This window comes from Rickettsiella endosymbiont of Xylota segnis, from assembly GCF_964019545.1.
Taxonomy (GTDB): Bacteria; Pseudomonadota; Gammaproteobacteria; order Diplorickettsiales; family Diplorickettsiaceae; genus Aquirickettsiella.
The window spans coordinates 1,617,058-1,674,728 of sequence record NZ_OZ026451.1 but is presented as its reverse complement, the minus strand read 5'-3'; the positions used below and the strand labels follow the sequence as shown (position 1 = coordinate 1,674,728).

The window sequence follows — 57,671 nt, the reverse complement described above, 5'->3', positions numbered from 1 at the left end:
TCATCAAAAATTTATCGTTAGATTTATAATACTAAAATTATTGAATATAAATTAGGGTTTTTTTACTTAAGATTCTTAGCAATCTCTTCTGCACGATTTTTCGCTTCTTTAAGCGCTTTTTTTATAATATCGGCAAAATGATTATTGTTTAAACTTTTTAAAGCCCGTTCAGTTGTCCCACCTGGTGAAGTTACCTGTTGTCTTAACTCAGCTAATGATTTTTTACCATCGAAGGCCATCCGAGCGGATCCTAAAGCAGTTTGTAAGGTGAGCGAATTAGCATTTTCTTTAGATAAACCTAATTCAACAGCTGCTTTTTCTAAAGCTTCCATAAAAAAGAAGAAGTATGCTGGACCGCTTCCTGATAAAGCGGCTACCACATCGATTTGTTCTTCTTTAGGTAACCACACAATGGTTCCGACACTACGAAAGATGCTTTCAGCTGCGTTTTTTTGAGAGCTTGAGCAATTCTGATTTGCAAATAAACCAGTCGCTCCATAACCTATTAATGCAGGCGTATTAGGCATGCAACGTATAATGGCTAAGGACTGGTTTGAAAGATAAAGCGCTATGTTTTCTAGGTTTATCCCCACTGCAAGTGAAATGGTCAGAGATTTTTTTTCTTGAATTAGATCTGCGATTTCAATAACGACAGTTTTTAATATTTGTGGTTTTACAGCTAAAACAACAATATTTGCCATTTGTACAGCATAACGATTGTCGGTGGTCAAATTAATATTTAGATTTTTTAACTTATTCAATTGCTCTATATTATTATTTGCCGCCCAAATATTTTTTGAAAGATATTTTTCTTTTAATAACCCTTTGATAAGGCTACTTGCCATATTGCCGGCACCGATAAAACTGATAATTGAATTTTGCATATACTCTCTGCACTTTAAATTTTCTCTGTGTTGCCGCTCGACTCGCATCCCCGCTTAATACACCCGATTACTCCATTATCGCGGCGGCTTGGCAAAAATTCAATTGCAATGAGTTTATTGCTGTTTACTTTTTCTGTTTCAGATATTCGTCGAGTCGTTCCAACTCAGTGGGCGTTCCAATGTTAAACCATATGCCATTATAATACTCGCCAGTTATTTTCTTTTCAGCAATATATTCGTAAAGTAGTGATGATAGCGGGAATGCACCCGATTTACCTTGAAATAAATCAGGATGGTAAATTCCAAGACTCGCAAAAGTAAATTTATTCGAGGTGTCGTCTAAGTTTAATAAACCAGTTTTGGTGAGATTAAAATCACCTTGAGGATGAAAGCTCGGATTGTCTACTAAGATAAGATGAGCTAATGCCATCGAATTTAATGAGTAAGATAATAAACCTTCCAACGAAAAATCTGTCCAGATGTCAGCGCTTATGACAATAAATGGATCAGATCCTAAAATGGGTAGTGCTTGGAGAATTCCTCCTCCTGTTTCAAGAGCAGAAGGTTCAAAAGAATAATCAATTTTAACCCCGTAAGCTCGACCATCCCCTAGCGCATCTATAATTTGTTTAGCTTGATAAGAGACATTAATAATTATTTCTTTAATGCCGATTTTTGCTAATTTTAACACTTGATGTACAATTAATGGTTGATTAGCAACTAATATTAAAGGTTTAGGTGTTTTATCTGTTAAAGGACGTAAACGTAGACCACGGCCAGCAGCAAGTATCATCGCTTTCATTTTTTTTCTTTCTCATAAAGTTTCGGTTGAATTTTTGTTTGTAACATTTCTTTAAAATGAGAAAGTTCACCGTAATCCTCACAAGTTTTGCTGATATAATTTAATACCCGCGCAATCATCGGGAGATAATGTGGTTTATCATCACGATAATTAAGTCGTGCAAAAATACCAAGTATCTTTAGATGACGTTGTAGGCTTATTAGATCAAACCAGCGAACAAATTTTTCTTCAGTGTATTGATGACTTATGTGGATCATATCATAAAATTTCAGTACCCATTTATGGACTTGCTCTTTAGGCCAATCAATATAGGCATCGCGCAATAATGAAGCGGCATCGTAAGTAATAGGTCCATAAACAGCATCTTGAAAATCCAAAACTCCTACATTTTTATTTTCTAATAAAAGTAGATTCCGTGAATGGTAATCGCGATGAACGCAGACCTGTGGTTGTTCAAGAGCAGAGTTAATAAGTACTTTAAAAGTATTTTCAAGTACCTTGTCAATCTCATCGGTTATTGTCAGTTCTAGATGTTTATTCAGAAACCAATCAATAAATATTCCTAATTCAAGGCGTATAAATTCTTCATTAAACAAATCTAAGGGCTTATTGTCAGGAAATTTAGGATTGCAAACCTGAATTTGATAAATAACTGAAAGCGCTCGATCATATAAATCATCGACAGTATTTTGGTTTAAAATATTAAGATATAAGTCATTCCCTAGGTCACTTAACAACATAAATCCTTGTTCAAGGCTATAAGCAAGTATTTCAGGTGTGTAAATGCCTTGACGTGCAAAATCTTTCGCAATTGCAATAAAAGCAATTATATTTTCTTTATCCGGGGGAGCAACCATGACAATATGGCTTAAGTTACCTAATCGCAATCGAAAGTATTTCCTAAAGCTACCATCATTAATTAACGGTTCGAGCTCAAAACTTGAGTTTGGTAGTAAACAAGACTCTTTTAGCCAATTTCTTAGTGGCATTAATTGTGATGTATGCTCAAAAATAGACATAATTTAAATCCTATCTTTTACATTCTAAATTTTTAACTAATCCTAAATTTTTTATTGCAATCTTTTCATAGATTTTTACTCAACTTAATTTCAAAATCCTTATTAAAAGAAGTTCTTCTATATTTAGATGATAAGCTAGCTAAATTTCAAGGCTATCTTACACTGGAACTAACTTGGTTATCTACCATTTCTACCAGTAGTATAGACGGCTTATATCCTCTATACTTCTGCTCTTTGAGGAAGGGTTTTAAATTTCGTTTTGTTTTATATATACTGCTCACCGACAATCCAAAAAGCCATCTTTTTCAAGTACGAGCAGGCTATATTCACAGCAATGAGAATTTTTGCAAGTGCTGTGCCCATGCAACAATCGGGATTCTATGATGTGGATTGTGAATTGAGTGGCAGCACAGGCAAAAATTCAAGTGCGAAGAATATGTAATCTTGATAATAAGAGGAATGAAAATATGTTTCATGGCAGTATAGTCGCACTGATAACACCTATGCGAGAAAATGGAGATGTTGATTATGTTTGTTTACGCAAGCTAGTTGATTGGCATATTGCGCAACGTACGGACGCTATCGTCGTTATAGGAACCACCGGAGAAGCGTCTACGCTTAATATCGAAGAGAAAAATAATGTCATAAAAACTGTCGTCGAACAAACTCATCGCCGTATACCTGTTATAGCCAGCACAGGAACACAGTCTACTCATAAGACCATTGAGCAAACAAAAGTAGCTATGGAAATAGGCGTAGATGCATGTCTATTAGTCACTCCCTATTACAATCTTCCTACACAAGAAGGGCTTTACCAACATTATCGATTGATAGCAGATAAAGTCCCTATTCCTCAAATTTTATACAATATACCTAAACGTACAGGATGTGATTTACTACCTGAGACTGTGGCTAAATTGGCGGGTATTGCGAATATTGTGGGTATAAAAGAAGGTCAACCTGAGCGAGTAAAAAATATTTTAGAATTATGTGGTAAAAACATAGATGTTTATAGTGGTGATGATAATACTGCTTTAGAAATTATGCGTTTAGGCGGTAAAGGGGTCATTTCTGTAGCAGCAAATCTTGTGCCGCAATATATGCATAATCTTTATGAATTGTCCAAGAAGGAAGATTGGGAAGCAGCCGATAAAATGGATCAGCAGCTTCGTCCATTGTATCAAGGCTTATTTATTGAAACTAACCCTATCCCTGTTAAATGGTTAGCGGCTGAAAGGGGCTTAATTTCATCATCGGCTTTGCGTCTACCTTTGACAACATTGTCAGCAGGATGCCAAGCTAATTTAAAGCATGTTATCGATTTATTAGAGGCACTATCTTAAAATGAAAACGATGCCATTTTGTTTAATATTAATTATTTTTACTGTAAACTTAGCAGCTTGTTCTTCAGTTAATAAGTATATAAAAACACAACGTTCACAATATTTAAATAGTCAAGAGTTAACTTTGTTGAAAGTACCAGCAGGTTTACAGATTTCTAGGGAAGAGAGATATATTATTCCCCCGGATGTTGGTTGTAGACCTAAGCAATTACCTGACTTACTCCCGCCAACTAATTAATTCAAACTCTATGATTTTTATATAATTCAGTAAGTTTTCCTGAGCTTAATTACGTTAAATGGATCTGAAAAAATTATTTATATTCAATTGGCTTTTTGGCAAAGCGTAGTGAAAATGAAGCAATTGGAGTGTATATATTATTCATGAGTATTGTGAATTGAGCGGCAACATAACAAAAATTCAAGTGCGAAGAGTATAATGAAAACTTATTGGAGAGGTACCAAAGCGGCCATAATGGCGCCGACTCGAAATCGGATGGGGATTTAAAGTCCCACGTGGGTTCGAATCCCACCCTCTCCGCCATTATTTTTTCAGAAGGAAGGTAATTAATCTTTGCGATAAAAAGCAAAATTCTTTCTCATTTTATTCCTAGTTTTAAATCACTTAATACCCCCTTTAAATTTTAAGCTTCTGTTTTACTATATATTTCAGATTTTTGTAATGAAATATACTCAAGCGGTGTATAACTTTGGCTGTATTCAGTTTTTTTACTATTAAATAGGACAATTTCTTTGACTATCATAGGACTAGTATTTAAATTTAACTCTTCGCGTAGATTGGGGGCATGATGATGAATAATCCGACCTAAAGTTAAATGAGGTAAATAAGGTTTGGTTTCGGGAGTGAAACCCAAGTTTGAAGCAACCTCTTCTAGTGCATTAGCAAGCTCAAATAGTTCCGAAGTAGGAATAATATCCGCAGCTATGGCGCGTGGCGCCGTTGGAGATGGAAAAAAACGAATATTATGTAATTGAAGGGGAAAAGGTCGAATCTTATTGATAGCATTGTGGGCATGTTTAGCTAATTCTGAAATTTTTTCAGGATTAGTAGTGCCTAAAAAACGTAAGGTTACGTGTAAATTTTCTGGGTGTACCCATCTAACGCGGTGCCCCCAAGGTTCTTGCTTCAGTTCATCAATAAGTTGAGATAAGGCTTGACGTAGTTCTGAATTAAGTTCAACAGCAAAAAATAGACGTAAAGGATCGTGAGTACTCAATTGCAACTTCCTTATTAAAGACTATGAGATTCAGGACAGCGCTTATTTTAATGGAAAAATAGGCAAGCTTCTATGCTAGAGCATTTATTAAATTTTTCCAAGAAGTTTTCGAGCTGTGACCGCAAATATTTTCACAACCATTCATTATAATCTTGTTTATAGTTTGTCTTTTATCAGTGATTGACGATTTAATATGTAAACATAAACTTAAACTGATTTTTATTTTCCTTTTTATTACTCGTTGGTTGAATATTATTCCCCTTAGAATATTTCAACGTATAAATATTTAATACATTAATTAATCAACAGGATTCGTTTTTCAGAAAGTGGAGTATACTACCTAGCAATTTTTCCGTTAATTAAGTGCGCTATGATTATCGATACTACACTTCTTTCCCGCATTCAATTCGGATTTTACGATTGGTTTTCATATTTTGTTTCCTACTTTCAATATTGGCCTAGCTGTTTTTTTATCGGTAATGGAAGGAATTTGGTTAAAAACTGGGAATTCTATTTATTTAAGGATTTGCCAATTTTGGACCAAGATTTTTGCACTTACCTTTGGTATGGGTGTCGTGTCAGGTATTGTTTTGGCCTATGAATTAGGGACTAATTTCGGGCCTTTTATTAGTACTGCTGGAGGAGTCATAGGAGCACTTTTTGTCTATGAAGTAATTTCTGCATTTTTCCTGGAAGCTGGATTTCTAGGGGTAATGTTATTTGGTTGGGATAAAGTGGGTCCAAGATTGCATTATTTAGCGACTTTGCTAGTAACCTTAGGAACGCTATTTTCTGCTTTAGGCATTCTATCTGCAAACTCTTGGATGCAAACGCCTGCTGGTTTTCACATTCAAGCTGGAAAATATGTTGTAGATAGTTGGTGGGCGGTAGTATTTAATCCTTCAGCTATTCCTCGTTTTCTGCACATGGTTATGGCGTCATTATTAACCACTTGTTTTGCTATTGCAGGAGTTTCAGCTTGGTATTTATTAAGGAAAAGAGATCTTGATATTGCTAAACCTTGTTTTTCATTTGTGTTTGCCGCAGGTATGATGATAGCTCCAGTTCAAATATTGTTAGGTGATATGGTTGGCTTAAAAGTTTTCGAGTATCAACCACTAAAAACCGCAGCAATAGAAGCTAATTGGAAAACTCAAAAGGGCGCTCCCTTAATATTATTTGCGATACCAAATAGTAAACAAGAAAAAAATTATTACGAAATATGCATCCCAAAACTTGCAAGCTTAATTAATACGCACCATTGGGATGGTAAATTGATAGGTCTAAAAAGTGTCCCACGTGTAGATAGACCAGTGGTAGGTGCTACGTTTTGGATGTTCCGAGTAATGGTAGGAATAGGTTTTTTATTCTTTTTTGTTGCACTGTTTGCGCTATGGCAGAGATGGCGTGGAAAATTGTATAACTCCAATAGACTTTATCGTTTATGTATATGGATAGCCCCCTTAGGGTTTTTGAGCACCATTGCCGGTTGGATTACAGCAGAATCTGGAAGACAACCATGGATAGTATATAGCTTAATCAGCACCTCCAAGGGTGCATCTATCGTCCCTCTCCATCAGGTTATCATTTCCTTGGCATTATTAATTACTGTTTATGGGATGATATTTAGTTTTTATTTATTTTATCTTTTTAAATTATTTCGTAAAGGACCTACTCCTCCAGTATTAGATGAAACAGTTGCAGAAGTGATAACGGAAACACCCTTTAAATATTTAGCGTCAGAGGGTAAATAAATGCTTTTAATTCTTACGTGGGCAACGATAATCTCTCTAATTATCATGATGTATGTTTTGCTGGATGGCTTTGACCTGGGTGTAGGCATTTTATTTCCGTGGATTAAACAGAGTGAATATCGCGATATTATGATGAGCAGTGTTGTGCCTGTCTGGGATGGAAATGAAACTTGGTTGGTATTTGGTGCGGCGGCATTATATGCTGCATTTCCAATGGCATATGCTATTTTATTGCCTACTTTATATATGCCGATAATGATTTTATTAGTCGCACTAATTTTTCGTGGAGTGGCTTTTGAATTTCGTTTTAAAGCGCATAAAAGTCAGTTTATTTGGGATATAGCTTTTGCAGTTGGTTCAATATTAGCTGCTTTTATTCAAGGTATCATTTTAGGCACGTTTGTAAAAGGATATGGTAATCATCTACCTTTATCACATTCGGCATATCATTGGTTCACACCCTTTTTTACAGGGGTTGCCGTGATTTGCGGGTATGCATTATTAGGAGCAACCTGGCTCATTATAAAAACAGATGGCATTTTACAAGGAAGAATGTTTAAAGCAGCTAAAGTTTTATTGCTACTAGTTGCTTTTTTTCTAGTTAGTGTGAGTATTTGGACGCCGATTGTTGAGCCACAAGTGATGCACCGTTGGTTTTCATTCCCAAATTTTTATTATTTGTCTTCTTTGCCTATTTTAACAATATTGATAGTATTTTATAATTTTTATTGCCTACAGAAGAAAAAAGAAAGACTGCCGTTTGTTTTAACGATAGGCTTGTTTGTTTTATCGTATGCCGGATTTTGTATTAGTGCATGGCCTTATATTATCCCGCATGTGCTTCCGGTCTGGGAAGCAGCTGCTCCGCCCTCTACGTTAAAATTTATATTAGTCGGTACGGCAATTATATTGCCGATATTATTAATTTATACACTTTATTCGTACCATGTTTTTAGAGGGAAAGTAAAAACAGTCATTCATTATTGATGAGTATATGAAAAACCGCTTACGACAATGGTTATGGTTTATCGGCTTATATATAGCTGGAGTTACTACGATTATCGTTGTTTCTAAGCTATTACGTTGGTTTATTCCGCATTAATGTTTTAGTTTTAGACAAGATTTAATGTCTTTTCAATTACTTGATTAGATAGATTTTTAATTTTGCTTCCAATTTTTGTATACTTCCCGAATAAAGTCATTCTTTTATCTTTTGGAAAAATTGATTCTGGAAATATTTTTGTAATAAACCATAATATACGATCTAAGATACTTCGTTGTTTTTTACATTCACCGGGATGATCTTCAATGTAGTTTTTTATTAGTTCTTGAGTTTTAGATTTAAAGTCTTTAATAAGAGCAGTTTCATTTTGAAAAGATTTTTGAATTAAGATAGAAAAAGAATTATTAGTATGATGTTTTAATTGAACAATTAAAGTTTCGGCTGCTTCTTTATCTTGGTCACATATACAGAATTGTTCAATTAAATTTATTAAACCAATATAGTTTTTTTGATAAGGAGTGAAATTTAATTTTAATTTTTTAGTAATACTAAAAATAATTTTAAGGTCTTCGGTTTCACCACCAAAAAGAGATGCGAAACCCGTAGAATTCTTATAGCCCTGATATGCTCTCTTAAAATAGTTATAGGTTAAGCTGGACTTATCAGTTAATGAGTTCTCTATGGTTACATCTATTAAATGATAAATTCTATATCTATCAGTGTTTGGATAGGCAAGCTTAAATTTTTCGTAAAGTTCTGTGTAAATTAAAATAGTAGAGGGGATATAAATTTCGCATAATTTTTTATTATGGAGAATAATAATTTCTTCGACAGCGGCTGAAAATATTTTTTTTGGATCTTTGCTCTTGATATCTTCGATACCTTTTCTAAAATCTTCTACACTAAGACCATATTTTCCTAAGTCATTTTTGGTTAAGTGGCATTTTTTGTTTTTGGTCTCGATAAATAATATTTTCTCATTATTATGCTTGATTTCAATTTTAGAAAGTTTATTTTGGGAAATCGAGGATACTTTATCGACTAATATTTCTGGTGAAAGGAATTGTAAAAAATTAATATAACGTAAAAAATCTTGTTTAAGTTGTTCAATATCGTTAGGCATTATAACCTCTCTTTTATCAATGATCCTCCTTGATTGCGAAATTGTCTGATAATTATACAGAAAAAAAGTACAGCGTCACTCTTTAAAATTCTTAGACCTTAAAGATGTTTTATTTCTTAAAGCTGATGATTGACTTAAGCATTTTAAGTAAGGAAAATTGACCTTTGGACTGTCAGATGTCACATTTAGTATAATACAACCAACAAGTATCATAATGACTTTTGATTTTGATGAGTAAAAAAAGATAAAATTCTATGGCTATTTATCCTATTATCCAACTTCCAGATGTACGTTTGCGTGCGTCCACAACGTCAATTACGGTTTTTGACGAGGCTTTACAACGATTAATTGACGATATGTTTGAGACGATGTATGCCGCTAAGGGCATAGGTTTAGCGGCTCCACAAATTGCTATTAGCAAAAAACTAGCGGTTATTGACGTTTCTAATAATAAATCGAAAACTTGGTGTTTAATTAACCCTGTAATTGTTGAGAAAAAAGGCGAGGCATTAATGGAAGAAGGTTGTTTATCTGTGCCGGGAGTTTATGATAAAGCTCCACGGGCGTTATGGGTTAAACTAGAGGCTCAGGATAGATTTGGGGAAAAATATACATTAGAAGCTGAGGATTTATTGGCGCATTGTATACAACATGAAGTGGATCATCTGAATGGTAAGCTATTTTTAGATCATTTATCTCATCTTAAACGTCAATGGGCACTTAAAAAACTAGATAAAAAGAAAAGGGGGAAATCTTGAAACTTATTTTTGCAGGGACGCCCGAATTTGCTCTACCCAGTTTACAAGCTTTGTTGAACTCAAGTCATAAGATATGTGCTGTTTATACACAGCCTGATCGTCCTGCTGGAAGAGGGCGAAAATTATTAATGAGTCCGGTTAAAAAACTGGCTTTAGAGAATAAACTTCCTGTCCAGCAGCCAATTAGTTTACGTGATGCTAATGAGCAAAAGAAATTAGCTTCTTTTAATGTTGATTTAATGGTAGTGGTGGCTTATGGACTTATTTTGCCACCCGCAATATTAACTATCCCTCGTTTTGGATGTATCAACGTGCATGCATCCTTATTGCCACGGTGGCGGGGAGCAGCACCCATTCAACGTGCTATTTTAGAAGGTGACAAAGAAACCGGCGTTACTATTATGCAGATGGATGAGGGGCTTGATACAGGTGAAATGATAAAGAAATTTTCTTGTACTATCGAGCCCAATGATACAAATCAAACTTTACAAGATCGGCTAGCTGATTTAGGTGCTAGAGCACTGATAGAGAGCTTAAGTATCATTGAAAATGGTTCGTATCCTTCAGAGCCACAAAATGAAAAAGAAAGTAGCTATGCAAAAAAAATTAATAAATCGGAAGCTGAGATAGATTGGGAAAAGCCTGCAATTTATTTAGATAGAATGGTGCGTGCTTTCCACCCTAAGCCAATTGCTCGCGTAGTATTAGGAAAGTCTATATTGCGTATTTGTAAAGCCGAAGTACTTAATGAAACCACTTCCGCAAAGCCCGGTTTAATCTTAAAAGCTGACCGAGAAGGTATAGATGTGGCTACAGGAAAGGGTGTATTACGTTTATTAGAAGTGCAATGGCCCGGAGGCAGATGCTTACCGATTTCAAGCTTCATCCATGATAAATCGGAATTATTTCATGTAGGTGCGATTTTAGATCGAATGTATGTCTAATTCTCGGGCAACAGCCGCACAAATTATTTCTCGTGTTATAAAAGAAAAAATATCGCTTAAGGATGCTTTGTCAGCAGGTTTAAATGCCAACATTAATTCGCGCGATAGAGCATTTATTCAAGAATTATGTTATGGAGTGATACGTTGGTATGCGCCTTTAAGGCAACTATGTGCCTATTTATTAAAAAAACCTCTTAATGCCGCCGATCAAAATGTTTATGCATTATTGTTAATAGGTCTTTATCAACTTAACTATTTAAGGACATCTCCGCATGCTGCTGTTCATGAGACAGTACAAGGAGCGAGAGAACTAAACAAAGTTTGGGCGGTACCCTTAATTAATGGGGTATTACGATCATTTCAACGACAAAAAGCCAGTTTACTAAAAAAATTACCTAAAGATAGTCATTTTGCTCATCCTGATTGGTTAATTAAAAAATTACAACAAGCATGGCCCAATGAATGGCAAACAATTTTAGCTGCCAATAATCATTTGCCTCCTATGAGTCTGCGAGTTAATTTTTTGAAAATTACAAGAAAAGATTACATGCAAAAATTAAAAGATAAGGATATAACAGGACACTTAAGTGAATTGAGTGCAACTGGAATTATACTCGACGAATCTAGTCCAGTAATTAAATTACCTGGTTTTATGCAAGGAGAAGTTTCTATTCAAGATACGGCCGCGCAATTGGCTACTTCTTTATTGTTGCTAAAGCCTGGGCAAACAGTTTTAGATGCTTGTGCGGCACCCGGAGGGAAAACAACGCATATTTTGGAATCACAATCTGATCTACTAAGTTGTGTAGCTGTCGATTCTGATGCAATCCGTTTAAGTAAAGTTAAAGAGAATTTGAATCGTTTAAGCTTATCAGATACCAAAGTACAATTGCTCTGTGCGAAAGCACAGAATCTCAAAAGCATTTGGAAGGAAGGCTTATTCGATAGAATATTATTAGATGCTCCTTGTTCAGGAACCGGAGTTATTCGTAAACATCCGGACATTAAATTATTACGCAGAGAGGAGGATATTGTTAAATTAGCTGAACAACAATATCAACTGATATCAAGTCTTTGGGAGATATTAAAGCCGAATGGTATTTTATTATATGTGACTTGTTCGGTGTTGCCAGAAGAAAATAGCGATGTATTAATTCGTTTTTTATCGCTCCATGCTGATGCCAAGGAAGAGGTCTTAGACGAAACATGGGGAGTAGCTTGTAGTGTAGGAAGACAAATTTTTCCCCAAATTCATGGACCGGATGGCTTTTATTATGCTAGGTTACGTAAGGGGCTGAATAAATAGTCCTATTATTAAAATAAGATGAGAAAATCATGAAAACAATCTCGCTTTATTGTTTATTAATTTCAGCTATGTTTGTTATGGCTGGTTGTGCTTCCAATCATTCATTGGATGAACCATCCCTAGAGAAAAAAACAGTAAAAAACACAAAGAAAAAAAAGGATTTACCATCTCCTGTTATTCAAGTAGTACAAGCTGCTGATCGACTTAGAGTTATTGCCTATAGTGATGGCTGTTTTCGGCCAAATGGGAAATTAACTGTCAATTGTGCACAGCAGCTTAGTCAGACCATTAAGCTCATAAAATCTTACGGAGATGGTCTCATTCAAGTGGTGGGATATAGCGATGATCTTTATGATCCACAAACAGCATCTGCGATTACACAGGATCAAGCAGAGGTAATAACAAGTTTTTTATGGTCGCACGGAATAGGTTCGCAACGTCTGCGTACGATCGGGTACGGGCGACATGATTTCATTGCGAGTAATCGAAACGTTAAAGCAAGTAGTTTTAATCGTCGTGTTGAGATTATCTTAGTAAAAAATTAATTAAAGGATGTTTTTAATTGTGCTTTGATATAAAAAGCGTCGTTTTTTTGGGGTCGTAACGGAGCATGCACGCAGTAATGTGAGTAACGAAACGCAGAAAAACGGATGCTTGATGACCAGTATGATGCAATTGGAAACCCCTATTAATTTTTATTAAGTACTAGGCCTTCTCCTTCTGAATATTTACTTATAAAATTTAAAGGCGATAAGTAATAAATCACGCTTTTGTCTTTTGCAAATGCCCGCAATGTATTTCTAACATTTACGGTTGCTTGAGCTTGTTTTTCAGTTTTTACAAATCCTTGATGTGCACGCAATTGTTGTGCGAATAGTTGCGTATCTTGTGACAATTTGATATCTAAGGTTTTGACGACTCCTGCTAAACTAATTTTTCCTTTACCGTTAGCATCTATTCTTAAGTAAGGGCTATTAACCCAATATACCTTCAAATTTCCATTTCCGGTATAATCGACCTCATTTAATGAAACGATACCTTGAATAACAATATTATGAGAATTATGTGTTTCTATTTTTAAGTTTGAACTAAGTAAATTATGAAATATAATACTTTCATTACCGTTACTATAAAGAGATTTTAGATCTAACTTATTGGTGTAAAGATTGATTTGACCTTTTCCTTGCGCACGAAGCGATAAAGACCCAGTCAGTCCTTTGCCAAAAAGAGTCGCATTACTATTGAATTGTATTTGTTTTATTTTTGACGGGGATGTATTGACGCGGATTGTTAATCTTTCTCCAGGTTCTGGACGAAAAATGGGTTTGGTTCCAAGGTATAAAATATGGTTTTTTTCACTGTAAGTGACAGCAAAGACTCTTTTCGAGTCCCCGAGAATTTGTAAGGAAGCATGGGTTTGGGTTGCATCAATGTAAACATTGACAGGACCTTGAATATCTAAACTATCGAAGTCATTAATAGGGATATTCTTGCTTAATATAGGTTTACTATCCGACGTTACTTGCGCATGGCTAAAAAGACTAAAAAGGGACAAACTGACAAATAAACAATAGGCTAAGACTTTCATGGTTTAATGCTCTTATTATTATTTTGATGGAATATTAACCTTGTCGGAGGTTATTTGCCAGATAAAGATTGAGCATTTAGGCCGGAAAGGTTAAAACGTTTGAATTAATAAGACTTAATATTCTAAAGGGCTTAGTTTATCAGCTTATTGGCTATATTTTTCCTGGAGCGTATTGCGCTATAATCTCGCCCTTCTTGACCTTCTAATGATTTAATCCTTATGAAACGCATAGTGCAACAAGAAATCAAAAAAGCCTTGTTAAGCATGGGCGAATTATCCCTACCTGCTTCACTGACTATCCAAGTGGATTATGCCAGAGAAAAATCACATGGGGATTTTTCAAGTAATATTGCTTTAGTTTTGGCGAAAAAATTACAAATATCACCACTGCAATTAGCCGAAAAAATAAAATCGAAGATAGATTGTTCTTCAGAAAATTCTAAACTAGAAAAAATTGAAATAGCAAAACCTGGGTTTATTAATTTTTTTTTAAAAAAATCCTTTTGGTATCCAGTTATCGAAGAGATTTTAAATCAAACCAATCAATTTGGGATTTCAAATTTAGGCAATAATGAATCTGTTTTAGTTGAGTTTGTTTCTGCTAATCCTACTGGTCCTTTGCACGTGGGTCATGGTCGTGGGGCAGCCTATGGCGACTCTATGGTGAGATTATTGAGAGCAGTAGGCTATCAAGTTTGTGCAGAATATTATATCAACGATGCTGGAAGGCAGATGGATATTTTGGCAACCAGCGTTTGGCTGCGTTATTTAGAGATCTGCGGAGAAAAATTTATTTTCCCTAGTAACGCCTATCGAGGAAACTATGTTCATAAGATTGCTGAGCAACTTTTTTCACAACATGGTAAGGATTTTTTTAAAGCAGCTGAATTAGTATTTAAAGGTATCCCTATTGACGAACCACAAGGTGGGAATAAGGAACAGCATATTGACGGTCTTATCACTAAAGCTAAAATTTTATTAGGAGATGTTGATTATGAAAAGATATTTGAAGTAGGTTTAAACTCTATTTTAAGCGATATTAAAGAAGATCTTAGTGCGTTTAGAGTAAATTTTGATGAATGGTTTTCAGAAAAAAGTTTGTTTGAGACCAATTTTGTCGATAAAACTATAAAGCGTTTAACAGCGAGTGGAAAAACCTATGAAGCTAATGGGGCTTTATGGTTTAAATCCACAGACTTTGGCGATGATAAAGATAGAGTTTTGTTACGCGAAAATGGACAACCTACCTACTTTGCAGCAGATGCGGCCTATCGTCTCTGTATATTAGAACAACGCAAATTTAAAAAAATAATTAACATATTAGGTTCTGATCATCATGGCTATGTCCCTAGAATTCGTGCGGTTATACAAGCTTTAGGTTTTTCATCAGATAGTTTAAAAGCCTTATTGGTGCAATTTGCTATTCTTTATCGCGGCGATAAAAAAATTCAAATGTCTACTCGTAGCGGAGAGTTTATTACTTTACGAGAGCTTCGAGAAGAAGTAGGTACTGATGCAACACGTTTTTTTTACGTATTACGACGTGCGGATCAGCATATGGATTTTGATCTTGATCTGGCTAAAGAGCAGTCGAATGCTAATCCTGTCTATTACGTACAGTATGCTTACGCGCGAATATGTAGTGTCATGCGTCAACTCAATGCAAAAAAATGGGTTTGGGATAAGTCTTTAGGTATGACCGCGATTAAAGAATTAAAGGAAATACAAGAACAGGATTTGTTGGTTTTACTAAATCGTTATTTAGAAATACTAGAATCAGCAGCCACTTCTTACGAACCGCATATTATTGCACACTATTTGAGAGATTTAGCGCAAAGCTTTCATGTTTATTATAATTCATTTGTTTTTTTGATAGAGGATAATAAGTTGAGAAATGCGAGACTAAATTTAATTGCAGCAACTGCACAAGTAATTAAAAATGGCCTAAGCTTATTAGGTGTAGAGACTTTGGAAGTAATGTAATGGCTAAAGATTATGCAAAAAAATATACAAAATATAAATATTTAACTCCTAGACGTAAAAACAATCGTTATCTATGGGTAATGTTAGGAATTTCAATCGGTTTATTTATTTTAGGCTTGTTTTTTCTAAAGCCTGTTCATAAAAGAACAGCTATTCAATCTGTCGAAAAGATAGCTGATAAAAAAAATATCGAAGTCCCAGCGCCTCAATCGCCAGAACCAAAATTCGATTTCTATAATATTTTGCCTCAAGACAATTTGAATTTATCACAACATGTCGATTCTGCAATGAAGGAAATGCCGTTATCCAATGATATGACAACAACACTTCATACTTCTTCGGGACAACAAAGACCCATAGATGCAATGCTAAGCCCAACGCCTGAACAAGTAGCTATTGCGGAGGCTAAAAAACAATTAGAAGAAGAAATGAGTCAATTCAATCATGAGGTTTATATGCTCGTCTTAGGTGATTTTACTGATCGAGCTCATGCAGAACAGTTGCAAGCTCAAGCATTGCTGAAAGGATTTCCCGTGCAAAAAAAGGCCAACTTAGTTAATGGTAAGCTAATATACCAAATCTATATTGGTCCCTCGAACTTAGGCAGGCTAACTGAGGAAAAAAAACGTTTAAATAAAGCGGGATTAGCTGCGATTTTGATTAAAATTATTCCCTAGATGAGGAGGATTAATATCTCCAGACCTTGAAAAAAGTCATCCAAGTCACCATAGTGGTAGATTCAACATCCGACAATTTAAAGAGTAAATAGTGCAGTCATTACATGGTACAACAATATTATTAGTTCGGCGTAACGATAAAGTCGTTATTGGTGGAGATGGTCAGGTTACTTTAGGTAATGCGATTGTTTTAAAAGGGAACGCTCGTAAGGTTCGCAAATTGTATGACGGTCAAGTATTAGTTGGATTTGCAGGCGCAACAGCCGACGCATTTACATTAATAGAACGGTTTGAAAATAAGTTAAAAGAATGTAATGGACGTTTAGACCGCGCTTCGGTGGAGCTTGCAAAAGATTGGCGTTCCGATCGAGTTTTACGGCGTTTAGAGGCAATGTTAGCAGTTGCGGATAAAGAAAAATCTTTTATGTTAAGTGGGAATGGGGATGTAATTGAGCCTGAGCATGATTTAATTGCCATAGGTTCGGGAGGGGCTTATGCACAGTCTGCTGCATTGGCATTATTTCAAAATACTAAATTAAGTGCTCGTGCTATTGTTGAAAAAAGTTTAATTATTGCTGCGGACATATGTGTGTTTACAAATCATCAACGTACGATTGAAGAAATTGAATCTGTGGCCACTAAAAAATAATAACCTTAATATAAACTAATTACTTATTTATTAATGAAAACTAATATATCCGACTTAATTGATACAACTATTGATGAAACCAATCAAGTTTCTGAGCTAACTATGGTAGACGCTAATTTTTCAGAAGATATTAATCAAACCAATAATGACGCAGATATGTCTGTCGGGGTAGATTATTTAAGTAAAATTGATTTGACTCCTAAACAAATAGTGCAAGAACTTGATCGATTTATTATAGGACAGAATGAAGCCAAGAGAGCTATTGCGATTGCTTTGCGTAATCGTAAACGTCGTATGTTACTTAACCCAGAGTTAAGAGATGAGGTGACACCCAAAAATATTCTAATGATCGGTCCCTCTGGGGTAGGTAAGACTGAGATTGGTCGGCGTGCGGCCAAAATTACAGGTTGTCCTTTTTTAAAAATAGAAGCTACTAAGTTCACTGAAGTAGGTTACATAGGAAGAGATGTAGATTCTATTCCTAGAGATTTAGTGGATTCCGCATTCAAATTTTTACGTGAAGAGGAAATTACGCGTCTTCATCCTCAAGTTCTGGAGGCGGCAGAAAGCAAAATTATTGACAGTTTTGTTCCTCCAGCGCGTTTAACAAAAGGTGAAGCTGCAGATGAGTCTAAAAATAAAGAAAAGTCTATAGCGAGGAATGTTTTTCGCAAGCAATTACGAGCAGGACTTTTAGATGATAAAGAAATAGATGTAGAGTTAGCGGCTTTACCAGCCGGGGTAGAGATTATGGGTCCCCCTGGTATGGAAGATATGACTAATCAATTGCAAAACATGCTGCAGAATATTGGTACAGCGCGTACTCGTACCCGCCGTATGAAGGTAAAAGATGCATTAGCTGTTATTCAAAAAGAAGAAGCAGGTAAGTTACTTGATGAAGAAGATTTGAAGCGTAAAGCAATTGAATGGGTAGAGCAATACGGAATAGTATTTATCGATGAAATCGATAAAGTGTGCCGTCGTGGTGAAATGAGTGGTGCAGATGTTTCACGTGAGGGGGTACAGCGTGATTTGTTGCCTTTAATTGAAGGATGTACTGTTTCCACAAAATATGGCATGGTCCGAACAGATCATATTTTATTTATTGCTGCAGGTGCTTTTCATTTATCTAAACCATCGGATTTAGTTCCGGAACTACAAGGTCGTTTGCCAATTCGAGTGGAGTTAAAGGCATTAACGGCAAAAGATTTTGAACGTATTTTAGTGGAGCCCCAAGCATCTTTAATCGTTCAATATCAGGCTTTACTGGGCACTGAAGAATTAGAATTAAATTTTGATAAGCTTGCTATTCAACGTATCGCTGAAATTGCCTATGATCTAAATGAAAAAACTGAGAATATTGGCGCACGGCGTTTATATACCGTGATGGAAAGATTGTTGGAGGAGATATCTTTTGAAGCAACTGATTGTACCCATAAAAACATAAATATCGATGTTAATTATGTTGATAAACATCTAACACCATTAGCGCAAGATCAAGATACCAGTCATTTTATTTTATAACAATGGTTTCTATTCCTACCGATATAAAACTTCTACAGAAGACACGAATATTAGAAATACTATTTGATAATGGTGAAAAATTTAGATTACCCTGTGAATATTTAAGAGTTTTATCACCTTCTGCGGAAGTTAAAGGCCATGGGCATAATGAAGGAAAATTAGTCAGTGGCAAAAAAAATGTAAATATCACCAACATAGAATCAATCGGTCATTACGCTATCAGATTAATTTTTGACGATAATCATCAGTCAGGAATCTATAGTTGGGAAACACTCTATGAATTATCTAAGCATTATGCTGAATATTGGGAACACTACCTACAACGTCTAGAATCAGCGGGCGCCAGTCGAGAATATACTCATCGCACTTGAATTTTGCCTGGGTTACTGCTCAATTCCCAATCCTCAGTTAATACACTTCGGTTACTTCACTACGGGCGCCACTCTAAAAAAACTCCATTGCTGTGAGTGTCATTATTATTGAATGTTATTTACTTAAGAGAGTGACTTTGGCAAAGCGTCTTTTTCCAACTTGATAAATATGACTAGTGCCTGGTTTAATTAATAGCTTCTTATCCTCTATTTTTAAAGAGTCAATTTTAACTGCACCTGCCTCAATTGAGCGCAATGCCTCTGAGGTACTCGTCACCAATCCCGCTTGCTTTAATAAGTTGGCAATTGATAAATTCTCTCCGGGGATGGTTATATTCAGTTCTTTAATTTGTGAAGGAATGGCACCATCTCTAAATCGTTGTTGAAATTCCTGGAATGCTTTTTCAGCATCTGCTTTAGTGTGAAAACGTTCAATAATTTCTAAGGCTAACTCTATTTTAAAATCACGTGGATTGGCTAAACCCAATTTAGCTTCTTGCTGCATGGATTTAATATTATGTAAAGATTTTTTGAAGGAAAGTAATTCAAAATAACGCCACATCAACTCGTCAGAAATTGACATAATTTTTCCGAACATATCGTTTGCCGGTTCATCGATAGCAATATAATTATTGAGTGATTTAGACATTTTTTGTATGCCATCTAAACCCTCTAATAAAGGCATGGTTAAAATTATCTGTGGTGTTTGTTTGAAATGTTTCTGTAACTCTCTTCCCAACAATAAATTAAATTTTTGATCGTTACCACCACATTCAAGATCGGTTTTTAATACGACAGAATCATAGCCCTGAAGTAAAGGATACAGGAATTCATGTATTGCAATAGGTTGATGCTGGCGATACCGTTGATGAAAGTCATCTCTTTCTAGCATTCGAGCTACAGTATAAGATGATGCTAATTTAATTAGGTTAGTAACTGATAATTTTCCTAACCATTCAGAGTTAAAACGCAAGTTGGTTTTTTTTGGGTCTAATATTTTACTAAATTGCTGTTGATAGGTTTTGGTATTGGCTGTAATTTGATCGACACTTAAGGGCGGGCGGGTTGCATTTTTACCTGATGGATCGCCAATAAGTGCCGTAAAATCACCAATGATAATATCAATTTCATGACCTAAATCCTGTAATTGACGAAGCTTGTTGATAAGCACAGTATGACCAAGATGTAGATCAGGAGCTGTTGGGTCAAAACCCGCTTTAATACGTAAAGGCCTATTTTCTTTTATTTTATTTTTTAACTCATCAACAACAAGTATTTCTGTACTTCCTCGTTGAAAGACCTCAATAGTATTATCATTCATGTTATTTACCCGTTATAGCCAAAGCCAAAGCATATAATTTATTTTTTTTCTCATGCGTTATTTTAGCAGCTATGGAAGTTGCTTGCTTAATCGGTAATTCATCTAATAAAATTCCTAAAATTCGTTGCTTGTCAATTTCATATGGGTTTAGATATTCAGCCCCTTCGACAAGGACGACAAATTCTCCTTTTTGTTGATTTCTATCTAAATTCAACCAGATTTTCAATTGTTCTAAATTATCGCCATGGATGGTTTCAAAAGTTTTTGTTAATTCTCTAGCTAAAACTACGTAACGTTTCGGTCCAAATACAGCCAACATGTCATCTATTAACTCTAGAATACGGTGTGGTGCTTCATAGAAAATACTTGTTCGCGTTTCATTTAAGAATTCTAGTAATTTTTTTTGTCGAGCGATACTTTTTCCGGGTAAAAATCCTTCAAAAATAAATCTATCACACGTTAAGCCCGAAGCGCATAAAGCAGTTATTAAAGCACAAGGACCAGGGATAGGGATAACTGGAATTCCATGTTGGTGGGCTAATTTAACTAAACGATAACCTGGATCATTAATAAGTGGTGTTCCTGCATCACTAATTAAGGCTATAGATTGGTTTTTTTTTAGGCAATCTAAAAGAAGTTTGCTGGAAACTGCTTCATTATGTTCATGTAATGAAATTACTGAAGTGACAATACCAAAATGTTTAAGTAATTTTTGACTATGGCGAGTATCTTCGGCAGCAATTTGATTAACATTTTGTAGTGTGTTTATTGCTCTGGGACTAAAATCTTCTAGATTACCTATAGGTGTAGCTACTACATACAGGCCTGAAATTTTTGACATAAATTTTTCGCATTAAAATATGAGATGGGTATAATGGCATAGCGTTTTATTCTGCGCAAAATTCAGAGGTTAGATTCAAAATGTTCAAAAAAATGAAACAACAAAAATTAGGGTTGTGGATGTTAACTGCTCTAGTTACAGGTAATATGATAGGTTCAGGAATTTTCTTATTACCAGCTTCCTTGGCTGCCTATGGCAGTATTAGTTTGCTCTCTTGGATCGCTACAGCAGTGGGTGCTTTGTTAATAGCATTAGTATTTGCTAAGCTAACTAATGTGATGCCTCTCATTGGAGGACCTTATGCTTATTGTCGAGAGGCATTTGGTGATTTTGTTGGATTCCAGATGGCTTATAATTATTGGATTGCACTATGGGTAGGTAATGCAGCAATAGTTGTTGCTTTGACAGGATACTTAAGTTTTTTTTGGCCCCTTTTGGCTAAAAATGCCCTATGGTCTTGTTTTGTTAGTATTGGTTTGGTGTGGTTAATGACTTTTATTAATATTCTAGGTGTTCGGCATGCAGGCATTTTTCAGTTATTGACAACTATTTTAAAATTGATTCCTTTATTACTTATTGCTTTAGTAGGGATTTTTTATATTCATCCTCATTTTTTGAGTGCATTCAATTTATCCGGCAAATCTAACTTAAGTGCATTTAGCGGCGCAGCAACTTTAACTTTATGGTCTTTTATCGGTCTAGAATCTGCTTCAGTTCCTGCGGGTCATGTAGATAACCCTAATCGTAATATTCCTAAAGCGACTATTTTGGGAGTAACTATAGCGACAGTCGTTTATTTGTTGAGTAGTATCGCAGTAATGGGGGTTATGCCGTTAACAGAACTTGCGCAGTCTAATGCTCCATATGCTGATGCTGCACGCATCATGTTTGGACCGACAGGGAGTTTTTTAGTTGCTATCGGGGCAGTCATTTCTTGTTTAGGCGCTTTAAACGGCTGGATTTTACTTCAAGGTCAAATTCCATTAGCGGCAGCTCAGGATAAACTTTTTCCAAGCATTTTTTTAAAAAAATCAGAAAATGGGACACCTGTTGCGGGTTTAGTTATTTCTAGCATTCTAATTTCCTTCCTATTATTGATGACCTTAAATCATAGTTTGGTTAAACAATTTACAATTATTATCTTATTAGCAACTTTAGCCTCGCTGATTCCTTATTTTTTAACTACGATGTCTGAGTTGGTTATCTTTTTTAAATATCCTGGACTTTTTAAAAAAGGTAGAAAGTTATTTGGTTCAGTAGTTATTGCAATTTTAGCGGGAATCTACTCTTTTTGGGTTATCATAGGTTCGGGGAAAGAGACTGTATTCTATGGGACATTATTATTACTTAGTAGTGCGCCTGTTTATGTTTGGATGAAATGGCGCGGCTATGCAAAGGGCGTTATAAACATAACTGAGCACCCTTTGCCTTTACCCTGAGGTCATAGTTTGTACAAACTATTTAATTTTTTAATTGTTTTATTGGTCGGTTTTTATTCTCCAGCTTTTGCTGAGCTTAATGAATCCCCTTCAGTAAATTTGACTCAGCAACAATTGGTTGCTGAGCAGATGCGCAGTGAATTACTAAAAAGAAAACTGCAGGGGTTGCGTAACGAACAGAAAGTTGCCTCACCTGTCGTTAGCAAACAATCTCTAGCGCATCTGGATTTATTGATTGCTATGGCAAAAGCTGATTTAGAAAGTATTAACTTAAGTTTAAAAACCACTCAACAATCTACTGATTTGATTCAAGATTCCATTCGAAATGCAATTGATCAGTGGGAAATTTCGACACCAGGCTTATCTATTTCTCAAGAAGTTCAGCAACAGCAGGCACAACTGCAGCAAACTTTGCAAGAACGGCGAAATTTATTTAACTTACAACAAAAGCGCGTTAGGGTTTTACAAGATTCGCGCGATATTGTGCAACAAACAATTAATTTTGCGGAAGAATGGCGTCAAAATTTACAAAGAAATTATCAATTACAACAGCAAACTCAACGCCAAGAATCTTTAGATGTATTAACCCTACGCCTCCAACAAGATCAACAGAACTGGATGCAACGTCTAAATCAATGGAGCGAAGAATTAAAAAAGGCTGAAATAACCGGTTTTATCAATAATAACGCTTATGATCAAATAGAATTTAAAATATTTCAAGCCGAAGAAAAAAGTAATTTACTCGAAACAGAACTAAACACAGCTAGAATATCTAATAAATTACAAGACTTAGCTTCTGGGTTTAATCAAAAATTATCCTTAAGCACACTCAGCAATTTACAACATAAAATTGAAAGTCTAAGTGAGCAGGTCAATGTTTCAATTGATTTATTTCATAATAAAATTAAATTTCTACAAAATTATTTGAATTTTATTAATAAAGATCACCAACAAAAAGAGTTTATTTTTACGAATGATCAGATAAAATTAGCACCATTAAGAGAAATTATTCTTGGCTATCAAAATTTGCTTGTAAAAATGCAACAACTGGCTAAAGATGCAGATGACGAACAAGTTCTTATAGCAAAACAACTAAAACTACAGCTAGCTAATAGACAAACATTACCAGGTTTGAATTTAAATGCTTGGATCGGTTTAGGCCAAACTATTTTTCAAATCCCTAGATTAACCATAGATAAATTAGCAGCTCTTTATGAACCGGTTTTCAGCAAGCTAGAACTAGTATCAAGCTGGCAATGGATTATTGTCTTACTGGGTGTGCTGATATGGTTTGCTACTTGGTTAAAACTAAGACGATTTTTAGCAGTAGATAGAGTACGTTTGCAGCAACGTAGTAGAGGTTTTTTTTCTGCACAAACCGTAATAGTTGTTTTGCAATTACTGCAACGCCATTTATCCGGGATTATGTTGTTGGCGGGATTAATTGGATTATTGTTTTTATTAAATATATCCATCAAATTATTTTCTTTGATTATTAGCATGGGTGTTGTTTGTTTAATATTTAGTATTGTTATTCAGCTTGCTCATATTTTATTGCTCGAAAATACCACTGACGAAAGTGGTCATGATGTCAAACTCTATTATCGGTTACGGACTACATTATTGATCGGCGGTATAGTGACATTAGCGACAATTTTAGTTAATCAATTACCGGTTAATTATGAAGTTCAAGATTTGTTTGGCCGTTTATTTATGTTATTTCTTCTTATAGTAGCTTTAGTCTTAATGAAAGGTTGGGAAGTTGTACCTACATTACTTGAACCTTATATTGAAAATAAACATGCTTATTTAAAAAGAGTGATTCGATGGTTAAGTTTCTTAATCCCATTCAGTTTATTAACCAATGCTTTAATAGGATTAGTGGGTTATGTTGAATTGGCTTGGGCTATAGCGCATTATCAAGGTTTATTCTTAGTCGCCTTAACTGCTTATCTATTACTAAGAGGTCTTTTAGACGAATTAATTCGCTGGGTCTCCGAACAATGTATTCGCCATTTCAGAAATGGTTGGTTATGGAGTCAATCTTTATTAAAACCATTTCATCAAATTTTAAAATTAGCATTATTATTTTTATCAATATTGGGCTTATTTGAACTTTACGACTGGGGAGATCGTATTCCTTTATTAAAGATAAGTCTTTCTAAATTACTTTCTAAAAAATTATTCGTTATAGCTAGTACGGCGATTGTGACTGGCTTTACAATTGTTCAATTAGCGATATTAGGGGTGATTTTAACTTGGATAGCCCATTGGTCTCGTGAATTTGCTTATCGTTGGTTATTTGCGCATACGAAAGATCTTGGTTTACGTAATAGTTTAGCTATTTTTACGCAATATACGCTTATTGCTATTGGAATTTTGGTTGGATTAAATATTTTGGGACTAACCTTAGGTAATATTGGCGTTATTTTGGGAGCTTTTTCGTTTGGTGTGGGTTTGGGTTTAAGAGATTTATTTAATAACTTTTTTACGGGTCTTTTTCTATTGGTGGAAAGACCTGTAAAAGTAGGTGATTGGGTTACAGTAGGTAATTATGATGGTCAAGTATCCCATATTGGAGCTCGTTCCATAACGGTGACAACCGATGATCGTCAGGAATTGTTAGTGCCTAATGCGGACATTTTTAGCAAAAATTTTATTAATTGGACGCACCGAGATAGTGTAGTTCGTGCTTTGGTGACTGTTAAAACCAATAGGAAAGATAATCCTCAACGAATCAAGGATATTATTTTAGAAGTATTAGCAACAATCCCAAAAATCTTAACGAATCCTAAACCAGAAGTGTATTTTAAAGAAATTGATAAAATTTTGTTAGAGTTTAAAGTTGAATATTATGTTGATCTCAATTATATTAATTCACGTTCTGGTGTACGTTCGCAATTTTTATTTAGCTTATGGGAACGTTTTACTAATGAGGGTATTTTACCGCCGGAAGCTCCGCATGATGTACATCTTGAGGGTAAATTAGAGCTAAACTCCAATCCAGCGATTTAATTTTGTGTTATGACAAAAAAAATTAAGATTATTTTTACCGGTGGTGGCTCATCGGGACACGTTACACCCAGCTTGCCTCTGATATCAGCTTTGCAGAATAAAGGTGTAGATACCTTTTATGTGGGCTCGAAGAAGGGTATAGAGCATTCCCTTATTAAGCCTTTAAAAATTCCTTACTATGCGATTACGGCTGGTAAATTAAATCGATATTGGACCTGGAAAAATTTATTAACTCCTTTTCAGTTAATGAAGGGTATTATACAAAGCCTCATAATTTGTCGAAAAATCAAGCCTGACATTATTTTTTCTAAAGGTGGATTTGTTGCTTTGCCTGTTGTTATTGCTGCTAAATTAAGTAGCATTCCGATTGTTATTCATGAGTCTGATTTAACTCCTGGCTTAGCTAATCGTCTCAGTTTTCCTTTTGCAAAATTGATTTGTATTACATTTCCTGAAACCATTAAATACGTTAAAAGGACTTCTAAAATATTGCTGACAGGCATGCCGATTCGCGACACGCTGCAATATGGAGATCCTAAAAGAGGCTTAAAATTTTGTGGTTTTACCGAAAAAATAAAACCGGTTTTATTAATCATGGGCGGTGGTTTGGGTTCGAGTATAGTTAACGAAAGTGTTCGTCGTTTAATAAATCCATTAACAGAAAAATTTCAAGTTATTCATATTTGCGGTAAAAATAAATTCGACCCTGCATTTGAGGGAATTAAAAGTTATAAACAATTCGAGTACTTACAAGATGAATTTGCTGATGTTCTTGCCAGTGCAGATTTAGTAATTAGCCGTGCGGGCGCTACCTCTATTTATGAGTTAGTCTCATTAAATAAACCAAATATTTTGTTACCTTTATCGAAAAAAGCTAGCCGTGGAGATCAAATTCACAACGCAAGATACTTCGCTAAGCTAGGTCTAAGCAACGTAATCTACTTTGAAGAATTTTCAGATGAAAAATTACTTAAGACACTGTTTGAAAGTTATGAAAATTTGGATGAATTAAAAAGTAAATTAAGCCAATTCAAGCAGCTTAATGCTACGCAAATAATTATTGACAAACTTGTAAATTTTTCATTCAATCGATAAGGTTCATCAAGTATTTGACTATAATTATTAAGTCATACGAAAGTTTTCTTATTCATTTTTTTATGTGCACATTTTTTTTGCATAAATAATAGGCGCTCAAACATTACCAACAGAAACCCAGATAAAAATTTACAGGATAAACAACAGTTAGAACAACTTTCTTTATTAGAGAAATTAGTCAATATCAATAGTGGTACAGCTAATATTGCTGGAGTTCATCAAGTAGGTGAAATTTTAAGACCATTATTCCAGCAGCTTGGTTTTAAAACCTATTGGGTTGAAGAACCGAGTTATATGCAGCGTGCAGCAACTCTAGTTGCTGAGCATTCAGGCACAAAAGGGAAAAGGTTACTAATAATTGGACACCTCGATACAGTGTTTGCCAAAGAAAGTCCATTCCAGAAATTTGAACGTCACGGAGGTAAAGCTACCGGACCTGGTGTTATTGATGATAAGGGTGGAGATGTGGTAATTCTTTATGCCTTAAAATCATTGCAAAATGCGAATGTTCTCAGTGATATGAATATTACAGTAGTATTAACTGGAGATGAGGAAGATTCAAGGAAACCAACCGGTATTTCAAGAAAACCTTTATTTACTGCAGCCCAGCATAGCGATGTTGCCTTAGGTTTTGAATGGGGTACGCTTCCCAATACAGCAACTATAGCTCGCCGTGGAGCTACCCATAGGCAGATAAATACACAAGGTAACGGCATCCATTCATTCGGAATATTTCAAAAATCAGCAGGTTATGGTGCTATTTTTGAATTAACTCGCATTCTTAATACCATGCGAGAACAAATGAGTGCTGAGAAAGGTTTATCTTTTAGCCCTGGACTTATATTGGCAGGTGCTTCCATTAATTATAAAAAGAACTATTTTGGCGGCGAAGTTTATGGAAAAGATAATATTATTGCTAAAACCGCGATGGCGACAGGAGATCTGCGCTTTATATCTCCACAACAAGAGATTAATGCTAAAAAGAAAATTGCGAAGATAGCAAATCAGCATTTACCGACTACTACGGCGGTTGTTAATTTTCAGGAAGGAATCCCAAGTATGCCCCTGACTACTAACAATATCGAATTACTCAAAAATATAGTGAAGCAAGTATTAGCTTGGGCTATGGTTCGGTTATAGCGCTTGATCCAGCATTACGTAGAGCTGCCGATATTTCGTATGTTGCATCGATTACGCAAGCTAATTTAGATGGTTTAGGTCCAGTGGGAACGGGTGTTCATTCAGAAAAAGAAATTCTGGAGATTAAGTCTTTGTCGTTACAAACGCAGAAAGTGGCTATATTAATGTATCGTTTAGCTAATGATTACTAAGGAGCATAGTCACTGTTTTTCTAATTTATAAATTAGATCTAAGCCGTTAGCAAAGTTACTACTGGTAGTCTGTAAAGAAAAATTTTTGTTTAAAATATAATTGATGTTTAAAATACTGATTTGATCCAGTAAACCTAAGCTATAAGAAATGTTAAGTTTTGGTGAAATATTTTTACCAACTATCAATGAAGTATTTTGTTGTAAGCTATTAGTAGTCGGATTAAAAATGGGTTTACTTCCAATAGTCAATTGATCTAAGCCCATTTTCTGTTGAATTTTACTTATAATTTGGCCAATATTACTTTTTTCATTCCCTAAATTGCTAGCAGCAGTTAATAATAATTGCGTGGTAGCGGCACTTAGCTGATTACTGGCTTGACCGGTAATTAAATAAGAAAGCATGTCTAATTGCGATTTAATGATGTTAGAAGGATTAGCGAATAAAATAATATGCGGATCTTGTAATGTTCCTCTCAGCTGTATACCTATTTCTAATGGAATAGGTATTGATTGAGAAGAAAAAATTGAGGATTGAATAAAATTATTAGAGCCTAGTTTAGATTGAGTATCAACGGAGGTATTCTGGGGGGATACTGGCAAAATTAAGATATTGCGACTAGCGGTAATATTGAGTGTGGGATCACTAATGGGAGTATTGGCAAAATTTAATGAAGAATTAGTTTTTAATTTTAAGCTTTGGCCATAATAACTATATTCGCCTGGGAAAAGTTTTAGTTGCCCTGACGCCAATATTGGATGATTAAAATCTTGTTTTATAGTAAGTGAACCTTTTAATTTAGTATTAAGTCCTTGGTATTGCAATTGGATATCATTGCCTACTTCAATTTTAATATCATTTTTGAATTTAAAAGGTGAAGTAACAGATTTTTTCTTATCTCCTACAAACACTATATCGTTAGATAACGCAATTGAGTTATTATTTTTAGGATTAATTTTAATGCTGCCTTTTGGTAATAAAATAACGCCATTGGTTTCAATTTGTTGCCTATTGGCTAGAATTTTTAATTTTGGCGTTGCGGTAATTTGATATTCTGGATTATGAATTATAGTTACATCTTTTCCTTGCAAATCAATTAATGTTGATAAATTTTGTTTTAATAAATCGGTTGTAGAATGAACGTCTAAGAATCCATTTCCTGAATAAATTTGACCAATACCGATTAAATTATTCTTATCGGTATGCAGCTGATATTTTATATTTTTTAATTTAAGACCTAAAGCAGGAATTTCTGCACTGGCCTGCTGTAAATTAAAATTTAAATTTATGAATGGCTTATTAAATGAGCCTGTAATTTTAATTTGAGCGTTGCAAATGCCTTTAGTATTTTTTAAATCGGTAATTAAATGAGTCAAAAAATTTAAATCTTTTAAGCTTATATCAATATTTGCATACAAAGTTTGTTTTGATGTTGGCAATGAGCGTACTTGATAATTGGGTAATAATAAATGAGCAAATAATTGATTTTTACTATTTGAGGATATTTGGAGGGATGTTTCTAATCCATGTTTTGATAGATGACTAGCAATTTGAGTATTAGGAACAACTATGTGAACAAATTTTGTTGTTTGAAATAATTTTTCCAGTTTAAATTCGGATAAATTCCCTTGTAAAGAGAATGGCAAAAAAGATCCAGATAATTTTAATTGTAACGGTACAAGTTCAAATATTTTATTATTAAGCTGGATAGTAGCTAAATTGAAAAACCATTTTTTATTTTTACTATCAATATTTATTGCAGCCTGAATTTGTTTGAACTGCCAATCATACCAAAGTAGATTAGTCTTTTGTGCAATTATATGAAATTCAGGATACGAAGATGTTCCACTTATCTTTCCTAGCAAGGTTATTTTTCCTTGCGACTCGGGAATAAACTTGTTGAGATCCTTAACATTTATTTGCCAATTAATATTCCATTGTTGATGTACGGAGCCTTGCAATAATAGGCTTATATCGTCAGTTTTAACATTAATCTGATGGATATCAATGGAATTTAATTTTAAATATTTTAAAATTTGAGGAAGTCGAAAAGTTTTTTGCCGATAGGGGTTTAATTTTTTTTGATTAGTTTTCTGTTTTACAAAAAGATTTAATTTATCAATGAAGATAGGTCCTAAATTAATTTTTCCTTTTAATAAATCGTTCCAATGCCAATCGAACTGCGTTTCTGAAATATAAAGATTAATTTTATTATTTTGATAATATAATTCTTTTAACTGAATTGGGCCTAAAAGTCGTCCATGTATAATTTTTATTGTTAGCTGGCCTGGCAGAAACTCTTTTCCGAATAAAATCACTGCTTTTAATCCTTTTTCTGTGTTTAGAATTAAGTAACCACTTAATAGAAAAACAACGAGTAATAAACTTTTTAGCAACCATCTAATCCAAGGTAATTTCTTGTTATTTATCATAAGAAATCAAACCCCATGGTAAATTGGAATCTTACGGGGTGTCCTGGAAGATCCAAAGCTTTGCCTGCCGTAACTTCCATGGGTCCTAAAGGGGATGCCCAAACCAAGCCAAGACCCGATCCTTTTTGTAAATGAATGGGAAAATTATTAACGGCGTTTCCAGCATCAAAGAAAATAGCACCATAAAAATTGTTAATAAGCTTATGTTGATATTCAATGCTTCCTGTCACTAAATAAGGTGCAGGACCTAATGATTGATATGCATAACCACGTACGCTTTGACTTCCTCCAGCATAAAAAAGCAAAGACGGAGGAAAATTTGCAAGATTAGAGGTTAATGTATAACCGACATCACCGCGAAATACTAATCGACTTTTATTATCCCAACTTAATATATACTTTCCCTGTATTTCTGTTTGTAAAAAACTTGTATTTGATAAGATGTTTTGATCTGCGCCTTGTAATCTGAAATTTAATTGATAACCATGGTGTGCAAAAAGTGAGTTATCAAATTTACTATAAGATAAATTTAAGCCTGGAGTTAGTAAATGTGAGTTAGTCTTAGGTCGATTTAGATAATTAAAGCGTTCAATTTGATAATTTAAAAATAAGTTGCGTTTCCATCCTTTCCACTGACCTATACTTCCTAATCCTAATTGTTGAGTGCTAGTAGTTACTTGAGATAATTTTTTTGTGACAATTGCAAAATTAATATTATAATTATCAGTATTGGGATGTTTTCCAGGAATAGTGTATGTTGTTTGTAGACTGTTTTGTATTTTAGATAATTGGCTTAAAACACTAAAACGATGACCTTCCTTGTTAAGATAACGAGATTCCCAACCTAAAGTTCCACGAATCCCCACATCAGTACCATATCCTATTCCTGCTGTATATTGTTGGGATGAACGTGGTGTCAACACAAAAGTAACGGGCAAATTTTGATTTTCTTTCCTTATTTGCACATCCGGGATGGATACGTTTCTAAAATATCCGCTTTTATTTAAATTATCCTGTAGTTTTAAAAGTTGCGTTGAAGAATAAGGGTCACCCGATTTAAAGGGGATATAGCGTTGCAATAAACGATTATTAAGTATAGATTGTTGAAAACTGATAGGGCCAAAATTGTAACGCGGGCCGGTATTTAATCTCAGAATAAGTTTTGATGTGTATGTTTTGCGGTTAATTATAATAGTATGTTTAGAAAAAAAGGCGGAAAGATAACCTTCTGCTACAACCTTAGTAAGTAATTTTTGTTTTGCTTCCTCGTATATTTCACTGCGAAAGATATCACCTGTATGTAATGGAAAGTCAGCAATTAATTTTGTTATTTTTGGATCTTGCTTTGTATCATCGATTGAAATTTTTAATGACGTAATTTTTAAAGGAGGACCTACAGAAATTTGAAAATTAGCATTCCAGCGAGTATCAATTTTTTTTAATGAATGCCTAATAGTTGGCTTGAAATAACCATAGGCTTCCAAAGCTTGTTTGATGTCAGAGATCGAGTGTTGATACCAAAGCTGGACATCTTCAGCAGACGGATGTACTAATGTTTGCAGGCTTCGATCTAGTCCATCCTGAACAGGGCTTTTAAGGTCTTGATTTAGACCCTGTAGTTGATATGCCACAGGAGAATTTTCTGCAAATCCCAATGGGGCAAAAATCATATTGAATAGCGCTAAGCCAGCTATAGTTAGTCTTATTTTTCTTATCATATTAGGTTAAATAAATACCTAATATGTGCTCATAAGTAAAGCTTACCTGCCTAAAATGGCTTATAAAATATTATTTTTTGCGATTTTACGATTGTTGAAGATAGTCACTTTTTAAGTTTATACATAAGTTCGATTGATTTGTAGTTAAAAAGCTTACAAATTTATCTAGCGAAGTCTAAAATATGATTCGGTAGCTTCAATTATATCTTGCATATCCCCGGTTTCTTTACCATATGATTGATATGCCTGGTTTGGTATTAATAATAGAAGGCTTTTATCATTTGAATTTATTGCTGTTTCAAGAAGAGTAAGAGTACTAATTTTAACTTGGCGTTTTGATTTCTCTGACCATACCCGCCCAAAAAAACTGTTATTAGAATTTTCTATTTCTTGCAGAAGACTTTGTCTTTTATTTCCAGTTTCTTTAAGAAGAAAGTCTTTATCTTCTGTTTGGTTTCCAGTTAACTTTTTAGAACGAAATTCACAGTGATAATAATTCGAATTTTTATTTTTTGGTGTAGGCACTTGTATTTCACTTGAATGTGAAAAAGTTGATGAAGCTGAATAATCAAGTGAAGAAGGCTGATTGGTTTCAGACGCACCTTCATTTCGAAGGTTAATAGTTGGAGAGAGAGAAGGATTTTTAAAATTTCTATAAATTGCGCAAATAGTAGCTAGCATAAGTAAACTTGCAGTTGTTATTCCTGCTACTGCTAAAACAGTAGTGGCTAAATAGGGAGCAACTACCATTGTTAAAATAATACCCGCAATAACAATTCCGCCTACCATAGTGGCAATAAGATTGTTTAGGGTATGATTTTTATGAAGTGCTCTAGCTGGAGAATTTTTTTCTGATTTAAGCCAATGGTATCCATGAAAAATTGACAAACCAAGATGATAAACGACACTGGAACCTACTGCAGTCAGAAATAAACCTTGTACAAAAATTAAACTAAGCCCAGCAAAAACCGCAGTGAAAACTAAGGCGGCTTTAATGGGGGCATGAATTAAGTCAAAGGTTTTACCTAAGTTCTTATTTTTAGCGCGGCCAAACTGATAAAATGCAAATAAACTGGCTATAGCATCAGGTATAACAACGAGAGGAAACAAAATAGGAGCAAGGTTTTTTTCAAAGATCGACCCTATTTGGTAGATGTTTGACTTAAAAACAAAGATAGTACTAAGTATGACATTTTGAAAAAAAGAATTTGTAGATTCTATTATTTTTAGATAGGGTTTACTCATTATCTTGTATTTCCTTTAAAGAGTTTAGAATAAATTTAAGGTACAGGCTTAAAAAAGTACTCTATCCTAAACCATAATGAAAATAAAGTTCTGAAAAAAATAAGCGAGTGGGATTTTTGGTAATAAATGGTGTTACTCTGTAAATAATCTGATATTTGCAGTATTATTGCTCTACTAAAAGGAATGGTAGGCTCTTTCTATACCTGGACTTATATTCAAAGCCGATATTAGTATACACAACGAAACTGCATTACTTCTAAACTGTTATAAGGCGTTTACACCATGTTTAAGCAATATTCATTTTGTTTTCTATTAATATTTTTAATAATGGGTTTATTGGGTTCAGTATGCAAAGCTGACCCTGTGATTCCTATAACAGCCCCTGTTGCTGCGCAACCTACATTGACACCGATTGCGCCTAGCGTAAATGCTAAAGCTTATCTATTGATGGATGCATATAGCGGTAAAATTTTAGCAAGCGAAAATATTGATGAACGCGTGGCGCCTGCTAGTTTGACCAAAATGATGACTTCTTATGTTGTGTCTATGGCTTTGCAACAAGGGCATATCCATCCAACTGATTTAGTAACTATTAGTGAAGCCGCATGGAAAACTGGTGGCTCTAAAATGTTTGTGAAAGTTGGTGACAAGGTCAGTGTAGAAGACTTGATGCAAGGTATGATAGTTGATTCGGGTAATGATGCCTGTGTGGCAATGGCGGAGTATATCGCAGGAAGCCAGGAATCTTTTGTTAACCTAATGAATCAACAAGCAGCAAGATTGGGTATGAAAAATACTCATTTTGTCGATGTAGATGGATTACCTGATCCTAACCATTATTCCACTGCACGTGATATGTCAATTTTAGCGCGTGATTTAATCCTTGATTTCCCTGAAGATTATAAATGGTATTCTCAAAAGTGGTTTTCTTACAATGGAATTAAACAACCTAATCGCAACCGCTTATTATGGCGCGATCCTGATATTGATGGAATTAAAACTGGGCATACTAATGAAGCAGGGTTTTGTTTAGCCGCTTCAGGCCAAAAAAATGGCATGCGCTTAATTACAATTGTTATGGGTGCTCCTTCCGATGAAATGCGAGCGCAAGATAGCCAAAAATTACTTACTTATGGGTTTCGTTTTTTTGAATCGCATAAGTTGTATAATGCTGAGGTAAATTTGACTACAACTAGAGTTTGGTTTGCTCAGCGGCCTCAAATTAAAGTCGGTTTAGCTCAAGATCTCTATGCAACCCTACCTCTCGGATCAAATAAAAAACCTACCACGACTATGATTTTTAATCCTAATTTAAAGGCACCGATTAAAAAAGGAGAAGTTATTGGTCAAATTAATATAGTGTTGAATGATAAGCCTATTGCATCAGCGCCGCTCATTGCCTTAGAGGATTTATCAAAAGCTGGTTTATGGCGAAGCTTAGTCGATCATACCAGTTTATTATTTAATAAGATTTAAGCTTTTCTTAGAGAAGGTATTACTTTATGTTTAATAAGGATACCTTCTCTTTATTTGTAGCCTTTTGTCTTTTATACGCGCTGATAGCTTATCGGAATGCGAACTATTTATGAATAATTTATATAAGTACTTAAGAGCAGGACTCGCAACGATTTTATATTTTATTGTTCTTACAGTTTGGTTTATCCCTTTAGCGAGCGTAGGTTTTCTGCGATTTATTATTCCCTTAAAAAAATGGCGCCGACTAACCAAAAATTTAATGGAATCTTTGCATGTAGTTTGGTTACGCAGTAATTATTTTCTTTTAAAATGGATAACTCCAATCAAATGGGAAATAAGAGGACTAGATCAATTACATTATAAAGAATGGTATTTACTCATTTCTAATCATCAATCTTGGGCAGATATACTTATTTTACAGTATATTTTTAGCGGAAAAATTCCACCTTTAAAATTTTTCCTTAAAAAGGAATTACTTTGGACTCTGCCAATAGCAAGTTGGGCATGTTGGTTATTAGGTTTTCCATTTATGCATCGATATAGCAAAGCCAAATTAACCAAACATCCAGAGCTTAAAAATAAGGATATTGAAGAAACAAAAAAAGCTAGCACAAAGTTTAAGACTACACCAACTACAGTTGCTAATTTTGTTGAGGGTACTCGATTTTCAAAGGAAAAACATGAGTTGCAAGCTTCCCCTTATCAGTATTTATTGCGCCCTAAAGCAGCGGGTATGGCTTTTAGCCTTACCTTATTGGGTGATTTTTTCCATAAAATTCTTAATGTCACAATTATTTATCCTCCTCATCAGACTAGCTTATTAGATTTTTTATCAGGAAGTATAAAAAAAATAATTGTTGATGTTGAAACAATCCCAATTACTGAAGTCTGGTTAGGCGATTATGAAAACGATCGTCAATTTCGAATAACTTTTCAAAAAAAACTCAACGAACTATGGGAACAAAAAGATCAACTTATCAAAACTCAACTGGAAAATTTTTAATATTTGAGGTGAGTTTTGAATAATAAAAAATTTTTATGCATCGCTACTCGAAAGAGTCCTTTGGCCTATTGGCAAGCCAATATAATTAAAGAACAATTACAAAAACTTTTTCCATATTTAACGATTAGCTTACTTCCTTTGCTTACAGAAGGAGATAGACTGCAAAATAGTTCTTTAAGTAAATTGGGAGGTAAAGGATTATTTGTTAAAGAATTAGAAGCGGCTTTAATTAATCATCAGGCAGATATAGCCGTTCACTCTATGAAAGATCTGCCCATGGATTTAGAAGCGGGTTTAGTGTTAGGAGCCATTTGCAAGCGTGAAGATCCTCGCGATGTGTTAATTTCAAGATTTGGCCAACCTTTAACTCAAATATCATCCGGATCTTGTATAGGCACTTCAAGTTTACGTCGCCAATCGCAATTATTGGCTTTGCGCCCTGATTTACAAGTGAAAGTATTAAGGGGGAATGTAGGAACTCGCTTAGACAAATTGACTGCAGGCGAATTTGACGCAATAATTTTAGCTGCCGCAGGGCTCATTCGTTTGAAAAAAACAGATCGAATTAGTGAATATTTAGAGACCAGTTGCTTTTTACCTGCGCCAGGCCAAGGTGCTTTAGGGATCGAATGCCGATCAGATGATGAGGAAAGCAAGAGATATATTTCTAAATTGACACACCTCGATTCTTATTATTGTGTATTAGCTGAGCGAGCTTTAAGTCGAGAATTAGGAGGCAGTTGTCAAGTACCTATAGCCGCTTATGCGACTTCTTTGGATCAGGGACAATTGAGTTTACAAACTTTAGTTGGAAATCTAGATGGTACTAAACTAATTAAAGTCGAAAAGAAAGGAGCAATTGATGATGCGGAAAAAATCGGACTTTTAGCGGCACAAAGTTTACGTAATCTTGGTGCCGAAGAAATTCTAAAGGAAATTTTAAATATAAATTTTTAGAGCTGAGCAAAAATTGCATTCGCATCATTAGGGTCTACAAGACTTTAATCCTTTAAGTTCAGTTTTGTTAGGATATTCACAAAGATCTTGAATAATACATTCAGGACATTTAGGTTTACGAGCTAAACAAATATAACGCCCATGTAACACCAACCAATGATGAGCGTTTTTTAAATATTTTTTAGGAACGACTTTTAGTAGCATTTTTTCAACAGCTAAAGGTGTTTTTCCACGCGCTAGACCGGTTCTATTGCACACTCTAAAAATATGCGTATCAACAGCAATGGTTGGCTGATGAAAAACAGTATTTAATATGACATTAGCAGTTTTACGCCCAACACCCGGTAGACTCTCCAGTGCTTCACGATTATTAGGGACATTTCCTTGATATTGCTCCAATAAAATCTTACAGGTTTTTATGATATTTTTTGCTTTAGTATTGTATAAGCCAATTGTCTTTATATATTTTTTTAAACCAGTTAATCCCAGCACAGCTATTTTTTTTGGTGTGTTGGCCTTAACAAATAAAATTTGTGTTGCCTTATTAACGGATTTATCTGTTGCTTGAGCAGAAAGAATAACGGCAATTAAAAGCTCAAAGGGTGAGGAGTAAATCAATTCTGTCGTTGGATGAGGATTGTAAGCATGAAAACGCTGAAAAATAGCTGTACGTTTTTTCTGATTCATGACTTATTGCTTTAAAATTAATTAATAAAATTTAGTATAAAAAATAAGATTTTAAAGGGTTAAACAGATTGACGGCAAGTTATATTTTTTAAGCCATAACACAATCTGTAATACACCAGAATAACCATAGTTCATCGTGTTTCTTTATTATAGTAAAGGGATTTATTTTTTCTTTTTAAAATCCATTCTTGATTGAACCATCACACCTAAAAAACGATGAGGCTTATCTAATAGTAAGGTTTTGAAATCAGTATTAAGAGGTTTAAGGATGGTATGTCCACCGTCGATTAAAATTTGTTTAAAATTGGGTAAATCATGCCCTTCAATATGAACAATCGCAAAATCAAGACTATTAGGTTTTAGATCGGGGTCTATAAGAAGAACAGTTCCTTCTGGAAAGCGAGGTTCCATGGTGGTATCTCTAGCGGCAACAGCATAAGCATGCTGGCTTATGTCGATATCAGTAGAAATTGTTGGTAATGGGGCAAATTTTTCAGGAAAATTGGGCCAATGTAACACTTGAGGCCAAGTAAGCAATGGAATTTGACGCCATCCTTGAGCGTCAGGGTTAAAAGTGCCTGGAATGCGATCAGCTGATATGGGCTCATCACCGATGAGTTGGCTGATAGATATAGCAAAGAAATTGGCAATCGGACTCAAAGTGGCGACTTTGGGATTATCAGTTTCTCCTGAGCAAATTCGATGTACTACAGGTTGACCTACACCGGTGCGTCGTGCTAGTTCCGATTCATTAATCCCTAACTCAGCCATTAATCCTTTAAGAATTTTGCTCATGCTACTAGTAGTTTTCATATCATTTTCACTTATTAATTAGCGGTAATTTTACCTGTCCATGCTGATAATTTCCAACGCTGACAAACAAGGTAAAAATAGCTGTCAGCGGCGGGTGGATATTCTAACATGACACGGCACTTATACTAAATAATGATGTAATTTAACGTTCAATAAACAAGCTATAATTTTTTGCGATACGAAATAATTACCAATGTAGATTTTTTATTTTCAGCTGTAAATTTAGATTCTAAAAAAACTTTAAGTTATGAAGAACAGATAGTTAAAAAATGTTTGAATCTTAAGGGAAGGACGAGCTCAAAAGAGTAAAAGTAAGTATTTTACTTACGATTTATAAGTAATCCCTAAAGATACGATGGTTTATCGATATTTAACTATTAGAAGCATAATTTAAGAAGATAATCCTTGTCAGTTGCAGGTATTATGCATAGAATAGCGGGTTCATTTATAAGAGGTAAAAGGTTTTATGCTAGCTAAAAATGAAATATTGGCTAAATTTCAACGTTCTCCGGGTGATACAGGATCCCCAGAGGTTCAGATTGCTTTATTATCTGGGGCTATCGAACAACTAAATGGCCATTTTCAAGTGCATAAGAAGGATAATCATTCACGACAAGGTCTATTAAAGAAAGTAGCTTTGCGTCGTAAATTATTAAAATATTTCAAAAGCGTTAATTTACAAGGGTATTTAACGCTCATTAAACAACTCGGCTTGCGTGGTTAAGTCCTGGTTCATATTCTTCAGCCAATCGTTGAAGACATTTTATTCGTACCAATGGGCGGTAATTTTCGCCCATTTGTTTTTTTTGAGGGAATGTAAACGTGTTAATTAATTCTATAAAGAAAGTCGTGCAGTTTGGTTCGCAGGAAATAATTCTAGAAACTGGGGCAATTGCACGTCAAGCCACAGCATCAGTTCTTGTGAGCTTGGATGGTACTACCGTTTTAGTAACCGTTGTAGGTAATAAGCAGCAAGCAGCTGAAGAAAGAGACTTTTTTCCCTTGACTGTTCAATATCAAGAACGCTCCTATGCAGCCGGACGTATTCCAGGAGGTTATTTTAAACGGGAAGGACGACCTACTGAAAAAGAAATTTTAACATCGCGCTTAATTGATAGACCAATAAGACCCCTGTTTCCTGAAGGGTTTTATAATGAAGTGCAAATTGTTGCGACTGTTTTATCTTCAAATCCTGATATTAACGCAGATATTCCTGCATTAATTGGTGCTTCTGCAGCTTTAAGCTTATCAGGCTTACCTTTTAAGGGTCCGATTGCGGCAGCAAGAGTCGGTTATTCGGAGGGACAATACCTATTAAACCCAAGCTTTAAGCAACTAGAAACATCAGATTTAGATTTAGTAGTTGCAGGAACAGACAAAGCCGTCTTAATGGTGGAATCTCAAGCCGCCGAGCTTACTGAAGAAATTATGTTGAATGCTATTTTGTTTGGACATCAACAAATGCAAGGGGTTATTCAAGCTATTAAAGAGCTTGCTGAAGAGGCAGGTGAGCCCGCTTGGGATGCGCAAAAAACTACAACATCTCAATTAGATGCAGTTGTGGAACAAGAAATAACGCAAGCTATACAGGCTTTATATGCTGAGGCCTATACAATTCCGGAGAAATTAATTCGTAAAGCTAAATTAGAAAATTTACGAAATAGTATTATCGAGAAATGGTCAGATGAAGAAAAAGGAATTTCCGCTAAAGCTATTCAGTTATTTCTAGCAAATTTAGAAGAGAAAATAGTACGTAGTCGTATTCTATCAGGCGAAACCCGCATTGATGGACGTGATAAGATAACAGTTCGCCCTATTACTATTCAGCCAGGATTTTTACCACGTACACATGGTTCGGCTTTATTTACTAGAGGCGAGACGCAAGCATTAGTTGTTACTACCTTAGGTACGGATAGAGATGCACAAACTATAGAAGCCTTAGATGGAGAAGGACGTGAAACATTTATGCTTCACTATAACTTTCCTCCTTATAGCGTGGGCGAAACCGGCCAAATGGGAAGTCCTAAACGGCGTGAAATTGGGCATGGTAATTTAGCGAAACGTGCTTTGCGAGCTGTATTACCTAGTGAATCCGATTTTCCTTATGTATTACGTGTTGTTTCTGAAATTACCGAATCAAATGGATCTAGCTCTATGGCAACAGTCTGTGGTGCAAGTATAGCGCTAATGGATGCTGGCGTACCTTTAAAGAAACATGTAGCGGGTATAGCAATGGGCCTAATAAAAGAAGGCGATCAGTTTGCTGTATTAACCGACATTTTAGGTGATGAAGATCATTTAGGAGATATGGATTTTAAAGTTGCAGGTACACTAGACGGCGTCACAGCATTACAAATGGATATTAAAATTGATGGTATTACAGAAGAAATTTTGCAGGTGGCATTAAATCAAGCCAAGGAGGGTCGTCTTCATATATTAAATATTATGCAAGAAACTTTAGCTGAACCACGCATAGAAGTCTCTCCTTATGCACCGCGTATAACTACTTTAAAGATAAACCCTGAAAAAATACGTGATTTAATCGGAAAAGGTGGAGCGACAATTCGCGCGATTACTGAAGAAACAGGAACCTTAATCGACATTAGCGATGATGGTGTCGTTCGAATCTCGACATCTGATTTACATGCTTGCCAAAATGCCATAGAACGTATTAAAAAAGTAACAGCGGAAGTGGAAGTGGGCCGTACTTATGAAGGTGCAATTGTTAAACTGACTGATTTTGGTGCTTTTGTTAACGTATTGCCCGGTCGTGATGGCTTAGTGCATATTTCACAAATTTCTAAAGAACGTGTTGAACAAGTGAGTGATGTATTAAGCGAAGGCCAAATTGTCAAAGTCAAAGTACTAGAAATAGATAGACAAGGTCGCATTCGTTTAACCATGAAAGATATTGAAGCAGAAATGGAGAACGAAATACATTCGTGATCAATCAAAAGCAACATAGATCAGCTTTTATAAAATTAGTTGATAAAATAAAACCTAAAATAAAAGAGTTGACAGTTGCTGATTTAAATAAAAAAATTAGCAGTCAACACCGGTTTTATTTAATTGATGTACGTGAGCGCGATGAATTTCAGCAAGGGTCTATTGTTCATGCTATCCCTCTTAGTAAGGGTATTATTGAACGTGATATTGAGAAATACATTCCAGATTTTGAAGTAGAGATTGTTGTTTATTGTAGCGGCGGTTTTCGATCTTGCCTGGCGGCAGATAATCTTCAAAAAATGGGTTATAGCCAAGTTGCTTCTCTACAAGGCGGTCTCCGCGCTTGGCTAGAAGCAGGTTATCCACTTATCAAAATGACCAAATAATGTTGCGTCTTGAAAGAGAGATTTGCCGAGGTGGTGAAATTGGTAGACACGCAAGTTTCAGGTACTTGTGGGGCAACCCTTGGAGGTTCGAGTCCTCTTCTCGGCACCAATTAACAAGATCCTTTTCCACAAAGGGAATAAAAACCTGGTTCGATCTGTAGTGGCTGTATAATCTTATTTAGCTCGTTGCAATTATTTATATTGTCAAGCTTATTTCTTATCTTGGTTGTTTCATTTGTCATGCAATTTAGCTGTAAAGTAGGCCATATTGAACCATCACGATAGTCCTCAGTAGCCTTATCACAAGCATTGTCTGTGTTCTCCATTGCGCAATTTTTTCCTCGAGCTGAGACTTGCAAATTAACAATTGTGGTTTTTTATTAAGTAATGTTTGCTTTAATTTGAAAGTAGCCGTAGTAGCATCTTTATCGGCACAAAGATGCATGTCTAGTTGGCTTGTAGCTTTGTTACAATCAGCAAAGAGTATCTTTAATTTGTTCACAGGAGTATGACTACGTTTTGATATACTGCTATTACCTCAGACTCAAAGTTATCGATGGTGATGGTAAAGAAAAAATCATTAAACTGATACTGATAAGGAGACTTAAAACAGAATGGTTTTTCATGCTGTGTTTTAATTTATATAAAACGCGGGTAAGGCAAGCGTATAGAAAAATATTAATTAAGACAATAAAAAACTTGGTATTTTTTGGAAAATCGGTTTAAATAGTCAAAATTATTTGTAGCCATATCGCATGTTGAGCGTTTCATCGCCTCTCTATGACATTAGTAAAACTTTCGAAGAAAACTTCAGCAATTCCTCTTTCCCCTCAATAAAACCACCGACTCGCGTTTGGCCAGACAGAACACAGTGGAGTAATTTATTAGGCTATTCACTAGCCTCCAAAATTGGTGCAGCTGCATGTGCTGCAACAACTGGTAAAGGTGTGGCATTATTAGCACAACTAGGTTTTGACGTATTGACCTACAAAACAATACGACGCCAAGCTTACCCTACTCATCCTTTGCCAAATATTGTTCATCTCGAATGTGAAAAATTATTTAATTACGCTGATTTAAAAGAAGTTCTTTTTACCAAGAATAAACCTGAAAAAATAAGTGACAAAATTGCAATTAGTAATTCCTTTGGTAACGGTTGTTTGGAACCGATAGTGATTATGGAAGATATAGCTTTTGCAAAAAATTCTTTAGTAGAAGGTCAAGTGTTGATTGTGTCGGTTTATGGTGAAGGTGATTCGCTGAAATCGATGTCACAAGATTTTGCCGCTGCCGCATTAATAGCTAAAGAGGCCGGGGCTGATGTTATAGAGCTAAATTTTTCATGTCCTAATTTAATGAAATCAGGTGAACCTCTTTATTGGAGTATTGAACATGTATCGCAAATAACAACCTTGGTTGTGAAATGTGTAGCCGATACCCCCATCTTATTAAAGTTAGGCTTAATTCATGAGCATAAATCCCCTATAAATTTATTAATTTCTGCAGCACAGGCCGGAGCAAGAGGTATTAGTGCTATCAACTCCATCAGTATGCGCGTATTGAATAAAGATCATCAACCTGCATTTGGAAAAAGAATTTATAGTGGGGTTTCAGGTTATCCAATTCGTCGATTAGCATTACAATGTCTTAATAAATTAGTTCAAATTAATCAAACTGAAAAATTAAATTTAGTTATTTTGGGCATGGGTGGTATTACTATTCCGGAACATTTTAATCAATTTTTAAATAGTGGCGCAGATATTGCCCTTTCTGCAACAGGTATGATGTGGAACCCTTATCTTGCTGCTCAATTTCACCAACAGACGAGATCATGAAAAAATTGGTATCAGCAAAATTAATATTAAAAACAGGTGAGAGCTTTGTTGGATATATGCCAGCAAGCCAAACAACTGAAGTTTCCGGTGAAGTTATATTCAATACAGGTATGTTAGGTTATGTGGAATCTTTAACAGACCCTTCGTATGCAGGGCAGATATTATGTTTTACCTATCCCTTGATAGGAAATTATGGTGTTTCTGCATCAAATACTTGGGAATCTAACAAAATTCAAGTAAAAAGCGTGATTATTTCTGAAATAGCGTCATTTTACTCAAATCATGCTGCCCAACAGTCACTAGTAAATTGGCTTGAAATTGAAAATATACCTTTTATAACGGGTTTGGACACGCGGGCTTTAACACATTGTTTAAGAGTTAATGGAGTAACTCCGGGTATAATTACTTCATTAAATAAGCCGCATGGCGATTTTATTGAATTTGAAACCATCGATTGGGTAAAACAAGTAACAATTACTGAGCCGCTGTATTATGGTGAAGGTAGAAAAAAAATAATTGTTGTAGACTGTGGTTTAAAAGAAAACATTTTACGTTGTTTATTAAAATTCCCACTAAAAATTAAACGAGTTCCTTATGACTATGATTATAGTCAGGAAGACTATGATGGAGTTTTTATTTCCAATGGTCCGGGTGATCCGCAATTATGTAAAAAAACGATAGCCATTTTAAGAAAGGCTTTAACTAAAAAGAAGCCTTGTTTCGGCATTTGTTTAGGGACACAATTAATGGCTTTAGCTGTTGGGGCTAAAACCTATAAGTTAATTTTTGGTCATCGTTCTCAAAATCAACCCTGTATTTATTTGCCGACAAAACGATGTTATTTGACTTCGCAAAATCATGGTTATGCGGTAAATGAAAAATCCCTTCCCAAAGATTGGCAAGTATTATTTCGAAATTTAAATGATGGAACAGTTGCAGGAATTGAGCATAAGAAAGATCCTTTTTTTTCGGTACAATTTCATCCTGAGGCTGCACCTGGGCCTATGGATACACAATGGTTATTTGAACGTTTTTATCGCATGTTATAAAAGATTATGAAAATACAACGATATAAGAAAATTCTGATTTTAGGTTCGGGTGGTTTACGAATAGGCCAAGCAGGCGAGTTTGATTATTCCGGTTCACAGGCCATTAAAGCACTAAAAGAAGAAAAAATTACTTCGGTATTAATAAACCCGAACATAGCTACCATACAAACAGATGCAAATTTAGCCGATGAAATTTATTTACAACCATTAAATTTTGATACGGTGAAGCGGATTATCATTAAAGAAAAACCAGATGGAATTTTACTAGGTTTCGGCGGACAAACTGCTCTTAATTTAGGTTTAGATTTAGAAAAAAAAGGGATATTAAAAAAATATAAAGTAGAAGTATTAGGAACATCCGTTGAATCGATACGCCAAACAGAAGACAGAGATCTTTTTAAAGCGGCTTTAGCAAAGATAAAAATTAAAACACCGCTTAGTTTTGCAGTCAAAACAGTTGCTGAAGCGTTGAAAGCAGCAGAAAAGATCGGTTATCCCATTATGTTGCGTTCAGGTTTTTCCTTAGGAGGATTAGGTTCTGGGAAAATTGCGCATCGAGAAATTCTTGAACAGCGAGCCCAGGAAAGCTTAGCTACAGCACCACAAATTTTAATAGAAGAATATTTATTTGGGTGGAAGGAATTTGAGTATGAAATTGTCCGTGACCAAATGGGAAATAGATTAACAATTTGTAATATGGAAAATATGGATGCTATGGGCATCCATACTGGAGAAAGTATTGTTGTAGCACCAGCACAGACCTTAAATAATGAGCAACACCAGTTATTACGTAATATGGCTTTGCAAGTTGCTGAGCATTTTAACATTATCGGCGAATGTAATATTCAATTTGCTATTAACCCTAAAAATGGCGACTACCGAGTTATAGAAATGAATGCGCGATTATCACGTTCCAGTGCGTTAGCGTCTAAGGCAACAGGTTATCCATTAGCGTTTATTGCTGCAAAATTAGCATTGGGTTACCAGCTCTATGAAATAAAAAATAGTGTCACTCAGGTGACGAGTGCTTATTTTGAACCTGCATTGGATTATATCGTAGTAAAAATTCCACGTTGGGATACACATAAATTAAAAGCGGCTGAAAGAACGATTGGTACTGAAATGAAAAGTGTGGGGGAAGTGATGGCAATAGGTCGTTCTTTCCCAGAGGCATTGCAAAAAGCAGTGGGGATGTTAAATAAAGGAGCAACTTGTTTAATGGATTATCCAGAAGAAATTGATAATCCACGCAAAGAAATACAATTTGCTACCGATAGACGTTTATTTGCCTTATATCAGTTTTTTAAAAATGGGGGTTCAGTAAAGCAAGCTGAACGCTTATCACAGATTAACTTTTGGTTTTTGGCACAAATTCATCAATTAACAGAATTAGAAAAACAGTTAAATCTTCATAAATTGAATAAAATTCTATTACGTCAATTAAAACAAGCGGGTTTTTCCGATAGCTTTATTGCTAATACAAAAAATAAGTCAATAAAACAAATACGAACTTTACGTCTAAAATATGGCATCATACCTTTTGTGAAACAAATAGATACTTTGGCTGGGGAGTTTGCTGCACAGACAAATTATCTTTATCTAAGCTACCATGCTGTTGAACATGATATTTCTCCTGCTAAGCTTCCACCTATCATTGTGTTGGGTTCAGGTCCCTACTCGATAGGATCATCTGTCGAGTTTGATTGGTGTGCGGTTAATACCGCGCAGACTTTGCGTCTATTAAAAGAAACGGCCATTATTATTAACTCGAATCCTGAAACAGTTTCTACAGATTATGATGAATCAGATCGATTGTATTTCGAACAACTTACTTTTGAGCGTGTACAAGATATTGTGGATTTTGAATCAGCAAAGGGCATTATTGTTTCAGTCGGAGGACAGATTGCTAATAATTTAGCTGTCCCTTTAGCTAAAGAAGGTTATCATTTACTGGGTACGGATCCGACGTTTATTGATTATGCTGAAAATCGAGAAAAATTTTCTGCCCTACTAAATACACTTAATATAGACCAACCTGCTTGGGAAAGAATTACTAGTTTGAGTAAAGCAAAAACTTTTGCAGCCAAAGTAGGGTATCCAGTATTAATTAGGCCTTCTTATATTTTGTCTGGTTCTGCGATGAATGTGGTTTTTAATCCTGAGTCTTTAGACCAGCATTTACAAGCGGCTGCTCGTGTTTCGCAAGAGCATCCCGTGGTAATATCTAAATTTGTTCAAGAAGCAAAAGAATTAGAAATAGACGGAGTTGCTAAACAGGGTGATATTGTCATTGAGGCTATTTCAGAACATATCGAGAATGCAGGTGTCCATTCTGGAGATGCGACAGTTGTGTTACCACCACAGAAATTATATTTAGAAACCATACGTCGTACTAAAAGCATAGCGCGTAAAATTGTAAAGGCTTTACACATCACTGGACCGTTCAATATTCAATTTATTGCTAAAAATAATGATATTCAGGTTATTGAATGTAATTTGCGAGCATCACGTTCTTTTCCGTTTGTTTCTAAAGTAACAGGCCATAATTTCATTCAGATAGCAACCGAAGTGATGCTGAATAAGCACCAAGCAAAACATTATGAAACTTTAGAGCTTGATTATGTGGGTGTCAAAGCAGCACAATTTTCTTACAGTCGTTTAAAAGGTTCCAATCCTGTAGCTCAAGTTGAAATGGCATCTACGGGTGAAGTGGCATGCATTGCAGAGGATTTGGTGGAGGCTTTTTATAAAGCATGGTTGGCAACCGATCAAAATATCACAGAAAAAAAATTGTTATTAAGTATTGCAGATAACCATAAGGTTAAGCTTTTACCTTGGGTCAAACAACTTGATGATCAAGGTTGGCTTATTTATAGCACTGAAGGAACTCACCAGTTTTTATCTCAGCAGGGTATAGCGTCCTACTTTGTTAACAAAACTAGTGAAGCTAAAAAACCAAATATAAGAGATTTAATAACACAACGTAAGATAGCAGCAATTATTAATATACCAAGTTCAATGACGGGCTTGCAGCAAACAGATGGGTTTTTAATTCGGCGTTTAGCTATTGATCATCATATTCCTTTAATTACTAATGCTCAGAACGCACTGATAATTTTACAATGTTTAGTAAGTTTATGGAGCAAGGAATTGCCTGTAGAATCTTGGCAAAGTTTGGTAATAAAAAAAATGAATAAATGATACTCTTCTCACTTGAATTTTGCCCGTTTACCGTGTAACTCGTAGTCCCTATTTGCTAGATTATGTAAATATTTATAGTTAACTAAATTTGAGTGAATTATGTCAAAAGTTTTGGGTCAAAAAGATATTATATCAGTTCGTGATCTTTCTTTAATTCAAATAAATACTATATTAAATCTTGCTAAAAAATTTAAGAAAAATCTAGCTAAAAAATATTTGCTTGATAAAATTGTTGCGCACTGTTTTTTTGAACCTTCAACACGTACCCGCTTATCCTTTGAAACAGCTACTTTACGTTTGGGAGGGCAAGTCATAGGCTTTTCCGGTAGCGAAAATATATCTATTAAAAAAGGGGAAGATTTACAAGACACAATCAAGACGATTTCTTGTTATGCTGATCTTATTATAATTCGTCATCCACTCGAAGGGTCCGCACGTTTAGCTGCAGAATTTTCCGATAAGCCTATTATTAATGCTGGAGATGGAGCAAATCAACATCCTACGCAAGCCCTGTCTGATTTATTTACTATCCAAGAAGCACAAGAAAACTTAGAAGGATTATCTATAGCGTTTGTAGGTGATTTAAAATACGGGCGTGCGGTGCATTCTTTAGTGCAACTTTGCGCTTTATTTAACATGAGGCTTTTTTTGGTTTCACCTTCATTATTAGCATTACCAGAAATAATATGTGATGAATTAAAACATAAAGGTATTCGATTTTCTTTTCATGCAAATTTAGACGAAGTGATCTCGAAAGTAGATATTTTATATATGACTAGACTACAACAGGAAAGATTTAACCAATCCGAACATCAACTATTTGAAAATCAACATATTCTGACGCGAGATAAATTAAAAAAGGTTAAAACTAATTTAAATATCTTACATCCTTTGCCTCGAGGTTGTGAAATTGATAAAACCATTGATGAAACTTCTTATGCTTTATATTTTAAACAAGTTGTCAACGCAATTTATATCAGACAAGCTGTTTTAACGTTACTACTTGATAGAATATCGCTTTAGATAATTTTTTTGGATAAAACCCATGATTAAAACCCGTTCCGTTTCTGCGATTGATAATGGAGTCGTCATCGACCATATTCCAGCAGGCCAATCCCTTAAAATTATGCGTTTATTACATGTGGTTAATAGTAAACAACGTGTTACTTTAGGCTTAAATTTGCGAAGTACCTCTTTGAAACTGAAAGATTTAATTAAAATTGAAAATCGATTGCTTACTCCACAGGAAATTGATCATGTTGCAATCTTTGCTCCCGGTGCTACGATTAGCCGCATTGTAAATTTTAAGGTTAGTGAAAAAATTAATTGCGAACTACCTAAGACTATACGTGATGTATTAGTATGCCCAAATTTAAATTGTATCAATCATATCGAATGTAAAGGCTATTTTAAACTCGAAGGGTCATCAAATCAGGTGAAATTACGTTGTTTTTACTGTGAAAAACAATTTGAACGCGACCAAGTAGAAGAAATTTGTTTATGATGGAACTTATGAACAAACAATTATTAAAGCTGCCTGGATTAATTGATCCCCATGTTCATTTTCGAACGCCAGGATGGGAATATAAAGAAGATTGGAAAACAGCAGCTAAGGCTAGCATCAAAGGAGGCTATACTACCGTTTTTGATATGCCTAATACTATTCCTCCCACCGTTACAGAAATTGCTTTAGTAGAAAAAAAAGTACTTATTGATAAACAGTTAAAAGAAGTAAAAATTCCACTTCGTTATTATTTATATTTTGGTGCTGATAAACATCATTTGAATGAAATAAAAAAAATAAAAGGTCAGGTTATTGGTATTAAAGTGTTTATGGGATGTAGCACAGGCGGGTTAGTTATTGATGATGATGAAAGCTTACATGCTATTTTTAAGATAGCGGCTGAAGAAAATATGTTAGTTGCAGTTCATGCAGAAGATGAACAGCGATTAAAAGAAAATGCAAAAAAATTTGAAGGGTCTCAGCCATATTCAATTCATTCTAAAATTCGTGATGAATCAGCAGCAATACTAGCCGTTAAAAAAGCAATTCATCTCGTTCGTTTGTATGGAACGCGATTATATATTTTGCATGTTAGTACCCGTCAAGAAATTGATTTAATTGCTCAAGCAAAAGAGGAAGGACTTCCAGTTTTTGCAGAAACGACACCGCATCATTTATTTTTGAATAATTCAGATTATCAAAACTTAAAAGGAAAGGCGGTAATGAATCCACCTTTGCGAGCTCCTGAGCATAAAATGGCATTATTTTCTGCAATAAAATCCGGTATTATTGATACGATAGGTTCTGATCATGCTCCACATACCCTAGAAGAAAAAGCTAAAGCTTATGGTGATTGTCCATCAGGTGTTCCAGGTATAGAAACTACATTGCCATTATTATTTGAAGCCTATCATCAAAATCTGCTTTCTTTGGATAATATAATGGATTTAACTTCTCGACGTGCAAAAAAAATATTTAATTTAACCGATTGTCCAGACGATTATGTGTTAGTGGATTTATCTTTAGCAAAGATAGTTGAAGACAAGCGTCTCAGTACTAAATGCCAGTGGTCACCCTTTGCGGGACGTCTTTTGAGGGGCTGGCCTGTTACTACAGTGTTAAAAGGACATGTCTATGATTTAAACAAAATATAATACAACTTCACAAGAGTTTTTGTGGTGTTGGTTATTTGGAATTCTTATGGGCATGTCTTTTTTAAGAAGTAAATTCTTTAATTAATCCCTTTTTAAACCAAGCTAAAGCTTGGAGTGGTTCTTCAAGGTTTTCAGATAACTCACCTAATTCTAGATATGTTTCTAAATTAGAAGAATCGTAGATTAAACTCTTTTCTAAATAATCTCGTGCCTTACCCCATAATTTTCTCTGTTTACAAAGCCGACCTAAACCTAATAAAAGGTAGGGGTCATCAGGATGTTTTTTTAGCCATTGTTCCGCTATTGTCAACTGACGTGCAGGGTTTGAACTTTTAATAAGGCTATAGGTTGCAACAAGTGGGCCAAACCATTGTTTTTTTAACCGTTTTACTATTAATAATTCAGCTTTTGCGTCTTCATGATGTCTTATAAGGCCTTCAACGTAATAATTTAAGAGTAAAGGATCTTTTTTTAATTTAGATGGTAAATTGTTCCATATGTCCTCAAGCGTTGATAAATTGTATGTATATTTTTCTTCACTTAACAAATTTTCACAACTTTCTTGCTGTATTTGTTGAATTTGCGCTTTAGATATCCAGGTTTTACTTTCTAATTGAGGCAAAATTTCTAAAATATTATGCCAGTTTTGTGGCTTTTGATAGATAGAAGAAAACAGACGTTGATCGTTTAGTGCGGTAGTTTTTTGTAAACGCTTTTTATCTAAATTCAGACGCCATTGTTTTGGAAGCATGAATACATAGTTAAAGAACCGAATTAAATAGTAAATTAAAATAAAGCTAATGATTAAAATTAAGATACCTAACCATAATGGCATTTCTAAGGCAAGTTGATGCCAATTAATTAGTATATAACCTGGGTCGGCGGTTATTTTAACGCCAATCCAAACTGAAACGGCAAGAACTAATAAAAATATAAAAAACCGATACATCAAGAGGATTCCTTTTGACTAGAGGAAATAACAGGAGTAGCGTTAGGATAGTTAGGGGGTTTTTTCATAACCGAAATTGCTTCGAGTAATGGATTTAAATCGAGAGTAGGATTTTGTAAATCGATTTGTTTTAATTGATTAATAATTTGCAGGACTGCTTGTGTGTTGGACGAGCTAGATGCAAAATGATTCTTAATATTTTCTTGAATTTCTAGCAAACTAGATTGATAAATAGTTGGTTCATAATGTATTAATGCCCATTGAGCTTGTTGCAATAATAAAAGTAAGTTATGTTGCAAATATTGCTGTTCTATTTCTGGCAATAAAGGCTCTATAGGTTTATTTAAATGTCGAATAATGATCAGCTGGCGAAAGCTATCTAGACTATTTTGCAGCATACGCATCCATTTATTTCCCGAGAGATTACTGGCAGAAACATCAGGATTTGGGGTAGTTGAATTAGATGTTGCCAATAAAGGCAATTGCGTAATTTGCATTTTTAAAGCCTGTATCTGCGCTAAACTAGTGGATAGTTCAATACGAGGTAAAGCTTTTAAGCTAGTTAAATATTGAGTTAATAATTGGTGAAGATTTTCCAATCGAATATCCGGACTTATTATTGTTCCTAATTGTTTATCGGCTAACATCAATGCAGACAAAGCGTTGTCGATATCATGAAAATAAATGAGATTATACTGAGCTAGTTGAATTAGTTGATTAACGTTTGCGAGCAGAATAGCATTATCGTTAGCGGAGAATTTTTGTTCTATAAAATTTTGTAATTGTGAGATTTGTTGCTGACGACTTTTGTCGTCAGTTTGACCTTGCGCGATCTGATTTTGTAGGGCAGATAGTTGATTATGATATCCGTTCACTCGCTCTCTGTTTTTTAACCAAAAAAAACTTAAGCCTAAAAATAAACCAATCCATGTGATGAGTAACAATCCGATTGCACACCAAGCTGTAAAACAGCTTTTAGAACGTAAAGGCTTGTTTTTTTTGATCTTTATTTCGGTTTCTTCTAATTTGGGTGTGGACTGTGATTCCATAGTGATTGCTCCCGCCAGGAAAACAGAGTTTGTAAGATAGCTGTATTTGTTGCATTATCCGATATTAAGGGCGGTTTGACAAAACCTAGTTTCTTAGCACTATCAGTAAGTCGAGAACTAATAACGAGCAATTGTTTTTTAAATAAAATATCCTGCCAGTAAGGATACAATAAGCTAACTAGATTTTTTAATCCGCTGTGACTAGTACAAATAATGACGTCAATTGAGTCTTCATTCGGAATATCAGTTTTATCAATTTTTGGTAGTTGTCGCTTGTAAACGATTAGGTTCTCTATCAGAGCACCTCGAGCTTTTAAACCCTTGGCTAAATAGGAGCGACCCCCTGCGCCTTTGATGATTAAAATTTTTTTTTGTTTTATGTCTTGTAGCGCAGCAAGGTTTAATAGGCCAGTGACATTAAAATCCTTTTCTGGACAGTGATCACTAGGCAGGCCACATTGTTTTAAAGCTGATGCGGTCCCAGGTCCAGTGGCGATGGTTTTAGTATTTCCAGGCCAAAAAAGACAAATACTATGAATAGATTCCGCAGTATTGAAGACCGAGTTAGGGCTAATAAAGATAACAAAATCATATTCTTTAAGCTTTTTTATGCATAATAAGACTTTTTTTATATTCTTGGTAGCAATAATTTCCAGCGTTGGGAAATATACCACTACCCCGCCATAATACTGAGTTTGAGCTGCTAGATCTTTTGCTTGAAGAGCAGGGCGAGTAATGAGGATGCGTAAACCTTGTAAAGCTGTCATGACCACAAAATAGCCTTAATTTGAATCTGAAGCAATATGGGTTTTAAGGCATTTTCTGTTATAGAGCTTAGTTGGTTTGCTTGGAAAGCATTAGTGATAATGTTAACATGATGTTTATAGGTATTTACATGATTTTGCTGCTCCTTGTCCCATAAAAGCTAGTTTCTTCTTCAGAGCGAATATAGAGAAAATATAAAATAACAAATTCTCTATTCCATCTTTGAAACATAGATAAAACTATTAAAAAGGCACAGGCGAAAAATAGAAAGCTAGGTTGATTATTAGTTTTTATCTTAATGGTTCATAAGATTATTTTTCTTCTGTCTTTTGTTTTTTTCAGTTAAATCGACTTTTTGCAAAAGCAATTTTATGGCTTTAATTAGTTTGGAAGATTTAAATTTACAAGATAAACGTGTTCTCATTCGAGAAGATTTTAATGTGCCTTTAAATAAAGGCATGATTACCAGTGATGCGCGGATTAAAGCCGCGTTACCAACCATTCAATATGCCTTAAAGAAAGGTGCTGCAGTTATTTTGCTTTCCCATTTAGATAGACCCAATGAAGGATTTGTTACTCCTAAGCTTTCTTTAGCTCCAATCGCAGCACGATTACAAGAGTTATTAGGTCATCCAGTAAAATTCATCACTGATTGGTTGAATGGGTTTAAAATTTTACCCGGCGAAGTCGTATTGTGTGAAAATGTTCGATTTCAAACAGGAGAAAAGAAAAACGATCCTATTTTAGCTAAAAAAATTGCAAAATTGGCTGATATTTTTGTCATGGATGCATTTGCTACCGCCCATCGCAGTGAAGCATCTACCGTGGGAGTAGCACAATTTTCACCACAGGTTTGCGCAGGTTTATTATTAATGTCGGAATTAAAAGCACTAAGTAAAGCATTGGAAAATCCAGCTAGACCGTTATTAGCTATCGTCGGCGGTGCAAAGGTTTCTACTAAATTAACATTATTGTCGTCTTTACTTAATAAAGTGAATTTATTAATTCTTGGTGGAGGAATAGCCAATACCTTTTTAGTGGCACAAGGGTATTCTGTAGGTCGATCTTTATTTGAGATTGATCTGGTAAATGAGGCAAAAAAACTTTTAGAATTATCAAAACAGCTACAAGTAGAGATTGTGCTACCGATAGATGTTATTGTAGCAACAGAAATTTCTGCGACCGCTGAGGCCACTGTTAAAAAGCTAACTGAAATAAAAAAGAATGAAATGATTTTAGATGTTGGACCAGAGTCAATTATATATTATACCGAGTTTGTACGTCGAGCAGCGAGTATTTTATGGAATGGCCCCCTTGGTGTTTTTGAATTAGCCCCATTTCAACAAGGAACGCGTGCTTTGAGCTATTCTATAGCCAATAGTCCAGCTTTTTCCATCGCAGGAGGTGGTGATACTTTGGCTGCCATCGAAAAATATGGTATTGCTGATAAAGTTTCTTACATATCAACGGGTGGAGGGGCTTTTCTTGAGTTTATACAAGGAAACACTTTACCTGCTTTAGCGATATTACAAGAACGAACAGGGGAAACACAGCAATGAAACGATTTAAACGAACCAAGATTGTGGCTACGTTAGGTCCATCAACCGATAAAGCAGGTGTTTTACAAGCAATGATAGCTGCAGGCTTAGATGTCGTGCGCTTAAATTTTTCACACGGTAAAGCAGAAGATCATATTAAACGAGCTAATTATGTTCGCGAATGTGCAAAAGCTGCGGGTCGAGAAATTGCCATTATGGCGGATTTACAGGGACCAAAAATTCGTATTGCGCGTTTTAAAACGGGTTCTATTTTTTTAAAAAAAGATGCTTTGTTTATTTTAGATGCTGATTTAGATAAGGAAGCTGGCGATGAATCATCAGTAGGTATTGATTATAAACAGTTACCACGAGATGTTCATCGTGGCGATCTGTTGTTGCTTGATGATGGACGTTTAGTATTAAAAGTCAAAAAAATACAGAAAAATAAAATATTTTGCCTTGTAGAAGTAGGTGGAGAATTATCCAATAATAAGGGTATTAATCGAAAAGGCGGAGGGCTTTCTGCTGTAGCGTTGACAAACAAGGATAAAAAAGATTTAAAAATAGCAGTAAAATTAAATGCTGATTATATTGCAATTTCTTTCCCGCGCAGCGCAGCCGATATGAATCTAGCTCGAAATTTATTAAAGAAAGCAAAGGGCCATGCAGGACTGATTGCAAAAATAGAACGTAGTGATGCTATTCCTGTTATTGATGAAATTATTCGTGCTTCCGATGCAGTGATGGTGGCTCGTGGTGATCTAGGAGTTGAAATTGGTGATGCTGAATTACCTGCTGTGCAAAAACATATCATTCAACGGGCGCGGTCTTTAGATAAAGCAGTGATAACGGCAACGCAGATGATGGAATCAATGATTCATAATGCTATTCCTACCCGAGCAGAAGTTTTTGATGTCGCGAATGCTGTACTAGATGGCACGGATGCCGTTATGTTATCTGCAGAAACTGCTACAGGGGATCATCCTGCTTTAGTGGTGATGGCTATGGCACGTATTTGTTTAGGAGCGGAAAAGCAAGCTAAGACACGGGTATCTCGCCATCGCGTCGAATGCCAATTTTATCGCGCTGATGAAGCCATAGCGATGGCGGCTATGTACACTGCCAATCATTATGATATTAAGGCTATTATTGCCTTAACTGAATCAGGAGCGACACCTTTGTGGATGTCTCGGATTCGTTCTGGAATTCCTATCTACGGTTTAGCACATAGTTTAAAAACATCACGCCGATTAGCATTGTATCGTGGCGTTTATCCCTTATATTTTAATATTGATAAAATGCATAAAGAAAATATTGGTCAGTTAGCGATTAAAGAATTAGAGAAACATGGGTTTTTACAAAAAGGAGAAAAAGTTTTAATTACCTATGGCGATTTATTAAAGACTACTGGTGGTACCAATACGCTCAAGATTTTAGAAGTAGACTAGCTCGATTCTTTTATTTTATCCAAATTATTTATTTAATTTAAGCTTTTGCTTTTTAAAACATTTATTACAAACCCCATAAATAATTAGACTGTGGTCAGTCATTTGATAATTAGCTTGTTTTGCAACAATCTTTTGGCGTTGTTCGATGATTTTATCAACAAATTCGTCAACTTTTCCGCATTTGATACAGACTAAATGATCATGATGGGGCCCCTGGTTCAATTCAAACACCGAATAAGAATCTTCAAAGTTTTGACGCTTAACCAAACCTGCACTTTCAAATTGAGTTAATACTCGATAGACTGTGGCTAAACCTATATCTTCACCGGATTCTAATAAGGTTTTATAGATATCTTCAGCACTTAAATGACGTGTTTTAGCTTGTTCAAGTAACTCAAGTATTTTTAATCTAGGGACTGTTACTTTTAAACCTGCTTGGCGTAGTTGTTGATTATCCATTAGATTATCTCTAAACTCCTCGGTTAGTGAATTCGTATGGGATGATTTTAGATTAATTAAATTTTTTCTTGTTGTTTTTAAGCATTTGTAGAAATTAAGATTACGAGTTTATTTTTATTTATGAAAAAGTTGCTTATAAGTTTATTTTTAACATTACTGATTTCTGGTTGTAATATTGTCTATCGACCGGATGTCCAGCAAGGCAATATACTGCAGCAGTCTACCATAGACCAGTTAGAACTCGGTATGACTAAGGAGCAAGTTCGTTATCTATTGGGTAGTTGCGTATTACAGTCTCCTTTTCAATCGGATCGTCAAGATTATATTTATTTCCTTCAACCAGGTCATGGTGAGCCTATTCAAAGACGCGTTACGCTTATTTTTTCCAACGGACGTTTACAAAATATTGAAAAATCAGCACTTAATTAATAAAGGATTTTATTTCGCTATAATAAAAAAGTTTAGAAAACTGTTAAGTCGTTTTTTGTTTTTTGGCACGATTTATCCTAATTTTTTTAGGATCTATTATAAGTGGTTGATATATTTCTATTCTATCTCCTGCTTTGACTTTAGCCTGCAGATTGCATAATTTTCCGAAAATCCCAACCTTATTTTTATTTAGATCGATGCTTGGAAAATCTAACAAAATACCAGAAAGTTCTATGACTGCAGAGATACAAGTATTATCAGGGACAGAAATTTTTATAAGTTTTTGTTTCAGGCTATCGGCAAATACCACTTCAACTTGAAAAAATGACATGACTATTTAATTGTCTTGGTAAATGTTGTTTTCAAATTTACGATCCCCATAAACCTGTTTAGCACGCTCAGAAAAAGCTTGTACTAATGTATTGGCTACTTTCTCAAAAATAGGAGAAAAAGCCAGTGCTAACAAACGTGTAGAAAATTCAAATTCCAAGTTTAAATTGATCTTAGATCCTTGGGGGCTTGTTTCAAAAGACCAATACCCTTCTAAATGTTTAAAAGGACCATCGATTAGACTAATTTCAATCAATTTGTTTTTTTGTAACCTGTTTGATGTGGTGAAGCTTTT

At 35.0% G+C, this 57,671-nt stretch carries 51 protein-coding genes, 2 tRNA genes and 1 pseudogene (1 of these 54 running past the window's edge); 35 read left to right on the top strand and 19 right to left on the bottom strand.

The window, feature by feature from the left end; genetic code table 11:
• Window positions 1-62: 62 nt before the first annotated feature.
• The 3 genes from proC to AACL18_RS07610 form a co-directional block, all read right to left on the bottom strand.
• The gene (proC, locus tag AACL18_RS07620) at window positions 63-884 is read right to left on the bottom strand and encodes a pyrroline-5-carboxylate reductase (protein WP_339050368.1); all 822 of its coding nucleotides are present in this window, start codon (window positions 882-884) and stop codon (window positions 63-65) included.
• A 124-nt stretch (window positions 885-1,008) separates the two neighbouring features.
• Window positions 1,009-1,686, bottom strand: coding sequence for an N-acetylmuramate alpha-1-phosphate uridylyltransferase MurU (gene murU / locus AACL18_RS07615; protein ID WP_339050367.1), 678 nt, complete (start codon window positions 1,684-1,686; stop codon window positions 1,009-1,011).
• Window positions 1,683-2,705, bottom strand: a complete 1,023-nt coding sequence (locus tag AACL18_RS07610) for an aminoglycoside phosphotransferase family protein (RefSeq protein WP_339050365.1) — start codon at window positions 2,703-2,705, stop codon at window positions 1,683-1,685. Before AACL18_RS07610 ends, murU begins: the two co-directional genes overlap by 4 nt.
• Before the next feature lie 467 nt (window positions 2,706-3,172).
• Between AACL18_RS07610 and dapA the strand changes: the two genes are divergently transcribed.
• The 3 genes from dapA to AACL18_RS07595 all read left to right on the top strand — a co-directional run bounded on the left by dapA (window position 3,173) and on the right by AACL18_RS07595 (window position 4,589).
• The gene (gene dapA / locus AACL18_RS07605; protein WP_339050364.1) at window positions 3,173-4,048 is read left to right on the top strand and encodes a 4-hydroxy-tetrahydrodipicolinate synthase; all 876 of its coding nucleotides are present in this window, start codon (window positions 3,173-3,175) and stop codon (window positions 4,046-4,048) included.
• A gap of 1 nt (window position 4,049) precedes the next feature.
• A complete protein-coding gene (locus AACL18_RS07600) occupies window positions 4,050-4,286 on the top strand; it encodes a hypothetical protein (protein ID WP_339050363.1) in 237 nt (78 codons plus the stop codon).
• 211 nt (window positions 4,287-4,497) lie between these two features.
• Window positions 4,498-4,589: transfer RNA gene (locus AACL18_RS07595), tRNA-Ser, on the top strand.
• A gap of 100 nt (window positions 4,590-4,689) precedes the next feature.
• On the opposite strand, the gene thpR is transcribed toward AACL18_RS07595, so the two are convergent.
• Complete coding sequence (gene thpR / locus AACL18_RS07590; RefSeq protein WP_339050362.1) at window positions 4,690-5,283, bottom strand: RNA 2',3'-cyclic phosphodiesterase; 594 nt, start codon at window positions 5,281-5,283, stop codon at window positions 4,690-4,692.
• Between the two features lie 370 nt (window positions 5,284-5,653).
• Between thpR and AACL18_RS07585 the strand changes: the two are divergent.
• Both AACL18_RS07585 and cydB read left to right on the top strand, forming a co-directional pair.
• A pseudogene (locus tag AACL18_RS07585) lies at window positions 5,654-7,037 on the top strand (cytochrome ubiquinol oxidase subunit I).
• Window positions 7,038-8,024 (top strand): cytochrome d ubiquinol oxidase subunit II, encoded by a 987-nt coding sequence (cydB, locus tag AACL18_RS07580; RefSeq protein WP_339050360.1) that lies wholly within the window; start codon window positions 7,038-7,040, stop codon window positions 8,022-8,024.
• 125 nt (window positions 8,025-8,149) lie between these two features.
• Here cydB and AACL18_RS07575 read toward each other — a convergent pair whose 3' ends face one another.
• The gene (locus AACL18_RS07575; RefSeq protein WP_339050358.1) at window positions 8,150-9,163 is read right to left on the bottom strand and encodes a hypothetical protein; all 1,014 of its coding nucleotides are present in this window, start codon (window positions 9,161-9,163) and stop codon (window positions 8,150-8,152) included.
• 254 nt (window positions 9,164-9,417) lie between these two features.
• Between AACL18_RS07575 and def the strand changes: the two genes are divergently transcribed.
• Genes def through AACL18_RS07555 form a run of 4 tightly spaced genes read left to right on the top strand, consistent with a single transcriptional unit; the run spans window position 9,418 to window position 12,716 of the window.
• Window positions 9,418-9,921: a peptide deformylase gene (def, locus tag AACL18_RS07570; protein WP_339050357.1), complete on the top strand. Its 504-nt coding sequence runs from the start codon at window positions 9,418-9,420 to the stop codon at window positions 9,919-9,921.
• Window positions 9,918-10,865, top strand: coding sequence for a methionyl-tRNA formyltransferase (gene fmt / locus AACL18_RS07565; RefSeq protein WP_339050356.1), 948 nt, complete (start codon window positions 9,918-9,920; stop codon window positions 10,863-10,865). The genes def and fmt overlap by 4 nt, the downstream gene beginning before the upstream one ends.
• Window positions 10,858-12,171 (top strand): 16S rRNA (cytosine(967)-C(5))-methyltransferase RsmB, encoded by a 1,314-nt coding sequence (gene rsmB, locus AACL18_RS07560; RefSeq protein ID WP_339050355.1) that lies wholly within the window; start codon window positions 10,858-10,860, stop codon window positions 12,169-12,171. Before fmt ends, rsmB begins: the two co-directional genes overlap by 8 nt.
• A 29-nt stretch (window positions 12,172-12,200) precedes the next feature.
• Window positions 12,201-12,716 carry an OmpA family protein gene (locus AACL18_RS07555; RefSeq protein WP_339050354.1) on the top strand — a complete coding sequence of 172 codons (516 nt, stop codon included), beginning with the start codon at window positions 12,201-12,203 and terminating at the stop codon, window positions 12,714-12,716.
• Window positions 12,717-12,859: 143 nt separating this feature from the next.
• On the opposite strand, the gene AACL18_RS07550 is transcribed toward AACL18_RS07555, so the two are convergent.
• Window positions 12,860-13,759: a GIN domain-containing protein gene (locus AACL18_RS07550; RefSeq protein ID WP_339050353.1), complete on the bottom strand. Its 900-nt coding sequence runs from the start codon at window positions 13,757-13,759 to the stop codon at window positions 12,860-12,862.
• 219 nt (window positions 13,760-13,978) lie between these two features.
• Between AACL18_RS07550 and argS the strand changes: the two genes are divergently transcribed.
• The 5 genes from argS to AACL18_RS07525 all read left to right on the top strand — a co-directional run bounded on the left by argS (window position 13,979) and on the right by AACL18_RS07525 (window position 18,963).
• Window positions 13,979-15,742, top strand: coding sequence for an arginine--tRNA ligase (argS, locus tag AACL18_RS07545; RefSeq protein ID WP_339050351.1), 1,764 nt, complete (start codon window positions 13,979-13,981; stop codon window positions 15,740-15,742).
• Window positions 15,742-16,419 carry an SPOR domain-containing protein gene (locus AACL18_RS07540; RefSeq protein WP_339050349.1) on the top strand — a complete coding sequence of 226 codons (678 nt, stop codon included), beginning with the start codon at window positions 15,742-15,744 and terminating at the stop codon, window positions 16,417-16,419. The genes argS and AACL18_RS07540 overlap by 1 nt, the downstream gene beginning before the upstream one ends.
• Before the next feature lie 91 nt (window positions 16,420-16,510).
• Window positions 16,511-17,068 carry an ATP-dependent protease subunit HslV gene (gene hslV, locus AACL18_RS07535; protein WP_339050348.1) on the top strand — a complete coding sequence of 186 codons (558 nt, stop codon included), beginning with the start codon at window positions 16,511-16,513 and terminating at the stop codon, window positions 17,066-17,068.
• Between the two features lie 186 nt (window positions 17,069-17,254).
• On the top strand, window positions 17,255-18,592 hold the full coding sequence (gene hslU, locus AACL18_RS07530; protein ID WP_339051647.1) for an ATP-dependent protease ATPase subunit HslU: 1,338 nt from the start codon (window positions 17,255-17,257) through the stop codon (window positions 18,590-18,592).
• A 2-nt stretch (window positions 18,593-18,594) separates the two neighbouring features.
• Window positions 18,595-18,963, top strand: coding sequence for a DUF971 domain-containing protein (locus AACL18_RS07525; RefSeq protein WP_339050346.1), 369 nt, complete (start codon window positions 18,595-18,597; stop codon window positions 18,961-18,963).
• A gap of 115 nt (window positions 18,964-19,078) precedes the next feature.
• Here the strand turns inward: AACL18_RS07525 and tyrS are convergent, their stop codons facing one another.
• Entirely contained in the window at window positions 19,079-20,284 is a 1,206-nt protein-coding gene (tyrS, locus tag AACL18_RS07520; RefSeq protein WP_339050345.1) for a tyrosine--tRNA ligase, read from the bottom strand.
• A 1-nt stretch (window position 20,285) separates the two neighbouring features.
• Window positions 20,286-21,125: a 16S rRNA (cytidine(1402)-2'-O)-methyltransferase gene (gene rsmI, locus AACL18_RS07515; RefSeq protein ID WP_339050344.1), complete on the bottom strand. Its 840-nt coding sequence runs from the start codon at window positions 21,123-21,125 to the stop codon at window positions 20,286-20,288.
• Between the two features lie 80 nt (window positions 21,126-21,205).
• Here rsmI and AACL18_RS07510 point away from each other — a divergent pair, with 80 nt between their 5' ends.
• The 5 genes from AACL18_RS07510 (at window position 21,206) to AACL18_RS07490 (ending at window position 28,005) form a co-directional block, all read left to right on the top strand.
• On the top strand, window positions 21,206-22,564 hold the full coding sequence (locus AACL18_RS07510) for an amino acid permease (RefSeq protein ID WP_339050342.1): 1,359 nt from the start codon (window positions 21,206-21,208) through the stop codon (window positions 22,562-22,564).
• 9 nt (window positions 22,565-22,573) lie between these two features.
• Entirely contained in the window at window positions 22,574-25,579 is a 3,006-nt protein-coding gene (locus tag AACL18_RS07505; RefSeq protein ID WP_339050341.1) for a mechanosensitive ion channel family protein, read from the top strand.
• Between the two features lie 9 nt (window positions 25,580-25,588).
• On the top strand, window positions 25,589-26,674 hold the full coding sequence (locus AACL18_RS07500; protein ID WP_339050340.1) for an undecaprenyldiphospho-muramoylpentapeptide beta-N-acetylglucosaminyltransferase: 1,086 nt from the start codon (window positions 25,589-25,591) through the stop codon (window positions 26,672-26,674).
• Between the two features lie 294 nt (window positions 26,675-26,968).
• A complete protein-coding gene (locus AACL18_RS07495; protein ID WP_339050339.1) occupies window positions 26,969-27,814 on the top strand; it encodes a M20/M25/M40 family metallo-hydrolase in 846 nt (281 codons plus the stop codon).
• Window positions 27,793-28,005 carry a hypothetical protein gene (locus AACL18_RS07490; protein ID WP_339050338.1) on the top strand — a complete coding sequence of 71 codons (213 nt, stop codon included), beginning with the start codon at window positions 27,793-27,795 and terminating at the stop codon, window positions 28,003-28,005. The genes AACL18_RS07495 and AACL18_RS07490 overlap by 22 nt, the downstream gene beginning before the upstream one ends.
• Before the next feature lie 9 nt (window positions 28,006-28,014).
• On the opposite strand, the gene AACL18_RS07485 is transcribed toward AACL18_RS07490, so the two are convergent.
• The 3 genes from AACL18_RS07485 to AACL18_RS07475 all read right to left on the bottom strand — a co-directional run bounded on the left by AACL18_RS07485 (window position 28,015) and on the right by AACL18_RS07475 (window position 33,398).
• A complete protein-coding gene (locus AACL18_RS07485; RefSeq protein ID WP_339050337.1) occupies window positions 28,015-30,435 on the bottom strand; it encodes a translocation/assembly module TamB domain-containing protein in 2,421 nt (806 codons plus the stop codon).
• Window positions 30,432-32,153, bottom strand: a complete 1,722-nt coding sequence (locus AACL18_RS07480) for an autotransporter assembly complex family protein (protein WP_339050336.1) — start codon at window positions 32,151-32,153, stop codon at window positions 30,432-30,434. The genes AACL18_RS07485 and AACL18_RS07480 overlap by 4 nt, the downstream gene beginning before the upstream one ends.
• 165 nt (window positions 32,154-32,318) lie before the next feature.
• Complete coding sequence (locus tag AACL18_RS07475) at window positions 32,319-33,398, bottom strand: hypothetical protein (RefSeq protein WP_339050335.1); 1,080 nt, start codon at window positions 33,396-33,398, stop codon at window positions 32,319-32,321.
• Window positions 33,399-33,725: 327 nt separating this feature from the next.
• Between AACL18_RS07475 and AACL18_RS07470 the strand changes: the two genes are divergently transcribed.
• The 3 genes from AACL18_RS07470 (at window position 33,726) to hemC (ending at window position 36,834) form a co-directional block, all read left to right on the top strand.
• Window positions 33,726-34,874 (top strand): D-alanyl-D-alanine carboxypeptidase family protein, encoded by a 1,149-nt coding sequence (locus AACL18_RS07470; RefSeq protein WP_422395906.1) that lies wholly within the window; start codon window positions 33,726-33,728, stop codon window positions 34,872-34,874.
• Window positions 34,875-34,983: 109 nt separating this feature from the next.
• The gene (locus AACL18_RS07465; RefSeq protein WP_339050332.1) at window positions 34,984-35,877 is read left to right on the top strand and encodes an acyltransferase; all 894 of its coding nucleotides are present in this window, start codon (window positions 34,984-34,986) and stop codon (window positions 35,875-35,877) included.
• Window positions 35,878-35,892: 15 nt separating this feature from the next.
• Window positions 35,893-36,834 carry a hydroxymethylbilane synthase gene (hemC, locus tag AACL18_RS07460; protein WP_339050331.1) on the top strand — a complete coding sequence of 314 codons (942 nt, stop codon included), beginning with the start codon at window positions 35,893-35,895 and terminating at the stop codon, window positions 36,832-36,834.
• Window positions 36,835-36,861: 27 nt separating this feature from the next.
• Here hemC and nth read toward each other — a convergent pair whose 3' ends face one another.
• Window positions 36,862-37,521, bottom strand: a complete 660-nt coding sequence (nth, locus tag AACL18_RS07455) for an endonuclease III (RefSeq protein WP_339050330.1) — start codon at window positions 37,519-37,521, stop codon at window positions 36,862-36,864.
• A gap of 162 nt (window positions 37,522-37,683) precedes the next feature.
• A complete protein-coding gene (locus tag AACL18_RS07450; protein ID WP_339050328.1) occupies window positions 37,684-38,334 on the bottom strand; it encodes a S24 family peptidase in 651 nt (216 codons plus the stop codon).
• Window positions 38,335-38,800: 466 nt separating this feature from the next.
• Here AACL18_RS07450 and rpsO point away from each other — a divergent pair, with 466 nt between their 5' ends.
• The 10 genes from rpsO (at window position 38,801) to AACL18_RS07400 (ending at window position 50,409) form a co-directional block, all read left to right on the top strand.
• On the top strand, window positions 38,801-39,058 hold the full coding sequence (gene rpsO / locus AACL18_RS07445) for a 30S ribosomal protein S15 (RefSeq protein ID WP_339050327.1): 258 nt from the start codon (window positions 38,801-38,803) through the stop codon (window positions 39,056-39,058).
• Window positions 39,059-39,162: 104 nt separating this feature from the next.
• Complete coding sequence (gene pnp / locus AACL18_RS07440; RefSeq protein ID WP_339051646.1) at window positions 39,163-41,280, top strand: polyribonucleotide nucleotidyltransferase; 2,118 nt, start codon at window positions 39,163-39,165, stop codon at window positions 41,278-41,280.
• Window positions 41,280-41,666, top strand: a complete 387-nt coding sequence (locus tag AACL18_RS07435; RefSeq protein ID WP_339051645.1) for a rhodanese-like domain-containing protein — start codon at window positions 41,280-41,282, stop codon at window positions 41,664-41,666. Before pnp ends, AACL18_RS07435 begins: the two co-directional genes overlap by 1 nt.
• A 24-nt stretch (window positions 41,667-41,690) precedes the next feature.
• Window positions 41,691-41,775, top strand: a tRNA-Leu gene (locus AACL18_RS07430).
• Between the two features lie 646 nt (window positions 41,776-42,421).
• Window positions 42,422-43,501: a hypothetical protein gene (locus AACL18_RS07425; protein WP_339050326.1), complete on the top strand. Its 1,080-nt coding sequence runs from the start codon at window positions 42,422-42,424 to the stop codon at window positions 43,499-43,501.
• Window positions 43,498-44,550 carry a glutamine-hydrolyzing carbamoyl-phosphate synthase small subunit gene (gene carA, locus AACL18_RS07420; RefSeq protein ID WP_339050324.1) on the top strand — a complete coding sequence of 351 codons (1,053 nt, stop codon included), beginning with the start codon at window positions 43,498-43,500 and terminating at the stop codon, window positions 44,548-44,550. Before AACL18_RS07425 ends, carA begins: the two co-directional genes overlap by 4 nt.
• Before the next feature lie 6 nt (window positions 44,551-44,556).
• Window positions 44,557-47,751: a carbamoyl-phosphate synthase (glutamine-hydrolyzing) large subunit gene (carB, locus tag AACL18_RS07415; RefSeq protein ID WP_339050323.1), complete on the top strand. Its 3,195-nt coding sequence runs from the start codon at window positions 44,557-44,559 to the stop codon at window positions 47,749-47,751.
• A gap of 99 nt (window positions 47,752-47,850) precedes the next feature.
• Window positions 47,851-48,774 carry an aspartate carbamoyltransferase gene (gene pyrB, locus AACL18_RS07410; RefSeq protein WP_339050322.1) on the top strand — a complete coding sequence of 308 codons (924 nt, stop codon included), beginning with the start codon at window positions 47,851-47,853 and terminating at the stop codon, window positions 48,772-48,774.
• Window positions 48,775-48,796: 22 nt separating this feature from the next.
• Window positions 48,797-49,255, top strand: a complete 459-nt coding sequence (gene pyrI, locus AACL18_RS07405; protein ID WP_339050321.1) for an aspartate carbamoyltransferase regulatory subunit — start codon at window positions 48,797-48,799, stop codon at window positions 49,253-49,255.
• Complete coding sequence (locus tag AACL18_RS07400; protein WP_339050320.1) at window positions 49,252-50,409, top strand: dihydroorotase; 1,158 nt, start codon at window positions 49,252-49,254, stop codon at window positions 50,407-50,409. Before pyrI ends, AACL18_RS07400 begins: the two co-directional genes overlap by 4 nt.
• Window positions 50,410-50,470: 61 nt before the next feature.
• Here the strand turns inward: AACL18_RS07400 and AACL18_RS07395 are convergent, their stop codons facing one another.
• Genes AACL18_RS07395 through AACL18_RS07385 form a run of 3 tightly spaced genes read right to left on the bottom strand, consistent with a single transcriptional unit; the run spans window position 50,471 to window position 53,174 of the window.
• On the bottom strand, window positions 50,471-51,358 hold the full coding sequence (locus AACL18_RS07395) for a heme biosynthesis protein HemY (RefSeq protein ID WP_339051643.1): 888 nt from the start codon (window positions 51,356-51,358) through the stop codon (window positions 50,471-50,473).
• Window positions 51,358-52,407, bottom strand: coding sequence for a uroporphyrinogen-III C-methyltransferase (locus AACL18_RS07390; protein WP_339050319.1), 1,050 nt, complete (start codon window positions 52,405-52,407; stop codon window positions 51,358-51,360). Before AACL18_RS07390 ends, AACL18_RS07395 begins: the two co-directional genes overlap by 1 nt.
• Window positions 52,380-53,174 carry a uroporphyrinogen-III synthase gene (locus AACL18_RS07385; protein ID WP_339050318.1) on the bottom strand — a complete coding sequence of 265 codons (795 nt, stop codon included), beginning with the start codon at window positions 53,172-53,174 and terminating at the stop codon, window positions 52,380-52,382. Before AACL18_RS07385 ends, AACL18_RS07390 begins: the two co-directional genes overlap by 28 nt.
• A gap of 369 nt (window positions 53,175-53,543) precedes the next feature.
• On the opposite strand from AACL18_RS07385, the gene AACL18_RS07380 reads away from it, so the two are divergent.
• Both AACL18_RS07380 and pyk read left to right on the top strand, forming a co-directional pair.
• Complete coding sequence (locus tag AACL18_RS07380) at window positions 53,544-54,731, top strand: phosphoglycerate kinase (RefSeq protein WP_339050316.1); 1,188 nt, start codon at window positions 53,544-53,546, stop codon at window positions 54,729-54,731.
• Window positions 54,728-56,158, top strand: a complete 1,431-nt coding sequence (gene pyk, locus AACL18_RS07375) for a pyruvate kinase (protein ID WP_339050315.1) — start codon at window positions 54,728-54,730, stop codon at window positions 56,156-56,158. Before AACL18_RS07380 ends, pyk begins: the two co-directional genes overlap by 4 nt.
• Before the next feature lie 24 nt (window positions 56,159-56,182).
• Here pyk and fur read toward each other — a convergent pair whose 3' ends face one another.
• Complete coding sequence (gene fur / locus AACL18_RS07370; protein ID WP_339050314.1) at window positions 56,183-56,617, bottom strand: ferric iron uptake transcriptional regulator; 435 nt, start codon at window positions 56,615-56,617, stop codon at window positions 56,183-56,185.
• Between the two features lie 120 nt (window positions 56,618-56,737).
• On the opposite strand from fur, the gene AACL18_RS07365 reads away from it, so the two are divergent.
• Entirely contained in the window at window positions 56,738-57,046 is a 309-nt protein-coding gene (locus AACL18_RS07365) for an outer membrane protein assembly factor BamE (protein ID WP_339050313.1), read from the top strand.
• Between the two features lie 43 nt (window positions 57,047-57,089).
• Here the strand turns inward: AACL18_RS07365 and AACL18_RS07360 are convergent, their stop codons facing one another.
• On the bottom strand, window positions 57,090-57,377 hold the full coding sequence (locus tag AACL18_RS07360) for an RnfH family protein (RefSeq protein WP_339050312.1): 288 nt from the start codon (window positions 57,375-57,377) through the stop codon (window positions 57,090-57,092).
• A 6-nt stretch (window positions 57,378-57,383) separates the two neighbouring features.
• Window positions 57,384-57,671: the 3' portion of a type II toxin-antitoxin system RatA family toxin gene (locus AACL18_RS07355; protein WP_339050311.1), read on the bottom strand. It continues 177 nt past the right edge of the window; the window shows 288 of its 465 coding nt (coding positions 178-465); its start codon lies off the right edge, out of view; the stop codon is at window positions 57,384-57,386.

Excerpts from the sequence above, each read along its gene's own strand:
- proC (WP_339050368.1), bottom strand. The coding sequence starts at position 884 with ATGCAAAATTCAATTATCAGTTTTATCGGTGCCGGCAATATGGCAAGT.
- murU (WP_339050367.1), bottom strand. The coding sequence starts at position 1,686 with ATGAAAGCGATGATACTTGCTGCTGGCCGTGGTCTACGTTTACGTCCT.
- AACL18_RS07610 (WP_339050365.1), bottom strand. The coding sequence starts at position 2,705 with ATGTCTATTTTTGAGCATACATCACAATTAATGCCACTAAGAAATTGG.
- dapA (WP_339050364.1), top strand. The coding sequence starts at position 3,173 with ATGTTTCATGGCAGTATAGTCGCACTGATAACACCTATGCGAGAAAAT.
- AACL18_RS07600 (WP_339050363.1), top strand. The coding sequence starts at position 4,050 with ATGAAAACGATGCCATTTTGTTTAATATTAATTATTTTTACTGTAAAC.
- cydB (WP_339050360.1), top strand. The coding sequence starts at position 7,038 with ATGCTTTTAATTCTTACGTGGGCAACGATAATCTCTCTAATTATCATG.
- AACL18_RS07575 (WP_339050358.1), bottom strand. The coding sequence starts at position 9,163 with ATGCCTAACGATATTGAACAACTTAAACAAGATTTTTTACGTTATATT.
- def (WP_339050357.1), top strand. The coding sequence starts at position 9,418 with ATGGCTATTTATCCTATTATCCAACTTCCAGATGTACGTTTGCGTGCG.
- rsmB (WP_339050355.1), top strand. The coding sequence starts at position 10,858 with ATGTCTAATTCTCGGGCAACAGCCGCACAAATTATTTCTCGTGTTATA.
- AACL18_RS07555 (WP_339050354.1), top strand. The coding sequence starts at position 12,201 with ATGAAAACAATCTCGCTTTATTGTTTATTAATTTCAGCTATGTTTGTT.
- AACL18_RS07550 (WP_339050353.1), bottom strand. The coding sequence starts at position 13,759 with ATGAAAGTCTTAGCCTATTGTTTATTTGTCAGTTTGTCCCTTTTTAGT.
- argS (WP_339050351.1), top strand. The coding sequence starts at position 13,979 with ATGAAACGCATAGTGCAACAAGAAATCAAAAAAGCCTTGTTAAGCATG.
- AACL18_RS07540 (WP_339050349.1), top strand. The coding sequence starts at position 15,742 with ATGGCTAAAGATTATGCAAAAAAATATACAAAATATAAATATTTAACT.
- AACL18_RS07525 (WP_339050346.1), top strand. The coding sequence starts at position 18,595 with ATGGTTTCTATTCCTACCGATATAAAACTTCTACAGAAGACACGAATA.
- tyrS (WP_339050345.1), bottom strand. The coding sequence starts at position 20,284 with ATGAATGATAATACTATTGAGGTCTTTCAACGAGGAAGTACAGAAATA.
- rsmI (WP_339050344.1), bottom strand. The coding sequence starts at position 21,125 with ATGTCAAAAATTTCAGGCCTGTATGTAGTAGCTACACCTATAGGTAAT.
- AACL18_RS07510 (WP_339050342.1), top strand. The coding sequence starts at position 21,206 with ATGTTCAAAAAAATGAAACAACAAAAATTAGGGTTGTGGATGTTAACT.
- AACL18_RS07500 (WP_339050340.1), top strand. The coding sequence starts at position 25,589 with ATGACAAAAAAAATTAAGATTATTTTTACCGGTGGTGGCTCATCGGGA.
- AACL18_RS07495 (WP_339050339.1), top strand. The coding sequence starts at position 26,969 with ATGCAGCGTGCAGCAACTCTAGTTGCTGAGCATTCAGGCACAAAAGGG.
- AACL18_RS07485 (WP_339050337.1), bottom strand. The coding sequence starts at position 30,435 with ATGATAAATAACAAGAAATTACCTTGGATTAGATGGTTGCTAAAAAGT.
- AACL18_RS07480 (WP_339050336.1), bottom strand. The coding sequence starts at position 32,153 with ATGATAAGAAAAATAAGACTAACTATAGCTGGCTTAGCGCTATTCAAT.
- AACL18_RS07475 (WP_339050335.1), bottom strand. The coding sequence starts at position 33,398 with ATGAGTAAACCCTATCTAAAAATAATAGAATCTACAAATTCTTTTTTT.
- AACL18_RS07470 (WP_422395906.1), top strand. The coding sequence starts at position 33,726 with ATGGGTTTATTGGGTTCAGTATGCAAAGCTGACCCTGTGATTCCTATA.
- AACL18_RS07465 (WP_339050332.1), top strand. The coding sequence starts at position 34,984 with ATGAATAATTTATATAAGTACTTAAGAGCAGGACTCGCAACGATTTTA.
- nth (WP_339050330.1), bottom strand. The coding sequence starts at position 37,521 with ATGAATCAGAAAAAACGTACAGCTATTTTTCAGCGTTTTCATGCTTAC.
- AACL18_RS07450 (WP_339050328.1), bottom strand. The coding sequence starts at position 38,334 with ATGAAAACTACTAGTAGCATGAGCAAAATTCTTAAAGGATTAATGGCT.
- rpsO (WP_339050327.1), top strand. The coding sequence starts at position 38,801 with ATGCTAGCTAAAAATGAAATATTGGCTAAATTTCAACGTTCTCCGGGT.
- AACL18_RS07425 (WP_339050326.1), top strand. The coding sequence starts at position 42,422 with ATGTTGAGCGTTTCATCGCCTCTCTATGACATTAGTAAAACTTTCGAA.
- carA (WP_339050324.1), top strand. The coding sequence starts at position 43,498 with ATGAAAAAATTGGTATCAGCAAAATTAATATTAAAAACAGGTGAGAGC.
- carB (WP_339050323.1), top strand. The coding sequence starts at position 44,557 with ATGAAAATACAACGATATAAGAAAATTCTGATTTTAGGTTCGGGTGGT.
- pyrB (WP_339050322.1), top strand. The coding sequence starts at position 47,851 with ATGTCAAAAGTTTTGGGTCAAAAAGATATTATATCAGTTCGTGATCTT.
- pyrI (WP_339050321.1), top strand. The coding sequence starts at position 48,797 with ATGATTAAAACCCGTTCCGTTTCTGCGATTGATAATGGAGTCGTCATC.
- AACL18_RS07400 (WP_339050320.1), top strand. The coding sequence starts at position 49,252 with ATGATGGAACTTATGAACAAACAATTATTAAAGCTGCCTGGATTAATT.
- AACL18_RS07395 (WP_339051643.1), bottom strand. The coding sequence starts at position 51,358 with ATGTATCGGTTTTTTATATTTTTATTAGTTCTTGCCGTTTCAGTTTGG.
- AACL18_RS07390 (WP_339050319.1), bottom strand. The coding sequence starts at position 52,407 with ATGGAATCACAGTCCACACCCAAATTAGAAGAAACCGAAATAAAGATC.
- AACL18_RS07385 (WP_339050318.1), bottom strand. The coding sequence starts at position 53,174 with ATGACAGCTTTACAAGGTTTACGCATCCTCATTACTCGCCCTGCTCTT.
- AACL18_RS07380 (WP_339050316.1), top strand. The coding sequence starts at position 53,544 with ATGGCTTTAATTAGTTTGGAAGATTTAAATTTACAAGATAAACGTGTT.
- pyk (WP_339050315.1), top strand. The coding sequence starts at position 54,728 with ATGAAACGATTTAAACGAACCAAGATTGTGGCTACGTTAGGTCCATCA.
- fur (WP_339050314.1), bottom strand. The coding sequence starts at position 56,617 with ATGGATAATCAACAACTACGCCAAGCAGGTTTAAAAGTAACAGTCCCT.
- AACL18_RS07365 (WP_339050313.1), top strand. The coding sequence starts at position 56,738 with ATGAAAAAGTTGCTTATAAGTTTATTTTTAACATTACTGATTTCTGGT.
- AACL18_RS07360 (WP_339050312.1), bottom strand. The coding sequence starts at position 57,377 with ATGTCATTTTTTCAAGTTGAAGTGGTATTTGCCGATAGCCTGAAACAA.